We start from the raw sequence: 57,671 nt of genomic DNA, 5'->3' as shown, positions 1-57,671 counted from the left end.
GTTTATGATATGGCAGATGTAACCTTGGATGCTGTCAACATTCACGTTGTCGGTATCGCAACGGAAAAATCTCCAAAACCAGACTTGAAAGACTTGTTTAATGAGGACTTCCTCAATGACTGATGAAATTTTATTAGAATCACGTCGAGATTTGCGTGAGCGCGCCTTCCAAGCCTTGATGGCCTTGGAATACGATGGAGACATTGTTGAAGCTTGTCGCTTTGCTTATCTACATGACAAGGACCTGGCAGAAGACAAAGAAGTCGATCTTCCTGCCTTTCTCATGAATCTCGTGACGGGTGTCTATCAGTCAAAAGATCAACTAGACCAACAAATCGGTCAACATTTGAAAACCGGCTGGACTGTTGAGCGCTTGACCTTGGTAGAGAAAAACATCCTTCGTCTAGGAATTTATGAAATGACAGAGTTTGATACACCACAGATCGTCGCAGTCAATGAAGCGGTGGAATTGGCCAAGGCCTTTTCGGATGAAACCTCTTCACGATTTGTCAACGGTGTCCTCAGTCAATTTGTGACAGAAGAATAAGTAAAAAGAGCCTACTGGCTCTTTTTTTGGTAAAAAATATCCCCACAGTTTCTACTGAGGGGGTATTGCTTTTAGACACTTTTTCCAGAGTGGAGACTAACGGGCAAGAAATAACCGGTAGTTGCTACTTTTTTTCCTTCGATCTTTTGGAGCAAAAGATCCACCATGAGGATAGCAATGTCTTTGAGGGGTTGTTGGATGGTTGTCAGTTCAGGTGTATAGGTCTCGATGAACTGGGTTCCATCATAACCAATTACCTTCAAATCCTGAGGAATCTGAATATCTGATTCTCTAGCGACTTTCATGATCAAGATCGCCGTCAAATCATCGGATGCAAAGATAGCATCTGGTTTATGGTGGGTTAAAATCTGTTTGATTTCCATTTCTTTGCGAATAGGGGAGAAATCACTGGAAACATTAATGATCATGGACTCAGGTAGAACCGATGCAAACCCCGCATGACGCAAGCCTGTTGGGGAGTTGGAGTTGTCATTACCTGTGATCATGATAATATTTCGGGCTCCGGTTTTTACTAAAGTTTCTGCTGCAAGTACTCCACCAGCGTAGTTGTCTGAAGAGACAACCGGAATTTCTGGGGAGAGGTTGCGGTCAAAAGCAATGATAGGAGCAGTTACCCGGTTGTAATCTTCAATGCCCAAATTATGGCTTCCTGAAATGATGCCATCTACCTGGTTGGCTTCCAACATCTCAATATATTCGCGCTCTTTTTCAGAGTCGTGTTCACTATTGCAGATGATGGTTTTATAGCCGTGTTTGAAGAGTTGGTGCTCTAGTTTGTCGATTAATTCAGCATAGAAAACATTACTGATGTTGGGAAAGATCAAGCCGACTAACTTGGCTGATTTTCCTTGGAGGCTACGAGCAACATTGTTAGGTTTATAGCCCAATTCTCGCATGGCTTCTTGGACTTTTTGGATCGTTTTTTCAGACAGGTATCCTTTTTTATTGATGACCCGTGAGACAGTAGTAGGGCTGACACCGGCGAGTTTGGCGACATCAGTTAGCTTTGCGACCATAATCAAGTTCGTAGTAAGTTCCAGTAGGGGTTCCGGACTTGATCAAGATTCCATTTTGATCCGCATGTGGGTAGACCCGACCAGAAAATACTTTTTCTCCTTTATTGATAAAGATTTCAAAAATTGAATTGTCAATGAAAATATTAGCGGTTGTCGCTTGGTTAGCGATTGGGTAGCTACGGCTCGTACCGAATTCTTGGGCATATTGCTCACCAGCCTGGCTTCGATCGACTGTGACCAATCCTATAGCCAGATCAAATGTGAGAACTAAGCCCTTTCCTTCTGCATCGGCAAAGAGGACGATTTCGTTCTGGCTATCCTTTTCAAACTGCAATTCCAATTCATAGCAGTTCTTGGTTTGTGCCTTGTTGGCAAATGCCTCACTCTCAGCGCGCAAGTCCTTGATCGCTTCAACTGGGTATTGGTAGAGCTTGCCATCTTTGATAGTTAATTCTTTGACCAGTGAGAGAGCTCCTTGGTAGTCATAGGAATCTGTTGGATAAGAAACGTCTGGAAGACCTAGCCAGCTAACAGCATAGGCACGTCCATCGGGAGCATTAAATCCTTGAGTCGCATAGGCTTCAAAACCATAGTCGAGATTATGCAATTCAGATACATCAACCATTTTGGCCTTTTCTGGGTCAAAGCTTGCCCCAATCTTGTACATATTTGGATAGATATTGTCATAAACGAGAACGGATTTATCTAAGCCTTGAGGACAGTAGAGGAGAACGGGTTGGTCTCCAACAAAGACTAGGTTGGGACATTCCATCATATAAGCTGTCCGATCGTTTGCAAAATCCAAGTCACCGACTGCAACCCAGTTGGTATAGTCGTTATCTACAGCCTTATAGAGACGGATGAATCCTTTCTTCTCAAGGTCTTGACCACCAACGATAGCGTAGTATTGACCCTTGAAATTAAAAATCTGAGGATCACGGAAGTGATCAGTGGAGTCAGCCGGTTGATCAATCAAGATTTTGTCAATTTTTTCAATCTTTCCGTCTTTGTCCATTAAAGCACCGACTTGGTAGGGATGACGGACCCATTCAGCATCACGAACATTTCCAGTATAGAATAAGAAAAGTTTGTCATCAAACTGCATAGCAGAACCAGAATAAGCTCCGTGGCTATCCAGATCTGTGTCTGGAAGAAGCGTTACCCCAGTTTCTTTGAAATGAACCAAGTCTTCACTTTCTGTTTGTACCCATGATTTTAACCCATGGGCGGCACCAAATGGGAAATTTTGGTAAAACAAGATCCATTTTCCATCAAAGTAGGAAAAACCGTTAGGATCATTTAAGAGACCAGCTTTTGGCTCAACATGATAGTGTGTATGCCAAGGAGATTTCTCCATAAGATCTTGGATGGCTTGCTTTTCCTCCCTTGTCCAGTCTTCGTAACGTCGATAACGACGTTCAGTTGTCCATTCCATTTTATTCCTCCGAATTTTTTCTTACTTCCATAGTACAGATTTCCCATTAAAAATGCAAGTGATAAATGGAAAAAACAGCTAAAAATGTCAAACGCTTGACATCTACAAGAAGGTGTTTTAAAGAGGTTTAAAAATGAAAACGAATGAAAATATGAAAGTTTTTGAAAACAAAAAACTAGGAATCACCCTTTGACAGCGTTATTAAAGCGATTGTGCAAATGAAAATTCTTACATTCTATCAAAAGCTGTCGAAATAGTTTAAAAAGTTTCAAAAAAATCCTGCAAAACGGTTGACATATTTTCAATACGTGGTACAATTGAAAACGTAGAAACGGTTTAACCGTTTACATTACAAAAAAACAAGGAGATTTTTGCAAAATGTCAAATACAGAAATTGCAAAGCAGGTCATCGATGCAATCGGTGGGGTTGAGAACGTTAGCAGTGTTGCTCACTGTGCGACTCGTCTTCGCGTGATGGTAAAAGATGAATCAAAAATCAACAAAGATGTTGTTGAGAATATCGAAAAAGTACAAGGTGCTTTCTTTAACTCAGGTCAATACCAAATCATCTTTGGTACTGGTACTGTAAACAAGATCTACGATGAAGTAGTAGCTCTTGGATTACCAACCTCAACTAAGGCTGAGATGAAAGCTGAAGCAGCTAAACAAGGGAATTGGTTCCAACGCGCGATCCGTACTTTCGGTGATGTCTTTGTACCAATTATTCCAGTTATTGTTGCGACTGGTCTTTTCATGGGTGTTCGTGGTTTAGTGAATGCCCTTGGTGTGACTCTACCAGAAGATATCACAACTTACACTCAAATCTTAACAGATACAGCCTTTATTATCTTGCCAGGTCTTGTTGTTTGGTCAACTTTCCGTGTATTTGGTGGGAATCCGGCAGTGGGTATTGTACTTGGTATGATGCTTGTTTCAGGTTCACTTCCAAATGCTTGGGCTGTTGCTAGTGGTGGTGAAGTGACTGCCATGAAATTCTTTGGCTTCGTTCCGGTTGTAGGTTTGCAAGGGTCTGTTCTTCCAGCCTTTATTATCGGGGTTCTTGGTGCAAAATTTGAAAAATCACTCCGAAAAGTAGTTCCGGATGTATTAGATCTTTTGGTTACTCCATTCGTGACACTCTTCGTGATGTCAATTCTTGGATTATTCGTTATTGGGCCAGTTTTCCACGTAGTTGAAACGTATATCTTAATTGGTACAAAAGCAATTCTTAGCTTGCCATTTGGTCTTGGTGGATTGCTCATTGGTGGAGTTCACCAATTGATTGTCGTATCTGGTGTCCACCATATCTTTAACTTGCTTGAAGTTCAATTGTTAGCAGCCGATCATGCTAATCCGTTTAATGCGATCATTACTGCAGCAATGACAGCCCAAGGTGCTGCGACAGTTGCAGTAGCTGTGAAAACTAAAAATGCAAAATTGAAAGCTTTAGCTTTCCCAGCAGCACTTTCTGCTTTCCTCGGTATCACTGAGCCTGCTATCTTCGGGGTTAACTTGCGTTTCCGTAAACCATTCTTCCTTTCATTGATCGCAGGTGCAATCGGTGGTGGATTGGCATCTCTCCTTGGACTTGCTGGAACAGGTAATGGTATCACTATCATTCCTGGTACAATGCTTTATATTGGTAATGGTCAACTTGCTCAATATTTGCTTATGGTAGCAGTTTCATTTGCGCTTGGATTTGCATTGACTTACATGTTTGGTTATGAAGATGAAGCTCCTGTGGTTGCTTCTGAAAATGCGACAACTGAACGTCTGGTTGAAGAAGAAACAACTGGAAATGTTCCTGCATCTCTTCAAGATGAAACGATCATCTCACCTATCGTTGGTAGTGCTGTAGCGCTTGCTGATGTGAATGATCCTGTCTTCTCAAGTGGAGCGATGGGACAAGGGATTGCCATCAAACCAACTGAAGGCGTTGTCTATGCACCAGCTGATGCTGAAGTAACCATTGCTTTTGCAACTGGTCATGCTTACGGTTTGAAAACAGCTAATGGTGCTGAAATCTTGATCCACGTTGGGATTGATACAGTATCAATGAATGGTGAAGGATTTGATCAAAAAGTAGCTCAAGGTGATAAAGTGAAAGCTGGTGATATCCTTGGTACATTTGATGCAGCGAAAATCGCCGCAGCTGGTCTTGAAGACACAACCATGGTGATCGTCACTAACACAGCTGACTTTGCCTCTGTCACACCTGTTGCAACTGGATCTGTTGCGAAGGGTGATGCCATCATCGAAGTCAAAGCTTAATCGAATCAATAAGTTCTCAAGGACTGGTCAGATCATCTCCAGTCCTTGAATTTTATTTCTCAAAAAAAGTGTGCTTTTTCTTTAGAGAAGATAAAAAGATTGACGATAAAATATGCTATAATAAATACAGGATGTTTTTCATAATAAAAAGGAGCCAACATGACAAAATTATACGGAAGTTTGGAAGCTGGCGGTACAAAATTTGTTTGTGCGGTTGGTGATGAAAACTACAATGTGATTGAAAAAGTACAATTTCCAACAACCAAGCCAATTGAGACTATTGATAAGACTATTGAATTTTTCTCAAAATTTGACAACTTGGCTGGTTTAGCAATTGGATCGTTCGGTCCGATTGATATTGATCCAAATTCGAAAACTTATGGTTTCATCACAACGACTCCAAAACCAAATTGGGCCAATGTAGATATTGTTGGAGCGATTCGTCGTGCTTTAAATGTACCCATCTATTTCACGACAGATGTGAATAGCTCTGCCTATGGAGAAGTGGTGGCACGTAATAATGCGGGTGGCCACATCGAAAATTTGGTTTACTATACTATCGGAACAGGGATCGGTGCTGGTGTTATCCAACGTGGTGAGTTTATCGGGGGTGCTGGACACCCAGAAATGGGTCACTACTATGTTGCCCAACACCCAATGGATGTAGAAAAAGAATTCAAGGGTGTTTGTCCTTTCCACAATGGCTGTTTGGAAGGCTTTGCGGCTGGTCCAAGTCTCGAAGCTCGTACAGGTATTCGTGGGGAAAACATTGAACTCAACAGCAATGTATGGGATATTCAAGCCTACTACATCGCACAAGCAGCAGTGAATGCGACAGTTACCTTCCGCCCAGACATCATTGTCTTTGGAGGAGGAGTAATGGCTCAACAACATATGCTGGATCGTGTGCGGACGAAATTTACAGCTTTATTGAACGGTTACCTCCCTGTACCAGATGTGAGAGATTATATTGTGACACCTGCAGTTGCTGGCAATGGTTCAGCGACCTTGGGGAACTTTGTTCTTGCAAAAGAAGTGAGCGAGAAGTTTAAAAAATAAGTAGCAATTGTCTCTTAGAGGTTAGAAATAAGAGCGAGACCGAGACAGATTTGTCTCGGTTTCTTTCGTCTATCTATAAAGAAGAGAGGGAAGGAATGAAAAAGAATATTGTGAAGGATGTCTTATTCTTGGGTCAAAAGTCAGAAGAAGCGACACTTGAGGATCGCCCTTGGCTTTTGATTTGCAGGATACCTTAAATGCTCATCTCCTTGAGTGTGTGGGTTTGGCGGCCAATATGATCGGAGTGAAAAAGCGGGCGATTATCATTCGAATGGGCAATGAAAATCTGGTCATGTTTAATCCTGTTCTCCTTGAAAAGAAAAAGCCTTATCAAACAGAGGAAGGATGTTTATCTTTAGTGGGGAGTCGGCCAACAACTCGTTATGAGGAGATGACAGTGGCCTATCGAGATGTGAATTGGAAAGCCAAAACAATTCATTTGTCAGGTTTTCCAGCCCAGATCTGTCAGCATGAGATGGATCATCTAGAAGGCATTATTATCTAAAGATGAAGGATGGAGTCGATTCGGCTCCATTTTTTTAGTTCTTATGGAAACTTTTTTCTTGACAGGGATCTTTTTTGTGTTAAAATAGTTCTCATGGTAACTTTAAAGTTCTTAAGAGAACTATTTGGAGGAAATGATGGACAAACCTTTACAAGAATTTAGAAAACTAGGGCATCTGATCCACCTCATGGTAGAAAGAGAGGCCAAGAAGAGAGGGCTTGAATTTAGCGCAGGACCACAAGGTCAGGTATTGAGCTTTTTATCTCATCGTGAGAAAGAAGGAAAAGTGACCTTGATTCGGGATGTTGAGCAGGAACTTCATATCTCAAAATCCGTGACGAGTAACCTGATCAAGCGGATGGAGAAAAATGGCTTCATTTATCTAGAGGCTAGTCCGACAGATAAACGGGCCAAGTATGTCTACCTAACAGACAGTGTGAAAAATAAGTTGAATGACATGAAACAATTCTTTGAGGAAGTGGACCAGAAGATGATGGCTGGTGTATCAGAAGAAGAATTGGCCATCTTTTTCAAGGTCATGCATCAATTTTATGAGAATATGAAAAAAAGGAGCGAGGAATGATCAATATGTTTCGGCGGTTAACCGCCAAAGAATGGGGCATGATTGCCCTTAGTACGGTCTTTATCTGTCTGGCTGTTTGGATGGATTTAAAGACTCCTGAATACTTATCTGATATCACGACCCTCTTAGCTAAGGATGGGACCAAGGTTTCGGAGATTATGGATCCGGGAAGCAAGATGTTGCTTTTCTCCTTTGGAAGCTTTTTGATGGCAGTTTTTGTGGGCTTTTTGGCTTCACGAGTCGCTGCCAGCTTTACGACGCGACTTCGAGGAGAGATTTTTCACCAAGTGATGGATTACTCTGATGCCGAGATCAAGAAATTCTCCGTTCCCTCTCTCTTAACTCGTACAACCAATGATTTGACCCAGTTACAAATCATGATTGTCATGGGGATGCAGGTCGTGACGCGTGGTCCCATTATGGCGATTTGGGCTTTGACCAAGATTTGGGGCAAGAGCAGTGCCTGGACAACTTCTGTTGGGATTGCGGTCTTGATGGTCTTGATTCTGCTTTCTGTTCTGGTTCTTATTGCCTTTCCACGCCAGCAAAAGGTTCAAGGTTTGACCGATGCCTTGAATGCGACGACGCGGGAGAGTTTGACTGGGGTGCGGGTCGTTCGCGCCTACAATGCGGAAGCTTATCAAAATGAGAAATTCCAGGCTGAAAACAAGGGCTTAACCCGTCTAAATCTCTTTGTTTATCGTTTGATGTCTCTGATGAACCCTGTCATGACAGTGGTATCAAGTGGCTTGACCCTTGCTATCTACTGGATTGGGGCGCACTTGATCAATGATATCACCATGCCAACAAATCCTACAAAGCTTGCGGTGAGTTCTGCCTTAGCGGATCGGACCAAGGTCTTCTCAGATATGATCACCTTCTCTTCTTACGCTATGCAGGTTGTCGTTGGCTTTATGATGATGGTGGCCATCTTGATTATTCTTCCTCGTGCCTTGGTATCCGCAAAACGGATTAATCAGGTCTTGGCTCTTGAACCGTCTGTAGCCTTCCCAAGTGAGTCAAAAGAAAAATCAGACCAAGCAGGTACCGTAGAATTTCAAGATGTTTCCTTTAGATATGGACGGACTTCTCGTGCTGTGATTGAGCATGTGACCTTCTCAGCTCAAAAGGGACAAACCGTTGCCTTCATCGGGTCGACTGGTTCTGGTAAATCCACTTTGGTCAACTTAATTCCACGTTTTTACGATGCGACAGAAGGAAAGATCTTAGTGGATGGGGTGAATGTCAAGAATTATAGCCACCAAGAATTGAATAATAAAGTCGGCTATATCCCCCAAAAAGCTGTGCTCTTTAGCGGCACGATTCGCTCTAATATGGAATTTGGAGAAAGTAGTCAAGGAAAATTAGAGGATGAAGCCATCTGGAAAGCCCTTGAATTGGCCCAAGCCAAAGAGTTTGTTGTCACAAAAGAGAAGGGCTTGGATACAGAAGTAGCGCAAGGAGGAAGCAACTTCTCTGGCGGTCAACGTCAACGCTTGGCCATTGCGCGTGCCCTTGCACGCAAGCCCGAGATCCTCATCTTTGATGATTCCTTCTCAGCCCTGGATTACAAAACGGATCGTATCTTGCGCCAAGCCCTGAAAGAAGAGCTGGCAGATACGACCAAATTGATCGTTGCCCAACGGATTTCGACAATTATGGATGCGGATTTGATTTTGGTCTTGGATCAAGGGAAGGTCGTCGGTCAAGGCACCCACAAAGAATTGCTTGCGACCAATGAAGTCTATCAAGAAATTGCCTATTCACAATTGTCTAAGGAGGAGTTGGAACATGCATAAAACAAAACAAGATTCGTCCCTTTGGAGACAACTTTCTCCCTATTTGAAGGGCTTCCACCTATTTTTCCTAGTTGCTATCCTCTTTTCAATCGTATCGAGTATTATCACGGTTATTGGACCGGATAAGTTAAAAGAAATCACGGATACCATCACAAAAGGGATGGGAGGCGCCATTGATATTGACAAAATCACTTCGATTGCCCTGACCTTAGCCATCCTTTATGGAGTTGGAGCACTGGTGTCCTACAGCAGTAGTTTTATTATCTCAACGATGATTCAGCGCTTCGCAGAACGCTTGCGAAATGCCATCGCTGAAAAGATCAATCGTGTACCTCTCCAATATTTTGATAGCCATGAACAAGGAGATACCTTGTCTCGTGTGACCAATGACGTGGATTTGATGACCCAATCCTTTAACCAAAGTTTGGTTCAAATGGTCTCCTCTATCGTCTTATTGATTGGATCTATCTTTATGATGTTTAAGACGGACTGGCACTTAGCTGTCACAGCGATTGTATCCGTCTTTGCCGGCTTTGCTCTTTCCAGCATCATTATGGTCAAGAGTCAGCCTTTGTTTAAACAGCAACAAGATAATCTTGCCAAAGTTTCAGGCTATGTTGAAGAAATCTATAGTGGACATAATGTTGTTATTTCCTACAATGGCCGTCATCAAGCCAAAGATCATTTTGATGCCATCAATCAAGATTTGTATCAAAGCATGTGGAAATCCCAATTCTTCTCTGGGATTATGATGCCCTTGATGCAGTTTGTAGGGAATTTTGGTTATGTCATGGTCTGTATCGTAGGGGCTGCCCTCACCATTAATGGAGATATTACCATTGGGACCATTGTGGCCTTTATGACCTATGTCCGTATCTTTACCCAACCAATTGGTCAAATGGCCCAAGGAATTACCCAATTACAATCAGCTAGTGCTGCTATGAGGCGTGTCTTTGAATTCTTAGACGAAGAAGAAATGGAAGACGAATCCCAAAAAACACGTCAATTGGAAACAACAAAAGGTCATGTAAAATTTGAGCATGTTCGTTTTGGCTATTCACCAGATAAGACTATTATCCATGACTTTACAGCTGAAGCGAAGCCAGGACAAAAGGTCGCTATTGTTGGTCCAACAGGTGCTGGTAAGACCACCATGGTCAATCTCTTGATGCGCTTTTACGACATTCAAGCTGGTAAAATTACCATCGATGGTGTGGATACTAAGGCCATGAGCCGTGAAGAAGTTCATGATGCCTTTTCGATGGTCTTACAAGATACCTGGCTCTTTGAAGGGACTATCCGGGAAAACCTGGTCTTCAATCAAACCGATATTTCAGATGAAGCGGTCGAAGCGGCAACCCGAGCGGTTGGGGTCCATCACTTTATTCGGACCTTACCGAATGGCTACGATACCGTATTAGATGATTCAGTGACCTTGTCCGTTGGTCAAAAGCAACTCTTGACCATTGCGCGTGCCCTCTTGAAGGATGCCCCGCTTCTTATCTTAGATGAAGCAACCTCATCTGTCGATACCCGTACAGAAGAGTTGATTCAAAAAGCCATGGACAAACTCATGGAAGGCCGGACCTCCTTTGTCATTGCCCATCGCTTGTCCACTATCCGTAATGCGGATCTGATTCTCGTGATGAAAGACGGAAATATTATCGAGCAAGGCAACCACCAAGAGCTCATGAGCCAAAATGGCTTCTATGCTGATCTCTATAATAGCCAATTCACAGAAGAAGTGGCGTAAAAATAAGATACAAAGGGCGTAACATACAAAGTGAAAAAATGAGAGTGGGACAGAAATCGGTAATTCGTTAGAATTCGATTTCGTCGTCCCACCTCCGAACAGTTGAGTAGGGCTGTAAAAACTGATGAAATCAGCGTAGTAGAGCCCACTCAACCACTGCGTCTTGCTCGACAATACAAAAACAATTAAGAGGCTAGGACTTTTGTCCCAGCCTCATTTTTTTATCGATAATAGTAATGGGAAAGACGATTCTTAGGTACAGAAAAATGACAAAGCGTCAAAAATAGATCGCTTCTAATGTGAAAAAGAAGAAAGAAAGGATAAAAAGGAGCCTGGCTTGACAGGCTTTCTTAGGATCGCGTATACTAGTAGTATAAAATAAGATGAAAGACAGGAGTGCCAACATGAAGCCCAATCTTCAAGATTATACGAAATTTTATCGTTGGCTAACCCTGCCTTTTACGAGAAAGCCACATCGTGTGCAGGTTCTTCAAAGGATGAATCGAATCTTGACGTTCGCCATGCCAGGCATCTACGGCCTGGCCTTTTGTTGGCTGTTTTTTAAGAAAACTTCAATGGGAGGAATCTGGCCTTTTATCTGGATCCCTGCTTCGGGTTTTGTCTTGTTTAGCCTCTTTCGTCATTGGGTCAATGTTCCAAGACCTTATGAAAAATGGGAGATTCAACCCTTATTAGAAAAAAATTCATCCGGTCATTCCTTTCCTAGCCGACATGTTTTTTCGGCGACCATTATCTCGATGTGTGTCTGTCAGTTGTCGCTTCCGCTTGGAATGTGCTCCATGCTCCTATCTCTTCTATTAGCCCTTGTCCGAGTTCTTGGAGGGGTTCATTATCCCAAGGATGTCCTCGTCGCTTGGGGATTGGGACTCGTCTGGGGAGGACTCTTTTTGCTGGCTTGAATGAACAAATTCCTAAAAATTGACCTTTGTCTAAGAGCGAGGGATAGTGTATACTGGAAAGTGGACTTAGAATAGGAGAGAAGATGAAGTACAGAAAAGCAAAAAAAGCAGATCTGGATCAGGTGGTTCGAGTAGCCAGTACAGCCTTTGAGGACTATCTATTTTTAAAAGTCATCAAGGATTTGGTGCGTGATCCCAAGCAGTATCCTGCCTTTGTTGAGGCAATGATGCGCATCCTGGTAAAGGTTTTTCTTAAGCACCATATTTGCCTTGTGGCAGAAAAAAATGATGAAATTTATGCAGTTGCCTTGTTGCAAAAGGGACCGATTCCTTTTCGGGCCTATCTCTTAAATGGGGGATTTGGTTTGCTCAAGTTTATTTCCTTGAAGAATATGTTGGCCTACTTTAAATTTATGGAGGACACGGATAAGGAATTGGAGCAAAATGTAGACTTTGATTGGTATTTGATGCTTCTCGCAGTCGCCCCTAAACACCAACGGCAGGGCTATGGCAGTCGCTTTATGACAGAAGGAATTGACCCTTTCTTGGAAGAGATCAAAGGGGAAAAACTAGCCTTTTATACCAATACCAAAGGAAATGTCTATTTTTATACAAAAAATGGCTACAAGGAAGTCTATTCAAGTGAGATTTGCTTTAACCAAGTAGAGATGGGTAGTTGGTATTTCTTGAAGGAATTAAAAAAACACTAAGGTTACAAGCTTAGTGTCAGATTGATGACAAAGTCATTTTAGAAACTTTCCTTAGGTGAGTACGGACGTCAGCGAACTTCTTTGAAGTTCCATGACTTAGTTTTGAGCCTAAGGTCTCAAAACTCCCGAGCTCTTGAAACTTAATAGTTTCAAGAGCTTTTCTCACGTCGGAAAGTTTCAGTTGATGATTGAATAATTCTAACGAATAAATTTTTTTATTTTTACAGAAGTTAATAGATTTGTATAAAATAGCAATTTGTATACGCTTTCGCATTAAGGCGACAACCTTAGTGTTTTTTCATTGTAGCTGTGAATCTGCTTGAATGCCGAATTTTTCAAAGAAAGCAGTTCGTTCTTCTATGATAGCATCGGTCGGATGTTTGATATTCCGTAAGAGCTCAACAAGGTCTGGCGTGACTTCACGGAGCAGTTGCCCTAAAGACCAGATAGCCGTTGCAATATGGATCTGATTTTGTGAAGTTTCGATGATGTTCAGGAGCTTAGGGATGGCCGAGCGGTCATTGGCATTGGCTAGTGCGATAATAGCATTGCGTTGGAGGATATTCTTACCTCGCCAGCTTCCAGCAACATGCCCGAATTTTTCTTTAAATTGTCCGTTGGACAGTTCTATAAAGGGAATCAACTCTGGATGAGCCAGATCAGGATCGATTTCTGTTGCCAAGGGATTATCTAGCCCTTTATTATAAGGGCAGCTAATCTGACAGATGTCACATCCATAGATGACCGTTTTAATTTTCTTGCGAAATCCTAGGTCCATCATGCCCTTGTCCTGAGTTTGGAAGGACAAACAGCGTTTGGCATTCATAGAGCCATCTCCGATTAAACAGGAGGTTGGGCATGCATCTAAACAACGTCGACAGTCTCCACAACCATAGTCGACAGGCTGATCTGGTTCAATTTCGAGATTGGTAATCAATTCCCCCAGAAACATGTAAGAACCGTATTCTTTTGAAATGACCAAGCCATTTTTTCCGATAAAGCCAATACCAGCTCGTTGGGCGACAGCCGTATCAACCAGTGCTCCAGTATCGACCATGCCCTTGTATTCAAAATCTTGCGTCATTTCTTCAATCCCAGCAGCTAAGCGGTTGAGCTTGTCTTGAAGGACATAATGGTAGTCTAATCCCCAGCTGTTGGGCGTGAATTTTCCTCTTTTATAGGCTGTTTTTTGAGGTTGCTGCTTGAGTTTGTGGGGGTAGGCGACAGCGATTGAGATGATGGTCTTAGCGGAGGAGAGACTTAATTTGGGTTGGATGCGCTCTTCAATATTCTTATGCTCGAATCCAGAATTCCGTCCTTCCTCAACGGCCAAGCGGAGCGATTTTTCCAAATAAGCGAAGTCATCAGCGGTTGTAAAGCCAATTTTTGAAATCCCAATAGAATGAGCCAGTTGGATAATGTTTTCTTTTAGTGTCATCCCTTTCATTATACACAAAAATGAAGTTTCTGGCGAGAGAGGAAAATGATGGAAAGGGCTTTCAAAAACTTTCTTTTTTTTGTATAATAGAAACATGAAATGCGAGGAGGATATTATGGGACAACCATTATTTTTACATTCAGTCATGCAGGAAAAAATTTGGGGAGGAACTCGTCTGAAAGAAGAATTTGGTTACGAAATTCCGAGCGACCATGTCGGTGAATTTTGGGCGATTTCAGCCCATCCACATGGGGTTTCTAAAGTAGCCAATGGTCCATACGAAGGAATGGGATTGGATCAGCTCTATCAAGAGCATCGGGAATTATTCGGTAATCGTAAAGAGCCTGTCTTTCCTTTATTAACAAAGATTTTGGATGCCAACAATTGGCTCAGTGTACAGGTGCACCCAGATGATACCTATGCAATGGAGCATGAAGGAGAACTTGGAAAAACTGAGTGTTGGTATGTGATTGCGGCTGATGAAGGATCTGAGATTATCTATGGGCACAATGCCAAGTCAAAAGAAGAACTCCGCCAGCAAATTGAGGACAAGAACTGGGATGCCTTGCTGACAAAAGTTCCTGTCAAGGCTGGAGATTTCTTCTATGTGCCAAGTGGGACCATGCATGCCATTGGATCTGGAATATTGATTCTTGAAACCCAACAGTCGAGTGACACCACCTACCGGGTTTATGATTTTGACCGTAAGGATGCTCAAGGAAACTTGCGTGAACTTCACTTGGAAAAATCAATTGATGTGTTAAACATCGGTGAGCCTGCCAATAGCCATCCAGATACAGTTGTAATCGATGATCTTCGTATGACCACCTTGGTTGCAAGTGATTTCTTCACCGTTTATAAGTGGGAACTGACTGGAAAAGCTGATTTTGAAAAGACCGCTGATTACAGCTTATTGAGCGTCTTAGCCGGAGAAGGTAAATTGACGGTAGATGGAAAGGATTATCCTATTCAAAAAGGAAGCCACTTTATCTTACCGAGCGATGTTGAATCCTGGACTTTGGAAGGGCAAGGTTTAGAATTGATCGTAAGTCATCCATAAAAAAGAAGGGGTTTGAGTTAAAAGCTATGAAACAACTCAAGCCTTTTTATCTGAAAACTTTTTTTATGTTAAGCCTTGACTCTGACCTAAGGGGAGGGATTATACTATCCATGTAATACTCTTCGAAAATCAAATTCAAACCACGTCAGCATCGCCTTGCCGTACTCAAGTACAGCCTGCGGCTAGCTTCCTAGTTTGCTCTTTGATCTTCATTGAGTATAAGGAGGAAATCATGTACCATATCAAAGAAGCTGCAGAGCTGTCGGGTGTCTCTGTCAAGACCTTGCACCACTATGACAAGATAGGACTTCTCGTCCCTGTGAAATCTGAAAATGGCTATCGGACATACAGTCAAGAAGATTTAGAACGATTACAGGTGATTCTCTACTACAAGTATCTAGGGTTTTCCTTAGACCAAATAGCAGAACTCTTAGCTGAAGAAAAATCTAACTTATTGCCCCATTTGACCAAACAGTTGGACTATTTGACTCAAGAAAGACAACGTCTGGATACCTTGATTTCTACCTTGCAAAAAACCATTCAAGAACAAAAAGGAGAAAGAAAAATGACCATTGAGGAAAAATTTACTGGATTTAGCTACCAAGATACTCAAAAATACCAGCAAGAGGCGGTAGATAAGTACGGTCAAGAAGTCATGGATCAAGCGCTTGAACGTCAAAAAGGGCGTGAAGATGAGGCTACGGAAGCCTTCAACCAAGTTTTTCAAACTTTGGCGCAAAATCTCAATGATGGTCTATCCGTATCTGCAAATGAAAACCAAGATCAAGCCGCCAAACTTTTAGACGCGATTCGAACGTATGGATTTGACTGCTCTATAGAAGTTTTTGGCCATATCGGCAAAGGCTATGTTTATAATCCAGAATTCAAGGAAAACATCGACAAGTTTGGAGTTGGCACAGCCCAGTACACTTCGGATGTCATTGCCTTTTATGTCGAAAATCAAGCAAAATAAAAAAGTGAGAGTGGGACAGAAATCGGTAATTCGTTAGAATTCGATTTCGTCGTCCCACCTCCGAACAGTTGAGTAGGGCTGTAAAAACTGATGAAATCAGCGTAGTAGAGCCCACTCAACCACTGCGTCTTGCTCGACAATCCAAAAATAATTGAGAGGCTAGGATTTTTGTCCCAGCCTCGTTTTTTGCTTGGATCAATTTGAAAAGAAGCTGGCTGATCTAAGAGAGCTTGAATGAATGAACATAATGAAAGTTTTATGAAAATTTCACAATTTTAGTTGACAGTCTTGAAAAAAAGGAGTAGAATAACCCCTGTTTTATGAAAAAGAGGCAGGGAACTCCCGGCCTCATGATCTTTTTTCAAGGAGTTTTTTATGTTTTCAACATTGAAAAAATGGTTTATTGGCCGTCCATTGAAATCTGGTGCAGAAGGTGAAGGCGGATTGCTTGGGAAAATGCAGGCCTTGGCTATGCTCTCTAGTGACGCGCTTTCTTCTATCGCCTACGGTCCAGAGCAAGTTATCCTGGTCTTGATGACCGTTTCAGCGGGAGCCATTTGGTGGTCCATTCCGATTGGGATTGTGGTCCTGGTTCTCCTAGCCAGTTTAACGATTTCTTATCGCCAGGTCATTCATGCCTACCCTCAAGGGGGAGGGGCCTACATGGTGACTACGGAGAACTTGTCTCCCAAAGCGGGTTTGATCGCTGGTGGTAGTCTCTTAGTCGACTACATGCTGACAGTGGCAGTATCTGTTTCTTCCGGTGCAGATGCCATCACGTCAGCGATTCCATCTCTTCATCCTTATAATCTTCACATTTCCATTTTATTGGTCTTGCTCTTGATGCTGATGAACCTGAGGGGATTGCGCGAATCAGCGACATCCTTGATGATTCCGGTCTATCTGTTCATTGTCAGTACCATTGCCTTGATCGGCTATGGTGTGATCCAAATCTTGACGGGTCACTTGGCCTATAACGCAACTGCTCATGTGGGTCAAACCATTTCAGGGGTTAGTGTCATTCTTTTATTGCGGGCCTTTACGAGTGGATCGGCTTCACTAACAGGGGTTGAAGCCATCTCCAATTCGGTTCCTTTCTTTAAGAAACCAAAAGCAAAGAATGCAGCCTCTACCTTGACCATCATGGCTTTGATTTTGGGGATCATGTTTGCAGGGATTACCTTCCTCAATTACTGGGTGGGTGTCGTTCCGGCAAAAGGGGTAACAACTCTAGCCCAAATGGCCCAAGCCATCTTAGGGAATTCCCCAGTCGGACAAGCCTTCTTTTACGTCTTCCAATTATCAACAGCCTTGATCTTGGCAGTTGCGGCTAATACCGGTTTCTCAGCCTTTCCAATGTTGGCCTTTAACATGGCTAAAAATAAATACATGCCACACATGTATATGGAAAAAGGGGATCGTCTGGGCTATTCTAATGGGATTTTGACCTTGGCGATTGGTGCCATCGTTTTGCTCTTGATCTTTGATGGGCAAACAGAAAGCTTGATTCCGCTTTATACCATCGGGGTCTTCATTCCTTTTGCCCTTTCTCAAACAGGGATGGTGATCCACTGGAAACGCCAATATCAAAAAGGATTTCTTAAGTATTCGCTTGCCAATATCCTGGGGGCAGCCATCTGTTATGGGATTGTCTTGATCCTCTTATTATTCCGTTTGCGTGAGATCTGGCCCTTCTTCCCTATTATTGGTCTCTTGCTTTGGATGTTCTTGAGTATCCGTAATCACTATGATAAAGTTGCGGCTCAATTGCGCTTGGGAGGTAAGATTGAAAAGACAAGTTATGCGGGCAATACCGTGATTGTCCTTGTTGGGAATGTCACTCAGGTAAGTGTGGGAGCTATGAGTTATGCAAATAGCCTAGGAAACGATGTTATAGCTATGCACGTCTCAACGGAAGAAACCAAGGTTAAAGATGCGGAAGTGGCGGAAGAATTTAAGCATTATTTCCCTCATATTCGCTTTGAAAATGTCATGACGAGTTACCGGGATATTATCCAGCCAACAGTTGAATTTGTCTCAAAAGTAGCTGAGGAGGCCAAGGAAAAAGGCAACACCGTTACAGTCTTAGTCCCTCAATTTATTCCTAAAAAACATTGGCAAAATATTCTCCACAACCAAATGAGTTTGAAATTGAAGTATGCACTTCGTTGGCATGAAGAAGTGGTTGTGGCAAGCTATTCTTACCATTTGTCTGAATAAACACCGTATATAGAAAAGATGTCTGCTTGAGCAGGCATCTTTTTGGATTTTCTTACACGAAAAAAACCACTCGAAAGTCTTGTAAGATACAGCCTTGATCTTGAAAAAATGTTTAAAAAATGCTAGAATAAAAAGAACATTTTAGATTTTGAAAAATTCAAAGTAAGGAAAAAAATGGCAAATTTATTAAAAACAATTATTGAAAATGATCGAGGCGAAATCAAACGCCTTGAAAAAATGGCTGACAAGGTCTTTTCTTATGAAGACCAAATGGCAGCTTTGACGGATGACGAATTAAAAGCGAAAACAGTTGAGTTTAAGCAACGCTACCAAGATGGTGAGTCTTTGGATGATCTCTTGTACGAGGCTTTTGCAGTTGTTCGTGAAGCTGCAAAACGGGTTCTTGGTTTGTTCCCATACAAGGTTCAGGTCATGGGGGGAATCGTCCTTCACCATGGTGACGTTCCAGAGATGCGTACAGGGGAAGGAAAAACCCTGACAGCCACCATGCCGGTATACTTGAATGCCTTGTCTGGCAAAGGGGTACACGTTGTTACCGTCAATGAATACTTGACCGAGCGGGATGCAACAGAGATGGGAGAACTTTACTCATGGCTTGGTCTTTCAGTAGGGATCAACCTTGCAGCAAAATCTCCAGCTGAGAAAAAAGAAGCTTACCTCTGTGATATCACTTACTCAACCAACTCAGAGATCGGGTTTGACTACTTGCGTGACAACATGGTTGTGCGCGCAGAAAACATGGTTCAACGTCCATTGAACTATGCCTTGGTCGATGAGGTAGACTCCATCTTGATTGACGAAGCCCGTACTCCATTGATCGTTTCTGGTCAGACAGCTTCTGATACGAGCCAGCTCTACCACATGGCGGATGCTTATGTGAAGACCTTGACAGAGGACGATTACATTATCGATGTCCCATCTAAAACCATCGGTTTGTCTGATTCAGGAATCGATAAAGCAGAAAGCTACTTTAATCTTGAAAACTTGTACGATATTGAAAACGTAGCTTTGACTCACTTTATCGACAATGCCCTTCGTGCCAACTACATCATGATTTTGGATATCGACTATGTGGTCAGCGAAGATCAAGAAATCTTGATCGTTGACCAATTTACTGGTCGGACCATGGAAGGTCGTCGTTATTCTGATGGTCTTCACCAAGCGATCGAAGCCAAAGAAGGTGTTCCAGTTCAAGAAGAAACCAAAACATCTGCATCGATTACTTACCAAAACCTCTTCCGTATGTACAAGAAGTTGTCAGGGATGACAGGGACAGGGAAAACTGAAGAAGAAGAATTCCGTGAAATTTATAACATTCGCGTGATTCCAATTCCAACCAACCGTCCGATTGCTCGTATTGACCATCCAGACCTTCTCTACCCAAGCTTGAAATCAAAATTCAAGGCTGTTGTGGAAGATGTCAAGTCTCGTCATGAAAAAGGTCAACCAGTCCTAGTAGGTACCGTTGCCGTTGAAACCAGTGATTACCTTTCTCAATTGTTGGTTCAAGCAGGTGTCCCTCACGAAGTTTTGAATGCGAAAAACCACTACAAAGAAGCGCAAATCATCATGAACGCTGGTCAACGTGGTGCTGTTACCATCGCGACCAACATGGCCGGACGTGGTACCGATATCAAGCTCGGTGAAGGAGTTCGTGAACTTGGTGGACTTTGTGTGATTGGTACAGAGCGTCACGAAAGCCGTCGTATTGATAACCAGTTGCGTGGACGTTCTGGACGTCAAGGGGACCCAGGTGAATCTCAATTCTACCTTTCTCTTGAAGATGAGTTGATGCGTCGTTTCGGTTCAGAGCGTATCAAAGCAGTGCTTGATCGCTTCAAGTTGAGCGAAGAAGAATCGGTGATCCGTTCAAATATGTTCACACGTCAAGTAGAGGGTGCACAAAAACGGGTTGAAGGAAACAACTACGATACCCGTAAACAAGTCCTTCAATACGATGACGTGATGCGGGAACAACGGGAAATTATCTACGCTGAACGCTATGATGTTATCACAGCTAACCGTGACTTGGCACCTGAAATCAAGGCCATGATCAAACGGACCATCAAACGGATTGTTGAAGGGGCCAGCCACTCAAGCAAGGAAGAACGCGTTGAAGCGATTCTGAACTTTGCCAAATACAATTTGGTTCCGGAAGATACGATTTCTGCAAGCGATATTGAAGGAAAATCTGACAAGGAAGTTATCGATTACTTGTATGCACGTGCAGAAGAAATCTATGCTAGCCAAGTAGCGAAATTGCGTGACGAAGAGTCTGTGCAAGAATTCCAAAAAGTCTTGATCCTTCGTGTGGTGGACAGCAAGTGGACGGACCATATCGATGCTTTGGATCAATTGCGAAATGCGGTTGGACTCCGTGGGTATGCGCAAAATAACCCAGTGGTAGAATACCAATCAGAAAGTTTCCGTATGTTTAACGATATGATCGGATCGATTGAATTTGATGTGACTCGTCTCATGATGAAAGCCCAAATTCACGAACAAGAACGTCCACGTACGGAACACAGTATTTCAACAACTGCGACTCGCAACATTGCAGCGCAACAACAAGATATTCCAGCAGATATTGACTTGTCACAAGTGAAACGCAACGATTTGTGCCCTTGTGGTTCAGGCAAGAAATTTAAAAACTGTCACGGACGTAAATTTTAAGAGCTCCTCTGAACTAGAAAGAGGATGGGTCTAGGTAGCATAAGGAGGCCGTATGGTATTCATTACGAAGAGCAATAAGATTGATGAGCAAGAGATCACTTCGCTTTACCGCTTGGAAGGTCCAGCCTTGGAGCGCAAAGAAGCGCGTGATCGAGAATTGGAAGCTATTATCAAAGGAGAAGACCAACGGATCCTTCTTGTGATCGGACCTTGCTCTTCTGATAATGAAGAAGCTGTGATGGACTATGCCCATCGTTTGGCAGACTTGCAAGAGCAAGTGAAAGATCAAATTTTCATTGTGATGCGGGTCTATACGGCTAAACCTCGGACCAATGGGGATGGCTATAAAGGCTTGATGCACCAACCAGATACACATGCAGCACCAAGCTTTGTGGACGGTTTGAAAGCAGTCCGACATCTCCACTACCGTGTGATTACCGAGACTGGTTTGACAACTGCGGATGAGTTGCTTTATCCAGCAAGTCTTCCTTATGTTGAGGATTTAATTTCTTATCATGCCATTGGAGCTCGTTCAGTTGAAGACCAGGAGCACCGCTTTGTATCTAGTGGGATCTCTGCTCCGACAGGCATGAAGAATCCAACCTCTGGAAATCTTTCTGTCATGTTCAATGCGATTTATGCAGCCCAACATCCCCAAAACTTTTTGTTCAATGCCCAAGCAGTGGGAACATCAGGAAATCCTTTAGCCCATGCGATCCTTCGTGGGGGCTTGGATGCAAGTGGTAAGAATATTCCAAACTACCATTATGAAGATTTGCTAGCGGCAGCAAAACGCTATAGCGAAATGGGCTTGCAACATCCCTTCATCCTGGTGGATACCAACCATGACAATTCTGGCAAACAATTCGAAGAGCAAGTACGCATCGTGAGAGAAACCATGATGAACCGTGCTTGGAACAAGGATTTGGCAACTTTAGTTCGTGGTTTCATGATTGAATCCTATCTAGAAGATGGCCGTCAAAATGAACCAGTGGTTTATGGTCAATCCATCACAGACCCTTGCCTGGGTTGGGAAAAAACACAGGCCTTGGTCAAAGAAATTGCAACGATGAATAAGTAAAAGGCAGGGGCGGAAGGAGTGATTCTTTAGCCTCTTCTCTTTTGTCAGTGAAACGATACTGAAACGATAAATAAGGATAAAACAAGATGATCAAAGGACATGGCATCGATATCGAATCGATCGCTGCGATTGAAAAAGCCTATCAGAAGAATACTCGATTCGCTGAAAAAGTCTTAACCGAGGCTGAGCGAGAGCGCTTTGAGGAATTGTCTGGAAAACGGAAAATGGAATATTTAACGGGCCGATGGTCCGCCAAAGAAGCCTTTTCAAAGGCAATGGGAACAGGGATTGGACCGGTTGGTTTTCAAGATTTAGAAATTTTAAATGATGCCCACGGAGCACCCTATTTTTCCAAGTCTCCTTTTTCTGGGAAGGTATGGATTTCGATCAGTCATAAGGGAGACCTAGTGTCGACCAGTGTCATTTTGGAGGAAGAAAATGAAAGCAAGTAAACATAGACCAACTGTTGCAAGAGTCGATTTGGATGCCATTGCCTTTAATGTGCAACAAGTCAGTGACCATATTCCGAGTCAAGCCTTGAAATATGCAGTCGTCAAGGCCAATGCCTATGGTCATGGGGTCGTTGCGGTGACCAAAAAATTGGCACCTCAGGTAGATGGTTTTTGTGTTTCCAATATGGATGAAGCCCTTGAAATTCGTGAAGAAGGTTTGCAACACCCTCTTTTGATTTTGGGAGTTGTGCCGAGTGAAACAGTGAATCTAGCCAAAGAGCATGACATCCGCTTAACGGTGGCGAGTCTTGCTTGGTTGGTTCAATTGCTTGGACAAGAAGCAGATCTTTCAGGATTGAAGGTCCATATCAAGGTGGATTCTGGAATGGGGCGGATTGGATTCCGAACGATCGAAGAGATCAAAGAAGCTGAACGCCTTCTCATAGCAGCTGGAGCTGAAATTGAAGGAATCTTTACTCATTTTGCGACAGCAGATGAGGCAGATGATCGAAAATTCCAAGCGCAATACCAGTTTTTCAAAGAAGTATTGGCTGCTCTTGAAACCCTTCCTCCCATTGTCCATGCGAGTAATTCAGCCACCTCTTTGTGGCATGCGGATACGATTTTCACAGCTGTGCGCTTGGGAGATGTCATGTATGGCTTGAATCCCAGCGGTTCTGTGCTAGCCTTGCCTTATGAAATTAAGCCAGCCTTGAGTTTGGTGAGTGAGTTAGTTCATGCGAAACAGTTAGAAGCTGGTCAAGATATTGGCTACGGAGCAACCTATACGACAGAAGAACCCCAATGGATCGGGACGATTCCTATCGGCTATGCGGATGGCTGGATCCGAGAGATGCAAAATTTCCATGTACTGATCAAGGGTGAGTTTTGTCCCATTGTTGGTCGCGTTTCGATGGACCAGATTACTGTTCGCCTTCCAGAAGAATTGCCTCTGGGGACCAAGGTTACCCTGATTGGACGAGAGGGCGAGAAAGAAATCACGGCAACAGAGGTTGCAGATTACCGTGGGACCATTAATTATGAAGTGGTCTGTCTTTTGAGTGATCGGATTCCTCGTGACTATACAGGTGAAGAATAAGAAGAAGCAGGTGGGATTTTCCCGGATGAACCTGCTTTTTTATAAAAGAAAGGAGGAGAAATGAATCTACATCAACCCTTATCCGTACTGCCTGGAGTCGGTCCAAAATCGGCGGAAAAATTTAAAAAGTTAGGGATTGAAACCTTAGAAGATCTGCTCTTGTATTTCCCCTTTCGCTATGAAGACTTCAAAACGCGCAATGTTTTAGAGTTGGAAGATGGGGAAAAAGCTGTCATCTCAGGGGTGGTAGCAACACCAGCCAATGTCCAATATTATGGCTACAAACGAAATCGCTTGCGTTTTTCGATCAAACAGGGAGACCAAGTGATTGCGGTTAATTTTTTCAACCAACCCTATCTAGCAGACAAAATCGAGGTTCAGCAGACAGTGGCGATTTTTGGGAAATGGGACAAGGCCAAGGGGAGTTTGACAGGTATGAAACTCCTGGCTCAAGTGGAAGATGATTTGCAACCGGTCTATCGAGTGACGCAAGGAGTGAGCCAAAACAGCCTGGTGAAATTGATCAAAATAGCGTTCGACCAGGGCTTGGACCAGCTTTTAGAAGAGAATGTGCCCCAAATCTTACGAGAGCGTTATCAACTCATGTCTCGTTCCCAAGCAGTGCAGGCTATGCATTTTCCTAAGGATCTGGCAGAGTACAAGCAAGCCCTTCGCCGGGTAAAATTTGAAGAGCTCCTCTTTTTCCAGCTGCAACTCCAAGTGCTAAAAGAAGAAAATCACGATGCCAGCCAAGGGATTTCCTTGGCCTGGAATCCAGAAAAATTAGCAGAACGAAAAAAACAGCTTCCTTTTGAGCTAACGCAAGCTCAAGAAAACAGCCTGAATGAAATCTTGACAGATATGGCCTCTCCTTATCATATGAACCGCCTCTTACAAGGGGATGTGGGAAGCGGGAAGACAGTCGTGGCCGGTCTTGCTATGTATGCAGCCTTAAGCGCTGGGAAGCAAGCTGCCTTGATGGTTCCAACGGAGATTTTGGCAGAGCAACACAAGGAAAGCTTGCAAAATCTTTTTCCAGATTTGCCAATTGCCCTTCTAACAGGAGGATTAAAGGCGGCTGAGAAACGAGAAGTCTTAGAAGAGATCGCCTCAGGAAAAGCCCAATTGATTGTGGGGACACATGCCTTGATTCAAGAGGGAGTTCACTACCAAGATCTAGGCTTGGTCATTATTGATGAACAGCATCGCTTTGGGGTTTCCCAACGTCGTATTCTTCGAGAAAAAGGACAAAATCCAGACGTCCTGATGATGACGGCTACCCCTATTCCCCGGACCTTGGCTATTACAGCCTTTGGAGATATGGATGTGTCCATCATTGATCAGATGCCTGCGGGACGCAAGGAAATCATCACACGTTGGGTCAAGCATGAGCAGTTAGAAGTGGTCCTCGACTGGTTAGTCAAAGAACTTGGCAAAGGTTCTCAAGCCTACTTTATTTCTCCATTGATTGAGGAGTCAGAGGCGCTAGATTTGAAAAACGCCCTTGCCCTCAAAGAAGAGCTAGAGACCTTCTTTGGACAGCGAGCACGCGTTTCTCTTCTTCACGGGAAGATGAAAAGTGAAGAAAAAGATGCCATCATGCAGTCCTTTAAAGAGCACCAAGTCGATGTTTTGGTGTCTACGACCGTTATTGAAGTAGGAGTCAACGTGCCCAATGCGACCGTTATGGTCATTATGGATGCAGATCGGTTTGGTCTTAGCCAACTTCACCAGCTTCGAGGCCGGGTTGGTCGGGGAAGCAAGCAATCCTATGCTATTCTAGTAGCCAATCCTAAGACAGATAGTGGCAAACAGCGCATGAAAATCATGACAGAGACGACCAATGGCTTTGTGCTAGCGGAAGAAGATTTGAAAATGCGGGGTTCAGGTGAAATCTTTGGAACCCGTCAATCTGGGATTCCAGAATTTCAAGTGGCGGATTTGGTAGAAGATTATCCCATTCTGGAAGAAGCAAGGAAAGTTGCCAGCCAGATCGTAGCCACGCCAGATTGGCGCGAACACCCCGATTGGCATCTGCTCTCGCTTTACTTAGAAAAGAAAGAACATTTAGACTAAAATATAAAAAGGGAGTAGAGAGGAAATTCTTTGGATTCCACTCCACTCCCTTTAAGATGGCATTTTACGGGCTTTGTATCTTGATGAAATGCGACAGGACGAAGGTGGATCGATACCATCCACCTGAGGAGTTAGTGAGTCGTGTAGGCAAGGCACCATAGTGCTTGCCGTTACACGAATTGAACACGCCCTAAATGCTGTGTGAAAAAGATAAATTCTCTTGTGAGCTTCGCTCCCGGCGACAATTTCCTATTTTCACTTTGCATTTTACGGGCTTTGTATCTTAGTTTACCCTTCGATATAGTCTTTGAGTTCTTGTCCTTTTAGGCCGGCATTGAGGGCGATGAGGAGTTTGATGCGCGCTTTGGGTGCATTTAATTCTTTGATGAAAAAGACACCTGCTTGATGGAGTTGGACGCCTCCTCCTTCATATGCGTAGACGGGTTCAGCGATTCCATTGAAGCAACGGGATACTAAAGCGATTGGAAGGCCTGCATCTATAAACTCTTGGAGTTTATGTGCCGTTTCTTTAGGGATGTTTCCAGCTCCAAAGGCTTCGATAATGAGACCATCCAGCTTTGAAAGATCCAGCATGTCCAGCAGATCGGATTTCATCCCTGCGTAGGTAGCAATGATCGGAACAAAACCATCGATGGTATCGAGATCAAAGCGCACCCTTGGCTCGGCTGTTTTAAAGAAGAGGATTTCCTTTTTCATGACCAAACCTAGTGGGCCGTGGGTTGGTGTCTGAAAGGTGCTGACATTGGTGGTATGGGTTTTGGTGACGTACTTAGCCGCATGAATTTCATCGTTCATGACGACTAAGACCCCTTTATCGCGTGCTTTTGGATCGGCAGCCACTCGAAGGGCTGTCAGAAAATTATAGACGCCATCGCTTCCGAGCTCGTTGGAGCTTCGCATAGCTCCTGTAATGACCACAGCGATCTCTGGTAACTCCATGGTATCCAAGAAATAAGCCGTTTCTTCTAGCGTATCTGTCCCGTGGGTAATAACGATGCCGTCGTAGTTGTGAGCTTCCTCTTTGATTTTTTGATATAGAGCTAACATGTGACGGGGGGTCATTTGAGGGCTGGGAAGGTTGAAGAAGTCCTCTGAGGTGACTGCAATCCCTTCAATTGGTGAAGTAACTTGGGTCATGGGATTGACTTCATTGGTAATCACTGCCCCAGAGTCATCTGCCGCCATCGAAATGGTCCCTCCGGTATGTAGTGCTAAAATTTTCTTAAACATGTGAAGCTCCTTGGAATATGTGATATAATTTATTTTATCATAAAAAGAAAGAAACAGTAGACATGGAAATAAAAGCAGTCTTTTTTGATATCGATGGAACCTTGGTGAATGATAGTCGAGCGGTCCTCAAATCAACAGAAAAAGCTATTCAGTCTTTAAAGGAAGAAGGGATCTATGTAGGCCTTGCGACAGGGCGGGGACCGGCCTTTGTCAAACCGTTTATGGAACGCTATGGTTTTGATTTTGCAGTGACCTATAATGGTCAGTATATTTTGACCAAGGACCGCGTGCTGTTTACTAGCCCAATCGATAAAAAGAGTCTGCACCAACTAATTGACTATGCTCGAGAACACCGTAAGGAAATTGCTCTCGGTACCAAGGATGGGGTATTTGGTTCTCGGATCATGAGTTTTGGGATGAGTCCTATTTCAACTTGGTCCAGTCGCTTTGTACCCCGCAAGATGGCCCGTACAGTCAGTCAAGGATTTAACAAAGTGGTCAGCAAGGTCGTCCCGCAAGACCAGGACACCCTCTATGCACTAGCGCAAGAACCAATCTACCAAGTGTTGATCTTATCGAGTCCAGAAGAGACTGCAAAAATTGAAAAAGAGTTTCCGGATCTGAAATTCACACGTTCTAGTCCTTTTGCAGCAGATGTCCTCAACCCAGGGATTTCCAAGTTAGAAGGGATCCGCATCGTTGGTCAGGAATTTGGCTTTGACATCGATGAAGTGATGGCTTTTGGAGATTCTGATAATGACTTAGAGATGCTATCAGGTGTTGGCTTATCCATTGCGATGGGAAATGGAACGACCAGTGTCAAGGCAATTGCCAAGCATACTACGACTAGTAATGGCAAGGATGGCATTCAAAAGGCCTTGCAACACTTTGGTATTCTTTCAGAGAAAGAACTCTTTCTTTCTAAGGATGATCACTTCAATAAGGTCAAAACCTTCCATGGTGTGATGGATGGAGAAACCCAGGAGAAACCTGTTGTCTGGCAGCCTCAAGACGCCCTTTATCGAACCATGTTCAAGCAAGAGGAGTTGGTAGAATTTGTCCGAGCCGCTAGCACAAGTGAGGAAGAATTTGATCGCTCGGTAGCAGCTCTTCACGAAGCCTTGGATAAGGCTGCAGATAAGGTTCGTGGCAAGCATCCAGCAGAGATCTCCATGGTAGGGCAGGTTGATGCCTTAATTGATACCCTCTATCTGACTTATGGTAGCTTTGTTCTAATGGGGGTCGATCCTGAAGAGGTCTTTGAGATTGTTCACCGGGCCAATATGGGCAAGATTTTCCCAGATGGAAAAGCGCACTTTGATCCAGTAACCCACAAGATTCTGAAGCCAGATGATTGGGAAGAAAAATACTCCCCGGAACCAGCCATCAAAAAAGAACTCGATCGCCAGCTAAAGGCCTACGAAAAACATGCAAAACAAAAAGAAGCAAAAAAAGACAACTAAAAAAGTTTGGAACAAAGGTTCCAAACCTTTTTTAGAATGTAGACAAACTATTTTTTACTAAGATAAGTAAAGTGTTCCACAAAGAAGTCGAAATATGTTCTTATTTTTAAAATTTATAAAAAATATTGAAAAACTTTCCGCCGTGAGAAAAGTGCTAGAAACACTATTGTTTCTAGCACTCGGGAGTTTTGAGAGTAAAACAGTTTGGGAAACTGTTTTAGCCTGAGCCCAGAAATTAAAGAGCGAAGGGGCTCAAAACTTAGTCATGGAACTTCGAAGAAGGTCGCTGACGTCCGTACTCACCTAAGGAAAGTTTTCAATATGACTTTTTCTTTCTTACATGGTTTTATCCTTATCACGTACCACTAGTAAGTCTACTTTGGCGTGGCGAAGGATATATTCTGAGGAGGATCCGACCATTAACCGTTCGAAGGCATTGAGTCCGGTAGCTCCGACCATAATAAGGTCAACCCCTTCTTTACTTGGGATATCATTGGCTAAGAGGACTTTTGGATTTCCCATTTCTACAACAGTCACAACATTTTGAACGCCGACTTTTTCAGCACGTTCCTTGTAGCCCTTGAGCAATTCGTTGGCTTCTTCTTGCAATTCTTCGTAGACCTCAGCATCAAAAGTTGAGACGCTTTGAAGGGCACGGGTATCGATAACGTGGGCAATAGTCAATTTAGAGCCGTTGCGAAGAGAAACGTTAACCCCTTTTTCAAAGGCTAATTCTGCTTCATGAGAACCGTCGACAGCGACCATGATGTTTTCATATTTTTGAGACATAATCCTACCTCCTTATAGCTTGAAAACATGGATAGAATAGAAAAGGAATCCTATTCTTTATACACTTATATTTTATCTCTTTTGAGTTAGAATGTAAAGGTAAAGTCTCTCTTTTCTCCTATATTTTTGCAGAATTTTTAAAGTCCTCGGTTTGTACTCTATTTGAACTAGTGGTATAATAGAGATAATTTCGTGAATCGAGGCAGAATATGAAGGAATATAATAAATCAAGCAAACTCGAACATGTCGCTTACGATATTCGTGGTCCAGTCTTGGAAGAAGCCATGCGCATGCGAGCAAATGGAGAAAAAATTCTACGTTTGAATACGGGGAATCCTGCTGAATTTGGCTTTACAGCTCCAGATGAAGTCATCCATGATTTGATTATGAATGCGCGTGATAGTGAAGGTTATTCAGATTCAAAAGGGATTTTTTCAGCCCGCAAGGCCATCATGCAGTACTGCCAATTGAAAAAAATTCCAAATGTGGATATTGATGATATTTACCTTGGAAATGGAGTGAGTGAGCTGATCGTCATGTCCATGCAAGGACTGCTCGACAACGGGGATGAGGTCTTGGTTCCCATGCCGGACTATCCTCTTTGGACAGCAGCCGTCAGCCTAGCTGGTGGGAATGCGGTTCACTATCTTTGTGATGAAGAAGCAAACTGGTATCCAGATATTGAAGATATCAAGTCGAAAATCACCTCAAACACTAAGGCTATCGTTGTCATCAACCCGAATAACCCAACAGGTGCCCTCTATCCAGATGAGATCCTGCTTGAGATTGTAGAGATCGCTCGTCAAAATAACTTGATCATCTTTGCGGATGAAATTTACGATCGCTTGGTCATGGATGGTGAAAAACACACGGCTATCGCAAGTTTAGCGCCTGATCTCTTCTGTGTGAGTATGAATGGCTTGTCAAAATCTCACCGGATTGCCGGTTTCCGTGTTGGTTGGATGGTTCTATCCGGACCCAAGCATCATGTGAAGGGCTATATCGAAGGTTTGAACATGTTGTCCAATATGCGTCTTTGTTCAAATGTCTTGGCTCAACAAGTTGTACAAACCTCTCTTGGAGGTTACCAATCCGTGGATGAACTCTTGCTTCCAGGTGGTCGAATCTACGAACAACGCAACTTTATCTACAAAGCCATCAATGATATTCCAGGCCTCTCAGCTGTTAAGCCAAAGGCTGGTCTCTATATCTTCCCTAAGATTGATCGGGATATGTACCGCGTGGATGATGACGAGCAATTTGTTTTAGAGTTCTTGAAGCAAGAAAAAATTCTCTTGGTTCATGGCCGCGGCTTTAACTGGAAAGATCCAGATCACTTCCGGATCGTTTACCTTCCACGTGTCGATGAGTTAGCTCAAATTCAAGAAAAAATGACTCGTTTCTTGAAGCAATACAAACGTTAATTAGATAAAGGATTGAAGAGGAAAGTCTTCAATCTTTTTTTGATTCATTTTATAAAATCCATGTCATCGAAACGACATTTTTCTGAATTGCGCATAATTGTAGAAAAAATAAATAATTTTCAGATAATTTGATTGAAATTCCCACACTTATATGATATACTTGAGCTGACTATATGCGAGGTTTATTATGGCAAACTTATTAGAAAAGACACGTAAAATTACATCCATCTTGAAACGGACTGATGAACAGTTGCAGTTCGAGATGCCTTATAATGATATTGCCCAGCAATTAGCGGATATTATCCACTGTAATGCCTGTATCATTAATAGCAAGGGAACCCTTCTTGGTTATTTCATGCGTTACAAGACCAACAATGACCGGGTAGAAGCTTTCTTTCAAAATAAAAAATTACCAGAAGATTATGCCAAGGCAGCTAGTTTGGTCTACGATACAGAAGCTAATTTAGATGTGGACCATGATTTGAGTATCTTTCCGGTCGAAACCAAGTCTGAATTTCCTGATGGCTTGACGACCATTGCGCCTATTCATGTTTCTGGGATTCGGTTGGGTTCCTTGATCATTTGGCGCAATGATAAACAGTTTGCGGATGATGATTTGATCTTGGTTGAGATTGCGAGTACCGTGGTAGGGATTCAAATGTTGAACTACCAACGTGAGGAAGACGAGAAGAATATTCGTCGTCGGACAGCGGTGAATATGGCTGTCAATACCTTGTCTTACTCTGAATTGCGGGCTGTTTCTGCCATCCTTAGTGAATTGAAAGGAAATGAGGGGCAGTTGACTGCTTCTATCATCGCGGATCGGATTGGCATTACCCGCTCTGTGATTGTCAATGCACTCCGGAAATTGGAGTCAGCTGGTATTATTGAAAGCCGTTCTCTTGGAATGAAGGGAACCTATCTCAAAGTGTTGATTCCAGATATCTTTGAGGAAATTAAGAAAAGAGATTACTAATGACTAAAGCCTTGATTTCAATTGACTACACTGTCGATTTCGTAGCAGATGATGGTAAACTTACGGCAGGTGCTCCTGCACAAGCCATTTCTGAGACCATTGCTCAGGTGACCCAATTGGCCTTTGACCAAGGAGCCTATGTCTTTTTTGCCATTGATGCGCATGATGTAGAGGATCCATTTCATCCTGAAAGCAAGCTCTTCCCACCTCATAATATCATTGGGACTAGCGGACGTGATTTGTACGGACCTTTGGCAGATTTTTATCGGGAGCACAAAGCGGATCCACGCGTCTTTTGGATGGACAAACGTCATTATTCTGCTTTTTCAGGAACGGACCTAGATATCCGCCTGCGGGAACGTCATGTAGATACCGTCATTTTGACTGGGGTCTTGACTGATATTTGTGTCCTTCATACAGCGGTTGATGCCTACAATCTCGGCTATCAGATTGAAGTCGTGGAACCTGCAGTGGCGTCGCTCACTCATGAAAATCACCAGTTTGCCTTGAATCATTTTAAGCATGTCTTAGGGGCAAGCTTGGTAGACGGCGCACTAGCTGTATTAGATACTAAATAAGAAAAGATTGTAAAAGAGGTCATAGACATTTGTCTAGGCCTCTTTTTCGGGCCTAGAAATTGTTTTCCTCTCTTGAAAATGGTATTCTAATGGAAGAAAATAAGGGGGAGTTATGAGTAAAAAAGCTGTCGTGTTTTCAGCGGATCTATCTTATATGGAAAAGTTGGAAACCGCTATGAAGTCACTGTGCGCCCATCAGGATCAGTTGAAAATTTATGTCTTAAATGAAGATCTACCAACGGAGTGGTTTGCTATCATGAATCAGCGCTTGCGCCAGTTGGATTCAGAAGTGATCAATTGTCGCATGTCTCCCGAGCAATTCCAGTCCTTTTCGCTTCCAAGTGACCATATTCACTATGCGACCTATTTTCGCTACGCTATTCCAGAGATGGTGGAGGAAAAGCGAATCCTCTATCTGGATTGTGATATGATCTTTACACAAGATCTATCACCCTTGTATGAGGTCGATCTGAAGGGTTATGGGCTGGGGGCAGTGGTCGATAAGCCAACAACGATAGATGGCTTTAATGCTGGACTTTTGGTAATTGATAAGACTTGGTGGCAAAAGCACCAAGTAACAGAGGCTCTTTTTGACCTTACTCGTGAGCATCATCAGCAGGTATACGGAGACCAAGGAATTTTGAATTTGTATTTTAAAGATGCGTGGTACCCTTTGCCTTGGACCTATAATCTACAAGTGGGTTCTGATAAGGATCAATATCTCTATGGAGATCTAGACTGGTACGATGCCTTTCAAGGAATTCCAGCAGTTGTACACTATACCTCTCATAATAAACCATGGACCTCCAAACGCTTCAATCGTTTTCGTGAACTATGGTGGTTTTACTATGCCCTCTCTTGGGAGGAAATTTTGCTTCGAAAACCAATTTTGAAGCAAACCTATCAAGACCTTGTGGGAGAATTTCCTTATCATGCTGCCATTTACACCAATACGGCAGATATCCACGAGTTGGAGACCTTGTTAAAAGAGCTACCAGACGTAGCGATTCATGTTCTTGCCCATAGCCATTTTGGTTTTAATTTGGTGCAATTGGAACGCTACCCCAACCTCTTTCTCTATCCCTCTTTTGATCCCTTGACCAGTCGAAAGGTCCTAGAAAAATTGGATTTCTATTTGGATATCAATCCCTATGATGAGGTGGATCAAATCACGCAGACTATTCAGCAATTGGACTTACCTATTTTCTCTTTTGAAGGAACCAATCATGTAGAAAATGGTGTGAACCAAGTGTTTGCGGATGATCAGGTGCAGGAGATGGTGGCAGCGATTCGCGATTATTTAAAGAGAAATGAGAAGAAGCATGGAAACAAATGAAGTAGTGAGTATCATCATTCCCATCTATAATGTAGAAGCTTATTTGAGACAATGTTTGGAAACGGTTATCCATCAGACCTACCCTCATTTGGAAATTATCCTGGTCAATGATGGTTCGCCTGACCAGTCAGAAGAGATCTGTAAAGAATTTTTTAGGAAGGATGCGCGCATCCGCTACGTTCGCCAAGAAAATGGGGGCTTATCTGCTGCTCGGAATACAGGGATTGAGCTAGCGACTGGTGATTACCTCACCTTTATTGATCCAGATGACTGGGTGACGGAGGATTATGTAGAAGTGCTCTATCGTCAACTGAAGAAGTATGATGCGGATGTTTCCGTAGCCAACTATAACCTCTATGATGACAGTAGTAGCAAATACTTGATCAAGGTAACAGACGACGATTATTCAGAGACTCTTTATGAGGGACGCGAGATCATGGACCACGATGCCATCCAGGAGACCAGAGATATGGCCTGGGCTTGTGCCATGATGAAGCTCTATAAGCGTAACTTATTTGAAGGGCTTCGTTTTCCAGTCGGAAAAAATGTCGAAGACAACTTTCTCATGTATAAGCTCTTCTTAAAAGCCCATCGGGTAGTTCATACGGAGAAATGTATTTATTGGTATCGTGTGGGCCGTGCAGATACTCTGTCCCAGGTTTGGACAGAAAAGCGAGTCGTCGATGAGATGGAAGCTAAGCAGGAGAAGTTGGCTCTACTGGGGATGTTGGGCTATGATTTGACCTGGCATCGTTATATCTATAAAACGCGCTTGAAACGGGCCCTTGAAAAATTAGAGGAAGCAGGCTTGCAAGGGTCAGAAATCTATGAGCGCGTGGTGACCAACCTCCATTTTATTGAAACGATGGACTAACCCTTATTAACGAGAAAGGATCAGCATGTTCATTATTGCATCAGAGCAGACCAGAGAGCTAGATCGTTTGCAAAAATACTTGGACAAACTTGGCCAGCCCTATCGTGTGTTTGTGACCAATTTGGAAACAGATTTGGATCAACAGACAGAGAGTCTTGCGACCTTTTTTACCCAAAAAGACCCAGCATCAAAAATTGGAAAACCTTTATTTTTCAATGATCTAGCGGTTCCAGAATTATGGGAATGTTGGACACTAGGGATAACGACCTATCTTTTTGATGGTGAGGAACGTCGTGCCAACGTGGTTTTGCGAGGGGATATCTTGTCACGAACGGTTGACAGAGTGGAATGGTTTGCTCAGGCAGAAGAGATCGTATCCATTGATTTCTACAACCGCTATGGCTGGAGAAGCAAACAGAGTCTCCTTACGGAAGCTGGTCAACCCTATTTAGACATCTATTTGAACCGTCAGCAAGAAGAAGTCTTGCTTCACTTTGTCTCACAAGGAACCTTTTTGCATCAAACTCCTGAAGGACGGGATCGCCTGTATGTCAATATGGAAGAGATACAAAGAGCTGTCCTAGAACAACTCTTATCGGATGATGAAGCTATCCTTTTGCTGGACAAGTCATTACTATATGTTGTGAAAAAGATACCAAAGGAAAGACTAGCCTACTGTGCCAATGACTCTCATGATCTAGACGAGATCAAAGAACAAGTCAGTCAGATTTTGTTGGTAGAAGATGGTCTGTTGAGGGAGAAAAAAGACGGAATCACAGTCTTGTCAGGGCTGGTAGATGTGGAGCAGGAAAGTTTTCGACCAGAAGCCCTGGTCATGACGGCTTCTCAAGAGGTCGAAGGCTTATCTAGTCTGGTCCATCACTTCCCACAAGTGACCTTTCACATTGCTGCCTTGACGGCTATGGGTCCGAAATTAACAGACTTAGCGACTCGCTCCAATGTGCGCCTCTATCCAGGGATTTCGCTGGACAAATATGAGGACTTGCTATCTAGTTGCTCAATCTATCTGGATTGCAACCGAGGAGAAGAAGTATGGAGCAGTAGCCTTCATGCTCTTGAAAATGGGCAGGTCTTGTTTGGTTTGAAGACTACCGTGCACCATGAAGCCTATAAAAACTTGAGCACGATCACTGAGACAGTCGAAGAAATGAAACAGCAACTAGATATCTTGCTCCAGCATCCAGAGACCTATAAAGAATTGGTGAGAGAGCAAGCGCGAATCTTGAAATTACCTGAAAAAGAAGTTTTGGAAGAGCTGTTTAAGCGATTAGAGGGAGGGACCGCATGACCATTTATACCTTTAATCTATTAGTGGGATTTGAACCCAATGGGGTCGATGTTGCACAAGCCTCTCGGGCAAAGATGCTCCGGGGACTAGGAGTGGCAGCGAAGTTTGTCTTTACCACTTGGCCCACTCCAGAAAAATTGGCCTATTACCTCTCATTGGGGCACCGGGATGAGGAACTGCTTTTTGCTCATTTAGCTTTTACGGATCAACAGACTACGGTCCCTCAAAAGACGGTTGGGGCCTTGCAAATGGAGTTTCAACTGACGCGCCTGGATGTTGTTGAAAAAACGGAAAGAGCCATTCGCTACCAATTTGCGGATGGAAACGCCCTGACCTTTCATCTGGATCCCTATCATCCAAACTGTGTCCGCTATGTAGACTATCTTTTGGCTGGAAATAGAATCAAGCGAGAGTATTATGGAGCTTGTAAACTTGTCACAGAGTATTTTCAGTATGGTAGTGTACTCAGACGGACCTATCACCATCAAGATGGGACTATCGCTTTTGAAGAATCGAGGTTCGGTGGTAGCTGGCTCTATAAACTGGGGTCTGAGATTTTGACCAACCATACAGAAGTGATGAGACGTTTTTTGTCGCAGCTGTCGCTAAAAGAAGAAGATTTGATTCTGCTTGACCGGGCTTCGCGCATGGATTTTGCCCGTCCTTTGTTGGAGAAACCTGCCCCTTCAAAGCTCGCCATGGTGTTTCATTCGGAGCATGAATTTGAAAATGGCCATCTCAATTATGAATATTATTATGTGTTCAAGTATGCTAAACGCTTCGATTATTTCATCACAGCAACGGATCTTCAAAAAGAAGTCTTGGAGCAAACACTTGCTGAGCAAGGATGCCAAGGAATTCCAATCTATAGCATTCCAGTAGGGCATCTAGAAGAATTGACGGAATCACTAGGAGACAGACCTCCCTTTAGTGTGCTCACAGCTTCCCGTTTGGATCCAAGAAAACGCATCGATTTGGCCATTCGAGTAGTGGCCCAAGCTCATGAACGACTCCCAGCCCTTCAGTTTGATATTTATGGGAAGGGTGGGGAAGCGGACAATTTGCGCCACCTGATTCAGGAGCTTGCAGCGCAAGATTATATTCACCTACGCGGTCATGCGGATCTTCAGCAGATCTATCCTTGCTACCAAGCCTACCTCACCACTTCTCAGTGGGAGACCTTTGGTTTGACTTTGATGGAGGCGGCTGGAGCAGGCTTGGCCTTGCTGGGCTTTGATGCCCGTTATGGCAATCCGACTTTTATAAAAGAAGGTGAGAATGGCTTTTTGGTAGCTTATAGCGAGACAGTACCAGAAGAACAATTGGTGAAAGAGTTGGCGGACAAGCTGGTCCAGCTCTTTGAAAGCGACCTCGCTCCATTTCACCAGGCTTCTTATGATTTGGCCTCTTCTTACCTCGCTTCTAAGGTCCAGGAAGTTTGGAAAGAGACTCTAATGGAGATGGGGCAATTCGGCGGAAAAGAAATATAAAAAGAAAAATCTGTAGCGACAAAAAAGTCCTACAGATTTTTTCTAAGGCAAGCAAATTGGGCTAAATTATGGTAAAATAGAGGGTATTGAAAAATCATCATTTCACGAAAGGAAGCAAGATGAAAATTACGCAAGAAGAGGTAACCCACGTTGCCAATCTTTCAAAATTGAAATTCTCTCCAGAAGAGACAGCTGAGTTTGCGACAACCTTATCGAAAATTGTCGACATGGTGGAATTGTTGGAAGAAGTGGACACAACAGGTGTTGCCCCAACAACAACCATGGCGGATCGCAAGACCGTATTGCGTCCGGATGTTGCCGAAAAAGGGACGGACCGTGACCGTTTGTTTAAAAATGTACCTGAAAAAGATAACTATTACATCAAGGTACCAGCTATCCTAGAAGAGGGAGGAGATGCCTAATGTCATTCAACCATAAAACCATTGAAGAGTTGCACGACCTCCTTGTCTCTAAGGAAATCTCAGCAACGGAATTGACCCAAGCGACGCTTGACGATATCAAGGCGCGTGAAGAAGCAATCAATGCCTTTGTAACGGTGGCCGAAGAAGCTGCCCTTGCGCAAGCCAAGGCTATTGATGAAAAAGGAATCGATGCAAATAATCTCCTGTCAGGGATTCCACTCGCAGTCAAAGACAATATCTCAACAGATGGCATCTTGACGACTGCGGCATCAAAAATGCTCTATAACTACGAGCCAATCTTTGATGCGACAGCTGTTGCTAACGCAAAAGCCAAAGGTATGATTGTCATCGGGAAGACAAACATGGATGAATTTGCCATGGGTGGATCTGGTGAGACTTCTTACTATGGACCAACCAAGAATGCTTGGGACCAGAGCAAGGTGCCTGGTGGATCTTCTAGTGGTTCAGCAGCTTCTGTCGCTTCAGGTCAAGTCCGTTTGTCCCTTGGTTCAGATACAGGTGGTTCTATCCGTCAACCGGCTGCTTTTAATGGGATTGTTGGTCTCAAACCAACTTATGGAACGGTTTCCCGTTTTGGTCTCATTGCTTTTGGTAGCTCACTCGACCAAATTGGACCTTTCGCTCCAACGGTTAAGGAAAATGCCCTCTTGCTTAATGTCATTGCCAGTGAAGATGCCAAGGATTCAACATCTGCGCCTGTTCGTGTAGCAGACTTTACTTCTAAGATTGGTCAAGATATTAAAGGCATGAAGATTGCCCTTCCTAAGGAATACCTCGGTGAAGGGATTGATCCAGAAGTCAAAGAAACCATCCTCAATGCGGCTAAACACTTTGAAAAATTGGGAGCAACTGTCGAAGAAGTCAGCTTGCCTCACTCTAAATACGGGGTTGCCGTTTACTACATCATCGCTTCATCTGAAGCTTCTTCAAACTTGCAACGTTTCGACGGTATTCGCTATGGTTTCCGTGCAGAGGATGCTAAAAACTTGGATGATATCTACGTGAACACTCGTAGTCAAGGCTTTGGAGATGAGGTCAAGCGCCGTATCATGCTTGGTACCTTTAGTTTGTCATCTGGTTACTACGATGCTTACTACAAGAAAGCTGGTCAAGTCCGTACCCTTATTATCCAAGACTTCGAAAAAGTCTTTGCGGATTACGACCTCATCCTTGGTCCAACAGCTCCAAGTGTAGCCTTTGATTTGGATTCCCTCAACCATGATCCGGTTGCCATGTACTTGGCTGACCTCTTGACCATTCCAGTCAACTTGGCAGGTCTTCCAGGAATTTCGATTCCTGCAGGTTTTGCGCAAGGTCTTCCAGTTGGTTTGCAGTTGATTGGTCCTAAATATTCAGAAGAAACTATCTACCAAGCTGCAGCGGCCTTTGAAGCAACGACGGATTACCACAAGCAACAACCCCTTATTTTCGGAGGTGACAATTAATGAACTTTGAAACAGTCATCGGACTTGAAGTCCACGTTGAATTGAATACAAACTCAAAAATTTTCTCACCAACCTCTGCTCACTTTGGGAACGAGCAAAATGCTAACACTAATGTGATCGACTGGTCTTTCCCAGGGGTGCTTCCTGTCTTGAACAAGGGTGTTGTGGATGCTGGTATCAAGGCTGCTTTGGCCTTGAATATGGATATCCACCAGCACATGCACTTTGACCGTAAGAACTATTTCTACCCTGATAATCCAAAGGCCTACCAGATTTCGCAATTTGACGAGCCAATCGGTTACAACGGTTGGATTGAAGTGCAATTGGAAGACGGAACAACTAAGAAAATCGGGATTGAACGGGCCCATTTAGAAGAAGATGCCGGTAAGAACACGCACGGAACAGACGGTTTCTCTTATGTAGACCTCAACCGTCAAGGGGTGCCATTGATTGAAATCGTTTCTGAAGCAGATATGCGTTCTCCTGAAGAAGCCTACGCTTATTTGACAGCTTTGAAAGAAGTTATCCAATATACTGGTATTTCAGACGTCAAGATGGAAGAAGGATCGATGCGTGTGGATGCCAACATTTCCCTTCGCCCATACGGTCAAGAGGAATTTGGTACCAAGACGGAGTTGAAAAACTTGAACTCTTTCTCAAACGTCCGTAAAGGTCTTGAATACGAAGTACAACGCCAAGCGAAAATCTTGCGTTCAGGTGGGGTCATTCGTCAAGAAACACGTCGTTACGATGAAGCCAACAAGAGCACCATTCTTATGCGGGTCAAAGAAGGAGCAGCGGATTATCGTTACTTTCCAGAACCAGACCTTCCCTTGTTTGAAATCTCAGATGAGTGGATCGAGGAAATGCGCACAGAGTTGCCAGAGTTTCCAAAAGACCGTCGGGCTCGCTACGTGGCAGAGCTTGGCTTGTCTGACTATGATGCCAACCAATTGACAGCTACGAAAGTTACTTCTGACTTCTTTGAAGCAGCTGTTGCCCTTGGTGGCGATGCTAAGCAAGTGTCTAACTGGCTCCAAGGTGAAGTCGCACAATTCTTGAACGCAGAAGGCAAAACGCTGGAAGAAATCCAATTGACACCAGAAAACTTGGTTGAAATGATTGCCATTATCGAAGATGGAACCATTTCATCTAAGATTGCCAAGAAAGTCTTCGTTCACTTGGCGAAAAACGGTGGCGGCGCGCGTGAATACGTCGAAAAAGCTGGTCTGGTACAGATTTCAGATCCTGAAGTCTTGATACCAATCATCCACCAAGTCTTTGCAGACAATGAAGCAGCCGTAGCTGACTTCAAGTCAGGGAAACGGAATGCGGACAAGGCCTTCACAGGTTTCCTCATGAAAGCAACCAAAGGCCAAGCCAACCCACAAGTAGCCCTCAAGTTACTTGCCCAAGAATTGGCGAAGTTGAAAGAAGACTAATAGAGAAAAAAACCAGCCGAGAGGTTGGTTTTTACTATCCATAAAATTGTGTTAGAATAGGAAAGATCATTACATATCAACTGACATTAGGAGGAGTTACATGAACAAATTTTTAAGAGTCTTATTTGTCCTAGTTATCATTGCCATGACTGGAGCGATTATCTTCCAGCTATTCTTTCCATCCTATATGGGAAGTCATTCGGGATATGGTATTTCTGTCGGTTGGCAACGGGAGATTGGGATTTGGAATGTGGCGGTCCTTGTGATCCTGATTGCTGTCAATCTCAAATACGATTGGTTTTATCTTCGAACGGTTCTATTGGCTTTGATCCTAGGTGGGCTTGGGATCGGTACTAATCATCTCTTCAGTTATTTTCACTATCATCTGCCGGTCAATGGGATCGGTGCGCTTGAAAATTATCTCCTAGTCCTTGGTTGGATTGTTGGGTGGAGATTGGAATCTTCTCGGATCAAGAAGAAATAAGAAGGAGCAGTCAAAGGGCTGCTCTTTTTCATCTTCAGTTTTTCCTTGACAAACAAAAGGAAAACGTTTACAATTTTAAATATAAAGTTTCCTGAAAAGAAAACAAAAAAGGTGAAAACAAGGAGATCATCATATGGCTACTATGAAAGCAGCTCGCTGGCATGCAGCAAAAGACGTTCGTATCGAAGAAGTGGAAGTACCTGAAGTACAACCACATCAAGTAAAAGTGGCAGTTAAGTTCACAGGGATCTGTGGTACGGACTTGCATGAATATTTGGATGGACCGATCTTCATTCCAACTGAAGAACATGTGTATTCTGGTCAAAAAGCACCGGTTACTTTGGGACATGAATTCTCTGGTGAAATTGTAGAAGTCGGAAGTGATGTGACTCGTGTCAAAGTTGGCGATCGTGTCACTATCGAACCAATTCTTGCAGAGCACAACTTAATTGGTGATTATAACCTAGATCCAAACTTGAACTTTGTCGGACTCGCTGCAGATGGTGGTTTTGCTAAATATTGTGTTCTTGATGGTGATCTTGTCCATGTGATTCCAGATAGCTTGAGCTATGAACAAGCCGCTCTTACAGAACCTGCTGCGGTTGCTGTGTATGCCGTTCGTCAATCTGCTTTGAAAACTGGAGATACAGCTGTTATCTTTGGTTTGGGCCCAATTGGTCTTTTGATTGTTGAAGCCCTTCGTGCAGCAGGAGCATCAAAAATCTATGCGGTTGAATTGTCTCCTGAACGCCAAGCCAAAGCAGAAGAATTGGGAGCGATCGTTGTTCGTCCAGAAGAAGGAGAAACAATTGTAGAAGCCATCCATCGTTTAACAGGTGGTGGAGCAGATGTTTCTTATGAAGTTACTGGAGTTCCAGTTGTTTTAGGCCAAGCCCTTGCAGCAGTTCATAAAGCTGGGGAATGTATGGTTGTATCTATCTGGGAACGTGAAGCTAGCATCAATCCAAATGAATTCGCTATTCAAGAAAAATCCCTCAAAGGAATTATTGCCTACCGCCACATCTTCCCTAAAGTCTTGGAATTGATGGAACAAGGTTACTTCTCTGCTGAGAAATTGGTTACCAAGAAAATTAAATTGGAAAATATCGTTGAAGAAGGATTTGTTGAATTAACACAAGATAAATCCCAAATCAAGATCTTGGTTCAACCTGAATAAGCTAATAAACTTATATAAAATAAAGCAAGGCTGAAACGTGTAGTTTCGGCCTTTTGTGATACAATAAAAGTAAGAAACAGATTTGGGAGGGAACTATGTCAAAGACGATGAAGGGGACGCTCATGACCTTGATTGCTGGGATCGCTTGGGGCTTGTCAGGAGCCTGTGGCCAGTACCTGATGGCTCATGGATTTACAGCAATCGGTTTGACAACGATTCGTTTAGTGTTTTCAGGAGCTGTACTACTGCTTCTTGCATATCTAGCGGACCAGGAAAAAGTAAAGGCCTTTCTAACAGACCGCTCGTCCTACCTTTCCTTGTTCTTATTTGCTTTTTTAGGGTTGTTAATGACCCAATTGACTTATCTAGAAGCGATTGATGCGACTAATGCAGGTACTGCAACTGTTTTGCAATATCTCTGTCCCATTGGAGTTTTGGCCTATTCTTGTGTTAAGGACCGGGTAGCTCCTACGGTATCTGAAATCTTTTCGATGATCTTAGCCATCGCAGGGACCTTTCTCATTGCAACCCATGGTCAACTCAATCAATTGGCAATCACTCCTAAAGGGCTAGCTTGGGGACTTGTTTCTGCCTTTGCCTATGCCCTCTACATCATTCTGCCTATTCAGTTAATTCAAAAATGGGGAAGTATGTTGGTGATTGGTATCGGTATGCTCATTCCAGGACTTGTGATGATTCCCTTCACAGGAAGAAGACTTTTTCATGGCCAATATAGCATGGATAATCTAATGGGCTTAGTTGGCTTAGTGGTGATTGGGACCATATTTGCCTATACGGTCTTTTTGAAAGGGACAACTCTGATTGGACCGGTCAAAGGTAGCCTTCTTGCAGCTATTGAGCCTATTTCAGCTGTATTCTTTGCTTTTGCCATTATGAATGAACATTTCTTTGCCATTGATTTTATAGGGATGGCTATGATCCTCCTTGCGGTCCTCTTGATTTCCCTCAAGGATCTCATGATTCAAAAAGAAAAAGGAATCTTGTAAAACCAAGATCAATTATTTTTCAGTTAAAAGGTTGAGACGAAAGTCTTGGCCTTTTTATGATAGGGGAGAGTTATCACTATATAGCGTATACATAGCTAGAAAAAGATGTTAGAATAGAAAAAAACTTTTTTTAAGGAGATGAGGATGAAAAAGATTTTTAAATGGGCCCTATTTGCTGTGGCGACTTTGAGTTTAGCGGCTTGTGGGACTGGTGCTCAAAAGACCAATTCGCAGCAAGCAAAGACAGAAAAAGCAGCGAAAAGCTCTGCATCTGACGGTCAAGTCGAGGTGAGTTTAAAAGGAGGGCAATACATCAAACCACCTGTCCTCAATGACTCAGAAGACGGCACTTATTTGGCCCTTCAATTAGAATTTAAAAATGTTGCCAAAGAATCTATCAACGTGTCAGATTCAGATATCACCATTTACGATGCGGATAATAACAAGGTCAAATTGCAGTCAGGAATTTATGACCACAGTGAAGCCTTCCAACTGCTCAAGAGTGATCAGTTGGCCCAGGATAAAAAATTAACCGGCTATATCGTTTTTCCAGTCGAAAAAGGCAAGAAGTACGAAGTGCAGTATGAACGAAAAACTTATAGCTCTGATAAAAAATCCAAGCCTTTAAAATTTGCGGTGGATTCTTCTCAGTATGAGGATAAGGTGGAAGCTTCCACAATTCTAGCAGATGAATACATCAATCAAGTTTACTTCAGTGGCCAACGAAAGGTCAAAAAGGATGACGCTTTTGTTTTGGGAACTGATTTGAAAAAGGAACGCAGTGATTTCCGTGCGAAATTTGCGGCTGATTTTACTCGTCAATTGCATGATTACCAATTCCCTGAAGAAGAAGTGACCCAGTTTATCGATGCTTATGAAAAAGAAAATGCTAAGCGTGCGAAATTAACCTATAAGGTCAAACAATACTTCCCAGACAAGGTAGTTATTAGCTTGAATCCTGAGACGGTCAGCATGGAAAAGACGATCTTAAACCACATGCAGACCTTCTATCAGGAACATCGAAAAGACTATCCAGGTATCATCGAAGCGAACCAGGCTCAAAACAAAGCCTATAGAGAGGAAATGATGGCTTCTCTTGCAGATCGTCCCTTGACGACGCCGGATCGATACGACTACCAGTTGACCTTTGTTAAGAAAGATGGCAAATGGGAAGTAGAAAAAGCCTATAATAGTGATAGCTTTATGGAAAAATTCGAGGGAAATCTTTCTTAATGCTGAAGTTGGCACTCCTAGGACATGAATCTAGGAGTGTTTTTATCTATAGTTTGAAACTATATCAAATCCCAAGAAACAGGAATTAGACGGAAACACCTATTAGTGATAAAATAATTTTAAGTTTGAAAGGAGATGAAGGCTTGTGTCTTTTTCTTATGAAGAGTTAGCAGAGATTCGCCACTATATCCACCAACACCCGGAATTGTCTGGTCAAGAATACCAGACAACCGCCTTTCTAAAGGAGCGTTTAGAAGAGTTGGGGATTCGTATTTTAGAGAGTGGATTGAAAACTGGTCTGATTGCAGAAATTGGGTCCGGCCAACCGGTGGTGGCACTTCGAGCAGATATCGATGCCCTTCCAATTTTGGAACAAACAAATCTTCCCTACCAAAGTCAGAATCCAGGAGTCATGCATGCATGTGGCCATGATTTTCATCAAACCAGTCTTCTAGGAGCAGCAGCTCTTCTCAAGGAAAAAGAAGACCAGCTTGAAGGAACCGTACGCTTGATCTTTCAGCCAGCAGAAGAAATCTCAGAAGGTGCTTCTGACGTTTTGGCAACAGGACTGTTGGAGGATGTTCAAGGAATTATTGGTTTTCACAACATTCCTCAGCTAAAAGCAGGGCAACTTGCCTTGAATGCTGGAGCTATGATGGCAGGGGTTGAGAAATTCAAGGTTACTGTGACAGGGGTTAGTAGCCATGCTGCAAGACCAGATTTGGGAGTTGACACTGTAACGGCCGTCACAACCATGGTTCAGAATGTACAATTATTAATTTCACGGACCGTTTCTCCCTTTGAAACAGCTGTTTTGTCCATTACGCACCTGGATGTGGGCTCAACTTGGAATGTGCTCCCAAAATCAGGCTATTTTGAAGGGACCATTCGTTCCTTTAATCCAAGTGTGCAAAGAGACTTGAAGGCACATTTTATTTCCATCATTCGACACATTGCAGAAAGTCTGGAAGTAGATGTGGCTTTTGAGTGGGGTGTGACACCGCCCGTTACCTTTAATGATGAGGAATTGACGAAAGTGGTTTGGGAAGCTTCACAAGGCTTGGCTGAAGTGATTCCAGCAAATCCTTCTACAGCTGGAGAAGACTTTGCCTTTTACCAAGAACGAATTCCTGGAGTCTTTGCCTTTATCGGTTCAAATGGAGAGCCGGATGCGCCAGACCTCCATCATGATCACATGACCATCGATGATGCAGCCTTTGAGGTATCGGTTCCCTATTATGTTGAAAATGCGCAAGCTTTATTGCGGTATTTTAAAGCCAAAGAAGTGTGATAAAGAAAAACTATCACCTCCATAAAAAATATATATTAGGCAAGTAAATGCTTTTTTGATAAAATAAAAAAATACTTTTAGAATGGTGTTTTATGTGCCTGAAACGAATAAGGAGATCCTATGAATCTAAAAAAAATCATTAAATACTCTGCTTTAGGATTAGTTGCAGTCCTTGCAACCAGTGCTTTAGTAGCATGTTCATCTGGTAAATCAGCCAGTGGGAAGAAAACCATTGAAGTTGGGACTGTTGGAACAACAAAACCATTCTCTTACGAAGAAAAAGACGGCAAGCTAACCGGTTATGAAATCGAAGTTTTGCGTGAAATCTTCAAAGGTTCAGACAAATATGAAGTAAACTTTAACAAAACAGAGTGGTCTTCAGTCTTTGCTGGCTTAGATAGTGACCGTTTCCAAATCGGTGCCAACAACATTAGTTACTCAAAAGAGCGGGAAGAAAAATACCTCTATCCAAATCCATATGCTCGCAATCCATTAGTATTGGTCGTACCAAAAGATTCTTCTATTAAATCTTTGGATGACATTGGTGGTAAGAAAACAGAAGTTGTTCAAGGAACATCAACTGCTAAACAATTAGAAGATTACAATAAAAAACATTCAGATAATCCAACTGACTTGCAATACACAGATGGAACCATTCAAACCATCATGGCTAATCTAGCGGATGGTCGTACAGATTACAAGATCTTCGAACGGATCTCAGTAGATACTATCATTCGTGATCAAGGCTATGACAACTTGAAGGTTATCGAGCTTCCAAGCGACCAACAACCTTATGTGTATCCAATTATTGCAAAAGAAGATAAAGATCTTCAAAAATTTGTCAACAAACGTATCAAGGAACTCTATGACAATGGAACCCTTGAAAAACTGTCTAAAAAATACTTTGGTGGAGTTTATCTACCAGAAGCAAAAGATATTAAAGAATAATATTTAATTAAAGGAGACTTCAAAATGAAATTGAAAAAAATTCTTGGTTTAACAGCTCTTGCAGCTATCGCAACATTTGCTCTTGCAGCATGTGGTTCTTCAAAATCATCTAGCAAAGATGGTGAAACAACTGTAAAAGTGGGTGTTATGACTTTGAGCGACACTGAAAAAGCTCGTTGGGATCAAGTTCAAAAGAACTTGGATGACGCTAAAACAGGAATCAAATTGGAATTCACTCAATTTACAGACTACTCACAACCAAACGTGGCTGTAAAAGATGGTAGCGTGGATATCAATGCTTTCCAACACTACAACTTCCTTGATAACTGGAACTCTAAAAATGACAATGCCCTTGTTGCAGTAGCAGATACGTACATCGCTCCAATCCGTCTTTACTCTGGTACAGAAAACGGTAAAAACAAATACACTTCAATTAAAGAAATTCCTAAAGGTGGAACAATCGCTGTACCAAATGACCCAACAAATGAAAGCCGTGCCTTGTATGTCTTGCAATCAGCTGGTTTGATTAAATTGGATACCAAAGATGGTCAATTGGCAAACGTGTCAAACATTAAAGAAAATCCAAAAGATTTGAAGATTTCTGAATTGGATGCTTCACAAACACCATCTGCTCTTCCATCAGTAGATGCTGCAGTCATCAACAATACCTTCGTTCGTGAAGCAGGCGTTGATTTCAAAAAAGCTATCTATGTTGAAAAGAAAGACAACAACTCAAAACAATGGTACAACGTGATCGCTGCTAAGAAAGATTGGGAAAAATCTGATAAAGCAAAAGCAATCAAAGAAATCATCAAAGCCTATCACAAAGACAATGTGAAGAAAGTGATCGAAGAATCTTCAGAAGGAATGGACCAACCAGTCTTCTAAGATTTGATCTCAAGTGTATGAAGGAGGTGGAGAAGCAATTCTCTACCTCTTATCGTGTATTAGGAGGAATGCATGCCTTTTGCAACAGAAGCGGAACAAATCCGTAAATTTGAAAATGATGAGGTCGCACAACATTATTTTGAAGTGTTGCGAACATTGATTTCAAAAAAATCCATCTTTGCCCAACAAGTTGGTCTCAAGGAAGTGGCCAACTATTTGGGGGAAATTTTTACAGCTGCAGGAGCCAAAGTCGAAGTTGATGATAGCTACACAGCCCCTTTTGTGATTGCCAAATTTTTCTCGCCAAATCCTGAAGCCAAAACCATCATTTTTTATAACCACTATGATACGGTACCAGCTGATGGAGACCAACCTTGGACGGGAGACCCCTTCACCTTATCGGTCCATTATGGAACCATGTACGGTCGAGGGGTTGATGATGACAAGGGGCATATCACGGCTCGTCTCACAGCTCTTCGAAAATACATTCGTGAAAGTGGCGATTTGCCAGTCAATATCACCTTTATCATCGAAGGGGCAGAGGAGTCTGCATCGACTGACTTGGATAAATACTTGGCCAAACACAAGAAACACTTGCGTGGGGCAGACCTCCTAGTCTGGGAACAAGGCACACGAAATAATCAGGGTCAGTTGGAAATTTCCGGTGGTAGCAAGGGGATCGTCACCTTTGATATGGTGGTGAAGAGTGCAGAAGTGGATATTCATTCCAGCTATGGCGGTGTGGTAGACTCTGCTTCTTGGTATTTGTTAAATGCTATCGCCAGTCTTCGTGACAAAGAAGGCCGAATCTTGGTGGATGGGATTTATGATCAGATCCAAGAACCCAATGAACGCGAGCTAGCTTTGATCGAGCAATATGCCAACAAAGGACCAGAAGATGTAGCGGAAACCTATGGTCTAACCCTTCCAATCTTGAAGGAAGACCGAAAAGAATTCCTGCGCCGTTTCTATTTTGAACCAGCCCTGAATATTGAAGGTTTTGGCTCTGGTTACCAAGGACAAGGTGTTAAAACGATTCTTCCGGCAGAGGCGCGTGCCAAGATGGAGGTGCGCTTGGTTCCTGGACTGGATCCCAAGGATGTCTTAGAAAAGATCAAGCAGCAATTGAAGAAAAATGGCTATAATCAGGTCGAATTGGTCTATACTCTCGGTGAAATGAGTTACCGAAGTGATATGAGTGCCCCATCGATTTTAAATGTCATACGGCTGGCCAAAGATTTCTATAGAGAAGGAGTTTCTGTTCTTCCAACAACAGCGGGAACAGGGCCAATGCACACGGTCTTTGAGGCTTTGCAGGTGCCGATGGCAGCCTTTGGAATTGGCAATGCCAATAGCCGTGATCATGGGGGCGACGAAAATGTGAAAATCGCCGATTATTACACCCATATTGAATTGATAAAGGAGTTAATAGCAAGTTATGAGTAAAGCAATGATTCAGCTGGACCACATTGATGTGACCTTCCAGCAAAAGAAACGTCAGATCCAAGCCGTCAAAGATGTGACCATTCATATTAATGAAGGCGATATCTATGGGATTGTAGGGTATTCCGGAGCCGGGAAATCGACCTTGGTTCGGGTGATCAATCTCTTGCAAGTGCCTAGCGCCGGAACCATCACTGTGGATGGAGATGTGATTTATCAAGATCAGGTGACCCTAAAACCGGCTGCCCTTCGGGAGAAACGTCGGGATATCGGGATGATCTTCCAACACTTCAACTTGATGGCTCAAATGACTGTCGCAGAAAATGTAGCCTTTGCTCTTAAACATTCTAAATTGAACAAAGAACAAAAGAATGAGAAAGTGGCGAAATTGTTGGAATTGGTTGGTCTAGCTGACCGTGCAGAGAATTACCCAGCACAATTGTCTGGTGGGCAAAAGCAGCGGGTAGCGATTGCGCGTGCCCTTGCCAACGATCCAAAAATTTTGATCTCAGATGAGTCAACTTCAGCCTTGGATCCAAAGACGACCAAACAAATTCTAGCTTTGTTGCAAGAGTTAAACAAAAAACTTGGCTTAACCATTGTCTTGATCACCCATGAGATGCAAATTGTCAAAGATATTGCCAACCGGGTAGCTGTCATGCAAAATGGCGAACTGATTGAAGAAGGGTCTGTGTTAGATATCTTCTCGAATCCGAAAAATGCTTTGACGCAAGACTTTATCACGGTTGCAACAGGAATCGATGAAGCCATGGTGAAAATCAATCAACAAGCGATTGTGAAGAACTTGCCTGATGATTCGATTTTAGCGCATCTTAAGTATGCAGGTTCTGTGACAGATACAGCCATCATCAATGATATTTACAAGCAGTACCAAGTATCTGCCAACATTTTATTTGGGAACATCGAGATCCTTGATCACACTCCTGTCGGAGAATTGGTGGTCATCTTATCAGGTGAGACTCAAAATCTGGAAACGGCCAAAGCTGAGTTAGAAAATGCAGGAGTTTCCGTGACTATTGTGAAAGATGGGAGAAAAGCATGATCCAGTTAATTCAAACATATTTACCAAATGTCTATAAATTAGGGTGGTCTGGCCAGTATGGATGGGGAACCGCTATTTACTTGACTCTTTACATGACCGTTATTTCCTTCATTATTGGTGGATTTTTAGGTTTGGTGACAGGACTTTTGTTAGTCTTGACCCGTCCAGGTGGTGTCATCGAAAATAGAATCGTTTTCCAAATTTTGGATAAGATTACTTCCTTGTTCCGCGCCATTCCTTTCATTATCTTGTTGGCCTTTATTAATCCCTTGACCTACTTGCTCTTGAAAAATACCATTGGTCCTACAGCAGCCCTTGTTCCGCTGTCTTTGGCTGTCTTTCCATTCTTTGCCCGCCAAGTCCAAGTAGTCTTGTCCGAGTTGGATGGAGGCGTGATTGAAGCAGCACAAGCCAGTGGGGCAACCTTCTGGGATATTGTCGGTGTCTACCTTCGTGAAGGGCTTCCTGATTTGATCCGTGTGACAACAGTGACCATCATTTCCTTGATTGGAGAAACCGCCATGGCGGGTGCCGTTGGTGCTGGAGGATTAGGAACCTTGGCCATCAACTACGGGAAAAATATGTTTAACAATGATGTCATCTTTGTGGCGACCTTATTGATCCTGATTCTGATCGTTCTGGTCCAATTTATCGGGGACTTCCTTTCGAAGAAAATTAGCCACCGTTAGGATCAGTATCCAATGAATAGAATAAATGTGAATCAAATAAAACAAGTTGGAGCCTTCACTTTCCTCTATTTTCTTGCGATTGGACTGGGGGTCTTAGTTGGAAATCTGGTCGATCATCAAGGAAATATGTTTTATGCTCCTGCCTTTTCAGCCTTGTTTGGCGGGATGATCTACCGCTATTATCTAGAAAAAATAAAAGGAGTTGGATCTATCTTTATAGTTGGCTGCGTGATTGGATCCTTCTTCCTCTTTTCGCGTCACGGGGCAGGAGCCTTTTTTCCAGCCTTGATCGCCGGAAGTTTTGCGGAAATGGTCGCCTCAAGTGGTCGTTTTCGCTCGAATTTACGAAATGCTTTGTCTTTTGTCATTTTTGCCTTTGCGACGACAGGGCCCATTCTTATGATGTGGTTCTATCCAGCCAGTTACCGCATGTCTTTACTGGATCGTGGCAAATCGATAGACTATGTCAATCGGGTGATGGTATCACCAGATCTAGCGACCATCACTTGGTTTATCTTCACGGTCTTACTAGGTGCTGGTATAGGATGGGGATTATCTAACATCCTACAGCCATTACTAATAAAAAGAAGAGGAAACTAAGAAAACCTGGGAAACCAGGCTTTTTTTGTTTTGTAAAAAATATTTTTTACAAAATGCAAGATATATATTGCAAAATAGAAAATATAGTGTATAATAGAGCTATAAAAACAAGAAAGGAAAATCATGTGGCGAAAAATCTCAAATTAAAAATGGCCCGGGTCGAGCATGATATGACCCAGGGGGATCTTGCAGATGCCATTGGAGTGACGCGCCAGACCATCGGTCTGATTGAGGCGGGAAAGTATAACCCAACCCTCAGTCTCTGCCTTGCCATCTGTAAGACCTTGGATAAGACGCTGGATCAACTGTTCTGGGAGTAACAGTTTTAATAATAGAAAGAGGAAGAATATGAAACAAAAGAAAGAACAAATTGTAAAAGATGAACGGACTATGCTACTTGATGGAAAAATCGCAGGAGAACTTGTCCTTGGCATGACCTGCTTTATTGCCCTATCCGCCTTTGTGAAATCCAGTATCCTGGACTTAGACCTCGTCGCTTATCTACCTGAGATGTTCCTTCTGATTGCCATGGGAGCCTATGTCTTTGTGAGAAGGATCAGTTCAGGGATTGATGTTCGAGATATGTTAGAAAAAGATAGCTGGTTAAGTCGCCTTGGGTCAGGTCTATTCTTTGCTGTGCTTGTGACAGCTATGGATGTGATTGGAAAGAGAGAAGCAACGAGCTTTATCTTGAGTCCCAAGTATCTGGTCAAAATTCTATTAGAAATTCTCGTCTTTGCCATCCTGACAGATCTGCTTGAAAAACCACTTGCTCTTATCAATCGGAAAAAACAAGAGAAGCTAGAGGCAGAATTAGAGGATGAAGAATAAGGAGAAAGCAATGAGATTACAATTGCTGAACAAACAAATCATAGATGAACGAGAAGAAGGCTTAGCTATTAAGCTGGTGCTGAGACGGCTGGTTTTCTTTTCCTTGCCTTAACTGTTTTTAGTGTGGGATCCATTTTTACATCTAAGGTGGGGATCAGTCCAATCATGGTGGTAGTCTTACTCATCGTCTCAGGATTGTATTATTCTGTTCGTTGTCAACGATTGGGTGTGAAATTTATCAGTTATAGTTATCTAAATGTGACGGGAATTGTAGCAGTAACCTCTATTCTCTCCTTGTTCATCTGGGCTCAAAATTTTCAATTAAACCAAGCTGTCTATCAGGCAAATCCCTTCCATTCAAAATTCTTACTGGTACTACCTATTACCTTTTTACTGAATCTTCCAATTGTATGGGGAGTCAATACCCTTGTAATGCTTCTTGCAAAAGTTGAGAAAAAACGCTATGAAGCCTATCTGGATCAGTTGGAAAAGGAAGAGTAGGAAGTTGGAACCCTGGTGTCGTCGTATAAAAGTCTGGGAAACCAGGCTTTTATTTTTCAGTCAAATAAATTGCATTCGTTTTCTTGGGAGAGTATACTTGTATAGTTGAATGAAAAATTCTGATAATTTAATCTTAGAAAAGAGAATGACATGGCAAAACCTATTCGTGTATTACTTTACTATAAATATGTTCCCATCGAAAACGCAGAACAATTTGCGGCTGATCACTTGGCTTTTTGTAAATCAATCGGCCTTAAAGGTCGTATCCTAGTCGCTGACGAAGGGATCAACGGAACTGTTTCTGGTGACTACGAAATAACGCAAAAATACATGGACTACGTTCACGGCCTTCCAGGTATGGAAGACCTCTGGTTCAAGATCGATGAGGAAGAAGAGCAAGCTTTCAAGAAGATGTTTGTACGTTATAAGAAAGAGATTGTCCACCTTGGTTTAGAAGATGATAATTTCGATAATGACATCAATCCTCTTGAAACAACAGGTGCTTACTTGTCACCAAAAGAGTTTAAAGAAGCTCTTCTAGACGAAGATACAGTCGTCCTTGATACTCGTAACGACTACGAGTACGATCTTGGTCACTTCCGTGGCGCTATTCGTCCAGATATCCGCAACTTCCGTGAGTTGCCACAATGGATCCGTGATAACAAGGAAAAATTCATGGACAAGCGTGTTGTCGTCTACTGTACTGGTGGAGTCCGTTGTGAGAAATTCTCAGGTTGGATGGTACGTGAAGGTTACAAAGATGTCGGTCAATTGCACGGCGGAATCGCCACCTACGGAAAAGACCCAGAAGTTCAAGGAGAACTATGGGATGGGAAAATGTATGTCTTTGACGAGCGTATTGCAGTCGACGTCAACCATGTCGATCCAAGCGTTGTCGGAAAAGACTGGTTTGATGGAACACCATGTGAACGCTATGTCAACTGTGGAAATCCTTTCTGTAACCGTCGGATCTTGACTTCAGAAGAAAACGAAGACAAGTATCTTCGCGGATGTTCGCATGAGTGCCGGGTTCACCCTCGCAATCGTTATGTTGAAGAACACAACTTGTCACAAGCAGAAGTTCGTGAGCGTTTAGCCCTTATCGGTGAGACGCTTGATGGAGCACCTGCATAATAGAAATAAACAGTCTGAAAGCTCAGGCTGTTTTTATATGGAAATTGATTGAAAATTGTGCTATACTTTAGGTAAGCGATTTCACAAAGGAGAAAACAAATGAGTATCGTGTTTTCAATCAAAAATAAAAAGAGCTTATTTGGCTATCAGAAAGTACTCGCAGCACAGGAAGTTCTTAAATTGGTAGAAGGGTTAACAACCTACAACTATGATCCTGCCACCCTTCATCGTCCCTTAAATGATTTTGAAGGCTTGAACTGTATTGTATTTGGTAAAAGCGGTCTTCCTCTGCAGTTACGCTATTTTGATGAGGAAGAGTCTTATCAGATTCAGGTGCCCTCTTTTGCGATAGAAGAAGATTGGCAGTTGGCCCTTCGATGGCTTAGTCGCCTCGCAGAAGTACTAGGAACGGAGATTGTGGCCAGCGACGGCGTGAGCTATACTCCAGATTCTATTTTCCATTTTGATTATGAAGTCGTCATCCTAGAAACGCTGGGTAATGTGACGAAAGAAAAAGATCTAAAAGAGTTTGAAGTACAAGGCTTCGCTCATCCAGTCTATTTGGATCGGGATACAGTGCAGGAAGTCTTGAACCATGTCCATCCACTAGAAGCCTACTCTGCCTTTATCAAGAAGATTCAATATAGTGCAGCTTATTTCAGTCAAGTCCGTTTTTATCAACAGGAGGAGACAGGAGCCTTCTTAGCCAGCTATAGCTTGACAGAAGATACGGATACGGTCTTGCCCAGCGTGCCACATGTTCCTGCAGAATATGTAGAAATTGTGGGCTTAGCGGGTATCATTGATTGGCGAGTTCTATTGGTTGCGATCGATGGAGATCCGGATAAGCCAGAAAATTACCATCCAATTGGTTCTCTTGCACTGAAGAATCTATTGGCAGCGCTAGATCCAGATGAATTCCAGCTGCTAGATGCTAGTCAAATTGAAATTAAAAAATTGTCCAAAGAACGGTTGCTAGAATTAGCGCAATTGGAAAACAAGTAACAATATCGAAGTGAACTGTCCCTCCGACGTTTGATCCGAAAAATCTAACGTCTGGAAGCAGTTCTTTTTTATGCTCCTTCCTTTGATCAAAAACCAATGACTAGGCTAATTGTGGTATAATAGGGGCCTAGAAGTAGAATGAAAGAGGTGCACGAAATGCTGTTAGAAGAATTTGATGCCAATCGACAGGCGATAATCAATCCACAAGATTTACACGAACCAATTGAAGGATTTCCCAAAGTAGTCATCTCTTGCTTTTCAAGAGTAACTTTTGCGCGCCTCCTTGAGAATTATGACCACGAGGTCATTGCAAGAACCTCTATGGCTAATTTTGAAGTCGTGGTCTATGGGATCACTATTGGAGACCAACAGATTGGTGCCTTTAATGCACCAGTTGGGGCTGCTTCCTGTGTGGGGATTATAGAGGACCTGATTCAATTTGGGATGGAAAAACTGGTGCTCTTTGGGACCTGTGGGGTTTTAGACCGTGATATCGAAGCAACCTCCATTATCATTCCAACAGCTGCTCTTCGCGACGAGGGGACCAGTTACCACTATCTTCCGTCTAGTGATGAAGTGGAAGTAAATAAGAAAACCCTTCCTCTCTTCCAAGCCTTTCTGGACAGCCACAAGGTTTCCTATCAGTCAGGAAAAGTGTGGACGACAGATGCACCCTACCGAGAAACCATCGACAAGATGAAGCGACGAAAGAAAGCAGGAGCCATCTGTGTGGATATGGAATGTTCGGCAGTGGCAGCTTTAGCAGCGTATAGGGGCTTTGAGCTCTGCCATTTCTTCTATGCAGCAGACCACCTCTCGGAAGAAAAATGGGATATCCGAACCTTATCTAGTCATGAGGATTTAGATAGCAAGGATCGAATCGCGGAGTTAGCCATCCAATTTGCGCTCTTATGGGAAAAGGTAAACTAATGAAAGAAGCAATGATTGAACTGAAGGATTTTTCCTTCCAATACAAGAAGTAATTTTGCAAGAGAGGGATGGTTCATCTAGATTCTAATTCGAGACAGAACCTGATGGATCTGCTCAATCTGAATTTTTTTACAATCCATGGAGGTAATGACATGTCAGAAACGATTTTAGTAACAGGAGCTTCAGCTGGCTTTGGTCAAGCGATTTGCCGTCGCTTAGTAGCAGATGGATACCGTGTGATCGGGTCAGCTAGACGCATCGATAAATTACAGGCCCTTCAAGAAGAGTTGGGAGAAGCCTTTTATCCCCTGCAAATGGATGTGACGGATCTTTCTCAGGTAGATCATGCACTTGCCAGTTTGCCAAAAGCTTGGGAGAGAGTGGATGTTTTGGTCAATAATGCTGGCTTGGCCCTAGGCCTCGCCCCAGCTTATGAAGCAGAGGTTGCAGACTGGCTGACCATGATTCAGACTAATATTGTCGGCTTGACCTATCTGACAAGGAAAATATTGCCCCAGATGGTGGAACGAAATGATGGCTATATTATCAATTTGGGCTCTACAGCAGGGACTGTGCCTTATCCAGGGGCCAATGTTTACGGGGCATCCAAGGCTTTTGTCAAGCAATTCTCCCTCAATCTTCGGGCGGATCTAGCCGGCAAGAAGATTCGTGTCAGCAATATTGAACCCGGTCTTTGCGAAGGAACGGAGTTCTCTTCTGTTCGCTTTAAAGGAGACGAAAAACGGGTAGAAGCCCTCTATCGAGATGCCCATGCCATTCAGCCGGAAGACATTGCCAACACCGTAGCTTGGTTGATCCAACAGCCCAAGCATGTCAATGTCAATCGGATTGAAATCATGCCAGTTTCCCAAACCTTTGGCCCTCAACCCGTTTATCGTGATTAAAAAGAGAAGCAACCAAACCACAAGGAGTTGGTTGTTTTTTATGTTTCCTCTGGTATAATAGAAGGCAAAGTAAGGAGAAAAAGATGACAGCTGCGTTAGTTATTGGTTCTACAGTTTGTGATGTGATGATTTACTTGGATCGTTTGCCAAGTCGTGAAGGAGATGCCCATATTGATCACCAGCAATGGTCTGTGGGAGGTTGTGCCTTTAATGTCGTTAATATCCTTCATTTTTTGTCGCAACCCTACCAGTTTGTCTCGCCAGTCGGTTCTGGAATATATGGTGATTTTATTCGGAGAGAGCTGAAACAATTAGGGATTTCCTCTAGCATCTCATTAGAAGGGGCCAATGGTTGCTGTTACTGCTTTGTAGAGTCTGATGGTGAAAGGACCTTCTTATCGGACCACGGAGTGGAGTATAGCTTCCAAGCAGAGTGGCTAAAAGACATCGAGACAGATCGATTTGATTATATCTACTTGTGTGGCCTTGAAGTTGAGGAGCCAACCGGTCTTGCATTGGTGCAGTCTGTTTCGCAACTAGAAGGCCAGGTGATTTTCGCACCTGGGCCACGCGGACTCTTGATTCCAAAGGATCGACTGGAAGCAATTTATGATCTGCATCCAATTCTCCATGTTAATGAGGCTGAAGCACTGGCTTTTTCAGGGTGTAGAGAGATCCAGCCAGCCATCGAACACTTGTATCAGAGAACGGGGCAATTGGTCATTGTCACCTTGGGTGAAAACGGAGCGGTTGCCTATGATGGCAACTGGTATGAGGCAGACGGTTTTCCAACAGAAGTCGTCGATACAGTAGGCGCTGGAGATAGCCATGTGGGAGCCTTCATATCCGCTCGTTTAGAAGGCTTAGATATCACGCAAGCCTTAAGATTTGCCAACAAAGTCTCTAGCCAGATTGTTGCAAGTAAGGGCGTTCATCTGACAAAAGAGCAGCAAGAAGCCCTACGAACAGAATTGAAACAAAAATAAAAAAGAGAGTGGGACAGAAATCGG

The 57,671-nt window shown here is 43.1% G+C and carries 52 protein-coding genes and 1 pseudogene (1 of these 53 running past the window's edge); 48 read left to right on the top strand and 5 right to left on the bottom strand.

From position 1 onward, the window contains the following. Both HMPREF2904_RS10670 and nusB read left to right on the top strand, forming a co-directional pair. Positions 1 to 123: the 3' end of an Asp23/Gls24 family envelope stress response protein gene (locus tag HMPREF2904_RS10670; RefSeq protein ID WP_003005404.1), read on the top strand. Its footprint begins 267 nt before the window's first position; the window shows 123 of its 390 coding nt (coding positions 268-390); the start codon falls outside the window, past its left edge; it ends in the stop codon at positions 121 to 123. Continuing rightward, positions 116 to 547: a transcription antitermination factor NusB gene (gene nusB / locus HMPREF2904_RS10665; RefSeq protein WP_003008602.1), complete on the top strand. Its 432-nt coding sequence runs from the start codon at positions 116 to 118 to the stop codon at positions 545 to 547. Before HMPREF2904_RS10670 ends, nusB begins: the two co-directional genes overlap by 8 nt. Before the next feature lie 71 nt (positions 548 to 618). Here nusB and HMPREF2904_RS10660 read toward each other — a convergent pair whose 3' ends face one another. Beyond that, positions 619 to 1,584 (bottom strand): LacI family DNA-binding transcriptional regulator, encoded by a 966-nt coding sequence (locus HMPREF2904_RS10660; protein ID WP_070662704.1) that lies wholly within the window; start codon positions 1,582 to 1,584, stop codon positions 619 to 621. Then, positions 1,565 to 3,019, bottom strand: a complete 1,455-nt coding sequence (locus HMPREF2904_RS10655; RefSeq protein WP_070662701.1) for a sucrose-6-phosphate hydrolase — start codon at positions 3,017 to 3,019, stop codon at positions 1,565 to 1,567. Before HMPREF2904_RS10655 ends, HMPREF2904_RS10660 begins: the two co-directional genes overlap by 20 nt. Before the next feature lie 378 nt (positions 3,020 to 3,397). Here HMPREF2904_RS10655 and HMPREF2904_RS10650 point away from each other — a divergent pair, with 378 nt between their 5' ends. From HMPREF2904_RS10650 to HMPREF2904_RS10615, 8 genes and pseudogenes are all read left to right on the top strand, one after another. Next, entirely contained in the window at positions 3,398 to 5,290 is a 1,893-nt protein-coding gene (locus HMPREF2904_RS10650; protein WP_070662698.1) for a sucrose-specific PTS transporter subunit IIBC, read from the top strand. 159 nt (positions 5,291 to 5,449) lie between these two features. Further along, positions 5,450 to 6,349, top strand: a complete 900-nt coding sequence (scrK, locus tag HMPREF2904_RS10645; protein WP_070662694.1) for a fructokinase ScrK — start codon at positions 5,450 to 5,452, stop codon at positions 6,347 to 6,349. A gap of 95 nt (positions 6,350 to 6,444) precedes the next feature. Beyond that, a pseudogene (locus tag HMPREF2904_RS10640) lies at positions 6,445 to 6,854 on the top strand (peptide deformylase). A 136-nt stretch (positions 6,855 to 6,990) separates the two neighbouring features. Continuing rightward, the gene (locus tag HMPREF2904_RS10635) at positions 6,991 to 7,437 is read left to right on the top strand and encodes a MarR family winged helix-turn-helix transcriptional regulator (protein ID WP_070662691.1); all 447 of its coding nucleotides are present in this window, start codon (positions 6,991 to 6,993) and stop codon (positions 7,435 to 7,437) included. Further along, positions 7,434 to 9,236: an ABC transporter ATP-binding protein gene (locus HMPREF2904_RS10630; RefSeq protein WP_070662689.1), complete on the top strand. Its 1,803-nt coding sequence runs from the start codon at positions 7,434 to 7,436 to the stop codon at positions 9,234 to 9,236. The genes HMPREF2904_RS10635 and HMPREF2904_RS10630 overlap by 4 nt, the downstream gene beginning before the upstream one ends. Continuing rightward, positions 9,229 to 10,989, top strand: coding sequence for an ABC transporter ATP-binding protein (locus tag HMPREF2904_RS10625; protein ID WP_070662686.1), 1,761 nt, complete (start codon positions 9,229 to 9,231; stop codon positions 10,987 to 10,989). Before HMPREF2904_RS10630 ends, HMPREF2904_RS10625 begins: the two co-directional genes overlap by 8 nt. A gap of 404 nt (positions 10,990 to 11,393) precedes the next feature. Then, entirely contained in the window at positions 11,394 to 11,909 is a 516-nt protein-coding gene (locus HMPREF2904_RS10620) for a phosphatase PAP2 family protein (RefSeq protein ID WP_070662683.1), read from the top strand. An 83-nt stretch (positions 11,910 to 11,992) separates the two neighbouring features. Next, positions 11,993 to 12,619 (top strand): GNAT family N-acetyltransferase, encoded by a 627-nt coding sequence (locus HMPREF2904_RS10615; protein ID WP_070662680.1) that lies wholly within the window; start codon positions 11,993 to 11,995, stop codon positions 12,617 to 12,619. A 298-nt stretch (positions 12,620 to 12,917) separates the two neighbouring features. Here HMPREF2904_RS10615 and queG read toward each other — a convergent pair whose 3' ends face one another. Next, the gene (gene queG, locus HMPREF2904_RS10605; protein WP_070662674.1) at positions 12,918 to 14,057 is read right to left on the bottom strand and encodes a tRNA epoxyqueuosine(34) reductase QueG; all 1,140 of its coding nucleotides are present in this window, start codon (positions 14,055 to 14,057) and stop codon (positions 12,918 to 12,920) included. Positions 14,058 to 14,172: 115 nt separating this feature from the next. On the opposite strand from queG, the gene manA reads away from it, so the two are divergent. The 8 genes from manA (at position 14,173) to recG (ending at position 25,712) form a co-directional block, all read left to right on the top strand. Further along, positions 14,173 to 15,117: a mannose-6-phosphate isomerase, class I gene (manA, locus tag HMPREF2904_RS10600; RefSeq protein WP_070662671.1), complete on the top strand. Its 945-nt coding sequence runs from the start codon at positions 14,173 to 14,175 to the stop codon at positions 15,115 to 15,117. Between the two features lie 232 nt (positions 15,118 to 15,349). Continuing rightward, the gene (locus HMPREF2904_RS10595) at positions 15,350 to 16,090 is read left to right on the top strand and encodes a MerR family transcriptional regulator (RefSeq protein ID WP_070662669.1); all 741 of its coding nucleotides are present in this window, start codon (positions 15,350 to 15,352) and stop codon (positions 16,088 to 16,090) included. 375 nt (positions 16,091 to 16,465) lie between these two features. Continuing rightward, positions 16,466 to 18,310, top strand: a complete 1,845-nt coding sequence (locus HMPREF2904_RS10590; RefSeq protein WP_049484013.1) for an APC family permease — start codon at positions 16,466 to 16,468, stop codon at positions 18,308 to 18,310. A 174-nt stretch (positions 18,311 to 18,484) separates the two neighbouring features. Further along, a complete protein-coding gene (gene secA / locus HMPREF2904_RS10585; RefSeq protein ID WP_021153773.1) occupies positions 18,485 to 21,004 on the top strand; it encodes a preprotein translocase subunit SecA in 2,520 nt (839 codons plus the stop codon). Positions 21,005 to 21,056: 52 nt separating this feature from the next. Continuing rightward, a complete protein-coding gene (locus HMPREF2904_RS10580; RefSeq protein WP_070662667.1) occupies positions 21,057 to 22,085 on the top strand; it encodes a 3-deoxy-7-phosphoheptulonate synthase in 1,029 nt (342 codons plus the stop codon). Between the two features lie 86 nt (positions 22,086 to 22,171). Continuing rightward, the gene (gene acpS / locus HMPREF2904_RS10575; protein WP_003005615.1) at positions 22,172 to 22,537 is read left to right on the top strand and encodes a holo-ACP synthase; all 366 of its coding nucleotides are present in this window, start codon (positions 22,172 to 22,174) and stop codon (positions 22,535 to 22,537) included. Then, positions 22,524 to 23,636 carry an alanine racemase gene (gene alr / locus HMPREF2904_RS10570; RefSeq protein ID WP_070662664.1) on the top strand — a complete coding sequence of 371 codons (1,113 nt, stop codon included), beginning with the start codon at positions 22,524 to 22,526 and terminating at the stop codon, positions 23,634 to 23,636. Before acpS ends, alr begins: the two co-directional genes overlap by 14 nt. A 60-nt stretch (positions 23,637 to 23,696) precedes the next feature. After that, entirely contained in the window at positions 23,697 to 25,712 is a 2,016-nt protein-coding gene (gene recG / locus HMPREF2904_RS10565) for an ATP-dependent DNA helicase RecG (RefSeq protein ID WP_070662661.1), read from the top strand. Positions 25,713 to 26,000: 288 nt separating this feature from the next. Here recG and HMPREF2904_RS10560 read toward each other — a convergent pair whose 3' ends face one another. Continuing rightward, positions 26,001 to 26,963 carry an asparaginase gene (locus HMPREF2904_RS10560; RefSeq protein WP_003005093.1) on the bottom strand — a complete coding sequence of 321 codons (963 nt, stop codon included), beginning with the start codon at positions 26,961 to 26,963 and terminating at the stop codon, positions 26,001 to 26,003. Between the two features lie 62 nt (positions 26,964 to 27,025). Here HMPREF2904_RS10560 and HMPREF2904_RS10555 point away from each other — a divergent pair, with 62 nt between their 5' ends. Next, positions 27,026 to 28,426 carry a Cof-type HAD-IIB family hydrolase gene (locus HMPREF2904_RS10555; RefSeq protein ID WP_070662659.1) on the top strand — a complete coding sequence of 467 codons (1,401 nt, stop codon included), beginning with the start codon at positions 27,026 to 27,028 and terminating at the stop codon, positions 28,424 to 28,426. Between the two features lie 336 nt (positions 28,427 to 28,762). On the opposite strand, the gene HMPREF2904_RS10550 is transcribed toward HMPREF2904_RS10555, so the two are convergent. Beyond that, entirely contained in the window at positions 28,763 to 29,215 is a 453-nt protein-coding gene (locus HMPREF2904_RS10550) for a universal stress protein (protein ID WP_003008541.1), read from the bottom strand. A 209-nt stretch (positions 29,216 to 29,424) separates the two neighbouring features. On the opposite strand from HMPREF2904_RS10550, the gene HMPREF2904_RS10545 reads away from it, so the two are divergent. From HMPREF2904_RS10545 to HMPREF2904_RS10405, 29 genes are all read left to right on the top strand, one after another. Continuing rightward, positions 29,425 to 30,639 (top strand): pyridoxal phosphate-dependent aminotransferase, encoded by a 1,215-nt coding sequence (locus HMPREF2904_RS10545; RefSeq protein ID WP_049473129.1) that lies wholly within the window; start codon positions 29,425 to 29,427, stop codon positions 30,637 to 30,639. A gap of 187 nt (positions 30,640 to 30,826) precedes the next feature. Beyond that, complete coding sequence (codY, locus tag HMPREF2904_RS10540; protein ID WP_024054997.1) at positions 30,827 to 31,615, top strand: GTP-sensing pleiotropic transcriptional regulator CodY; 789 nt, start codon at positions 30,827 to 30,829, stop codon at positions 31,613 to 31,615. Beyond that, positions 31,615 to 32,193, top strand: coding sequence for a cysteine hydrolase family protein (locus tag HMPREF2904_RS10535; RefSeq protein WP_049474052.1), 579 nt, complete (start codon positions 31,615 to 31,617; stop codon positions 32,191 to 32,193). Before codY ends, HMPREF2904_RS10535 begins: the two co-directional genes overlap by 1 nt. Positions 32,194 to 32,305: 112 nt before the next feature. Further along, the gene (locus HMPREF2904_RS10530; protein ID WP_070662656.1) at positions 32,306 to 33,529 is read left to right on the top strand and encodes a glycosyltransferase; all 1,224 of its coding nucleotides are present in this window, start codon (positions 32,306 to 32,308) and stop codon (positions 33,527 to 33,529) included. Then, positions 33,516 to 34,403 (top strand): glycosyltransferase family 2 protein, encoded by an 888-nt coding sequence (locus HMPREF2904_RS10525; RefSeq protein ID WP_070662649.1) that lies wholly within the window; start codon positions 33,516 to 33,518, stop codon positions 34,401 to 34,403. Before HMPREF2904_RS10530 ends, HMPREF2904_RS10525 begins: the two co-directional genes overlap by 14 nt. Before the next feature lie 25 nt (positions 34,404 to 34,428). Beyond that, positions 34,429 to 35,712 carry a glycosyltransferase family protein gene (locus HMPREF2904_RS10520; protein ID WP_070662646.1) on the top strand — a complete coding sequence of 428 codons (1,284 nt, stop codon included), beginning with the start codon at positions 34,429 to 34,431 and terminating at the stop codon, positions 35,710 to 35,712. Further along, the gene (locus HMPREF2904_RS10515) at positions 35,709 to 37,202 is read left to right on the top strand and encodes a glycosyltransferase (RefSeq protein ID WP_070662643.1); all 1,494 of its coding nucleotides are present in this window, start codon (positions 35,709 to 35,711) and stop codon (positions 37,200 to 37,202) included. Before HMPREF2904_RS10520 ends, HMPREF2904_RS10515 begins: the two co-directional genes overlap by 4 nt. Before the next feature lie 119 nt (positions 37,203 to 37,321). Then, positions 37,322 to 37,624, top strand: a complete 303-nt coding sequence (gene gatC, locus HMPREF2904_RS10510; protein WP_024054991.1) for an Asp-tRNA(Asn)/Glu-tRNA(Gln) amidotransferase subunit GatC — start codon at positions 37,322 to 37,324, stop codon at positions 37,622 to 37,624. After that, complete coding sequence (gene gatA, locus HMPREF2904_RS10505; RefSeq protein ID WP_024054990.1) at positions 37,624 to 39,090, top strand: Asp-tRNA(Asn)/Glu-tRNA(Gln) amidotransferase subunit GatA; 1,467 nt, start codon at positions 37,624 to 37,626, stop codon at positions 39,088 to 39,090. Before gatC ends, gatA begins: the two co-directional genes overlap by 1 nt. Further along, a complete protein-coding gene (gatB, locus tag HMPREF2904_RS10500; RefSeq protein WP_070662640.1) occupies positions 39,090 to 40,532 on the top strand; it encodes an Asp-tRNA(Asn)/Glu-tRNA(Gln) amidotransferase subunit GatB in 1,443 nt (480 codons plus the stop codon). The genes gatA and gatB overlap by 1 nt, the downstream gene beginning before the upstream one ends. Positions 40,533 to 40,632: 100 nt before the next feature. Further along, positions 40,633 to 41,016 carry a hypothetical protein gene (locus HMPREF2904_RS10495; protein ID WP_003005450.1) on the top strand — a complete coding sequence of 128 codons (384 nt, stop codon included), beginning with the start codon at positions 40,633 to 40,635 and terminating at the stop codon, positions 41,014 to 41,016. A 133-nt stretch (positions 41,017 to 41,149) separates the two neighbouring features. Further along, a complete protein-coding gene (locus HMPREF2904_RS10490) occupies positions 41,150 to 42,193 on the top strand; it encodes a 2,3-butanediol dehydrogenase (RefSeq protein ID WP_021153756.1) in 1,044 nt (347 codons plus the stop codon). A gap of 95 nt (positions 42,194 to 42,288) precedes the next feature. Beyond that, a complete protein-coding gene (locus tag HMPREF2904_RS10485) occupies positions 42,289 to 43,200 on the top strand; it encodes a DMT family transporter (protein ID WP_070662637.1) in 912 nt (303 codons plus the stop codon). Between the two features lie 144 nt (positions 43,201 to 43,344). Beyond that, positions 43,345 to 44,433, top strand: a complete 1,089-nt coding sequence (locus tag HMPREF2904_RS10480; RefSeq protein WP_070662634.1) for a DUF4352 domain-containing protein — start codon at positions 43,345 to 43,347, stop codon at positions 44,431 to 44,433. Between the two features lie 145 nt (positions 44,434 to 44,578). Then, positions 44,579 to 45,724: an amidohydrolase gene (locus HMPREF2904_RS10475; protein ID WP_049492385.1), complete on the top strand. Its 1,146-nt coding sequence runs from the start codon at positions 44,579 to 44,581 to the stop codon at positions 45,722 to 45,724. A 120-nt stretch (positions 45,725 to 45,844) separates the two neighbouring features. Next, complete coding sequence (locus HMPREF2904_RS10470) at positions 45,845 to 46,672, top strand: amino acid ABC transporter substrate-binding protein (RefSeq protein WP_049506015.1); 828 nt, start codon at positions 45,845 to 45,847, stop codon at positions 46,670 to 46,672. 24 nt (positions 46,673 to 46,696) lie between these two features. Next, positions 46,697 to 47,560, top strand: a complete 864-nt coding sequence (locus tag HMPREF2904_RS10465; RefSeq protein WP_023918949.1) for a MetQ/NlpA family ABC transporter substrate-binding protein — start codon at positions 46,697 to 46,699, stop codon at positions 47,558 to 47,560. 72 nt (positions 47,561 to 47,632) lie between these two features. Next, positions 47,633 to 49,006, top strand: a complete 1,374-nt coding sequence (locus HMPREF2904_RS10460) for a M20/M25/M40 family metallo-hydrolase (protein ID WP_070662631.1) — start codon at positions 47,633 to 47,635, stop codon at positions 49,004 to 49,006. After that, positions 48,999 to 50,066 (top strand): methionine ABC transporter ATP-binding protein, encoded by a 1,068-nt coding sequence (locus tag HMPREF2904_RS10455; protein ID WP_070662629.1) that lies wholly within the window; start codon positions 48,999 to 49,001, stop codon positions 50,064 to 50,066. The genes HMPREF2904_RS10460 and HMPREF2904_RS10455 overlap by 8 nt, the downstream gene beginning before the upstream one ends. Further along, positions 50,063 to 50,755, top strand: a complete 693-nt coding sequence (locus HMPREF2904_RS10450; RefSeq protein ID WP_003008487.1) for a methionine ABC transporter permease — start codon at positions 50,063 to 50,065, stop codon at positions 50,753 to 50,755. The genes HMPREF2904_RS10455 and HMPREF2904_RS10450 overlap by 4 nt, the downstream gene beginning before the upstream one ends. A gap of 12 nt (positions 50,756 to 50,767) precedes the next feature. After that, positions 50,768 to 51,355 carry an MptD family putative ECF transporter S component gene (locus HMPREF2904_RS10445; RefSeq protein WP_070662627.1) on the top strand — a complete coding sequence of 196 codons (588 nt, stop codon included), beginning with the start codon at positions 50,768 to 50,770 and terminating at the stop codon, positions 51,353 to 51,355. 125 nt (positions 51,356 to 51,480) lie between these two features. Further along, positions 51,481 to 51,675 carry a helix-turn-helix transcriptional regulator gene (locus HMPREF2904_RS10440; protein ID WP_003005328.1) on the top strand — a complete coding sequence of 65 codons (195 nt, stop codon included), beginning with the start codon at positions 51,481 to 51,483 and terminating at the stop codon, positions 51,673 to 51,675. A 28-nt stretch (positions 51,676 to 51,703) separates the two neighbouring features. Next, positions 51,704 to 52,186 carry a DUF6773 family protein gene (locus HMPREF2904_RS10435; protein ID WP_070662625.1) on the top strand — a complete coding sequence of 161 codons (483 nt, stop codon included), beginning with the start codon at positions 51,704 to 51,706 and terminating at the stop codon, positions 52,184 to 52,186. 123 nt (positions 52,187 to 52,309) lie between these two features. Beyond that, positions 52,310 to 52,687: a DUF6773 family protein gene (locus HMPREF2904_RS10430; protein WP_371106553.1), complete on the top strand. Its 378-nt coding sequence runs from the start codon at positions 52,310 to 52,312 to the stop codon at positions 52,685 to 52,687. A 150-nt stretch (positions 52,688 to 52,837) separates the two neighbouring features. After that, positions 52,838 to 53,821 (top strand): oxygen-dependent tRNA uridine(34) hydroxylase TrhO, encoded by a 984-nt coding sequence (locus tag HMPREF2904_RS10425; protein ID WP_070662623.1) that lies wholly within the window; start codon positions 52,838 to 52,840, stop codon positions 53,819 to 53,821. Positions 53,822 to 53,920: 99 nt separating this feature from the next. Beyond that, positions 53,921 to 54,826, top strand: a complete 906-nt coding sequence (locus HMPREF2904_RS10420) for a DUF4299 family protein (protein ID WP_070662620.1) — start codon at positions 53,921 to 53,923, stop codon at positions 54,824 to 54,826. Positions 54,827 to 54,982: 156 nt separating this feature from the next. Beyond that, positions 54,983 to 55,756, top strand: coding sequence for a nucleoside phosphorylase (locus tag HMPREF2904_RS10415; protein WP_070662616.1), 774 nt, complete (start codon positions 54,983 to 54,985; stop codon positions 55,754 to 55,756). 152 nt (positions 55,757 to 55,908) lie between these two features. Then, the gene (locus tag HMPREF2904_RS10410) at positions 55,909 to 56,661 is read left to right on the top strand and encodes an SDR family oxidoreductase (RefSeq protein WP_070662613.1); all 753 of its coding nucleotides are present in this window, start codon (positions 55,909 to 55,911) and stop codon (positions 56,659 to 56,661) included. A gap of 83 nt (positions 56,662 to 56,744) precedes the next feature. Continuing rightward, on the top strand, positions 56,745 to 57,647 hold the full coding sequence (locus tag HMPREF2904_RS10405) for a carbohydrate kinase family protein (protein WP_070662610.1): 903 nt from the start codon (positions 56,745 to 56,747) through the stop codon (positions 57,645 to 57,647). Positions 57,648 to 57,671 lie beyond the last annotated feature (24 nt).

It is taken from the genome of Streptococcus sp. HMSC072G04, assembly GCF_001813295.1.
Classification (GTDB): Bacteria; Bacillota; Bacilli; order Lactobacillales; family Streptococcaceae; genus Streptococcus.
The sequence above is the reverse complement of the archived record's forward strand: the minus strand, read 5'-3'. Positions and strand labels throughout refer to the sequence as shown.

Coding starts and splice junctions, on each gene's coding strand:
- alr (WP_070662664.1), top strand. CDS start 22,524: ATGAAAGCAAGTAAACATAGACCAACTGTTGCAAGAGTCGATTTGGAT.
- HMPREF2904_RS10590 (WP_049484013.1), top strand. CDS start 16,466: ATGTTTTCAACATTGAAAAAATGGTTTATTGGCCGTCCATTGAAATCT.
- acpS (WP_003005615.1), top strand. CDS start 22,172: ATGATCAAAGGACATGGCATCGATATCGAATCGATCGCTGCGATTGAA.
- HMPREF2904_RS10635 (WP_070662691.1), top strand. CDS start 6,991: ATGGACAAACCTTTACAAGAATTTAGAAAACTAGGGCATCTGATCCAC.
- codY (WP_024054997.1), top strand. CDS start 30,827: ATGGCAAACTTATTAGAAAAGACACGTAAAATTACATCCATCTTGAAA.
- HMPREF2904_RS10560 (WP_003005093.1), bottom strand. CDS start 26,963: ATGTTTAAGAAAATTTTAGCACTACATACCGGAGGGACCATTTCGATG.
- HMPREF2904_RS10465 (WP_023918949.1), top strand. CDS start 46,697: ATGAAATTGAAAAAAATTCTTGGTTTAACAGCTCTTGCAGCTATCGCA.
- HMPREF2904_RS10555 (WP_070662659.1), top strand. CDS start 27,026: ATGGAAATAAAAGCAGTCTTTTTTGATATCGATGGAACCTTGGTGAAT.
- HMPREF2904_RS10530 (WP_070662656.1), top strand. CDS start 32,306: ATGAGTAAAAAAGCTGTCGTGTTTTCAGCGGATCTATCTTATATGGAA.
- HMPREF2904_RS10650 (WP_070662698.1), top strand. CDS start 3,398: ATGTCAAATACAGAAATTGCAAAGCAGGTCATCGATGCAATCGGTGGG.
- HMPREF2904_RS10410 (WP_070662613.1), top strand. CDS start 55,909: ATGTCAGAAACGATTTTAGTAACAGGAGCTTCAGCTGGCTTTGGTCAA.
- HMPREF2904_RS10625 (WP_070662686.1), top strand. CDS start 9,229: ATGCATAAAACAAAACAAGATTCGTCCCTTTGGAGACAACTTTCTCCC.
- HMPREF2904_RS10405 (WP_070662610.1), top strand. CDS start 56,745: ATGACAGCTGCGTTAGTTATTGGTTCTACAGTTTGTGATGTGATGATT.
- HMPREF2904_RS10660 (WP_070662704.1), bottom strand. CDS start 1,584: ATGGTCGCAAAGCTAACTGATGTCGCCAAACTCGCCGGTGTCAGCCCT.
- HMPREF2904_RS10630 (WP_070662689.1), top strand. CDS start 7,434: ATGATCAATATGTTTCGGCGGTTAACCGCCAAAGAATGGGGCATGATT.
- HMPREF2904_RS10485 (WP_070662637.1), top strand. CDS start 42,289: ATGTCAAAGACGATGAAGGGGACGCTCATGACCTTGATTGCTGGGATC.
- gatA (WP_024054990.1), top strand. CDS start 37,624: ATGTCATTCAACCATAAAACCATTGAAGAGTTGCACGACCTCCTTGTC.
- HMPREF2904_RS10525 (WP_070662649.1), top strand. CDS start 33,516: ATGGAAACAAATGAAGTAGTGAGTATCATCATTCCCATCTATAATGTA.
- HMPREF2904_RS10545 (WP_049473129.1), top strand. CDS start 29,425: ATGAAGGAATATAATAAATCAAGCAAACTCGAACATGTCGCTTACGAT.
- HMPREF2904_RS10455 (WP_070662629.1), top strand. CDS start 48,999: ATGAGTAAAGCAATGATTCAGCTGGACCACATTGATGTGACCTTCCAG.
- HMPREF2904_RS10535 (WP_049474052.1), top strand. CDS start 31,615: ATGACTAAAGCCTTGATTTCAATTGACTACACTGTCGATTTCGTAGCA.
- HMPREF2904_RS10620 (WP_070662683.1), top strand. CDS start 11,394: ATGAAGCCCAATCTTCAAGATTATACGAAATTTTATCGTTGGCTAACC.
- HMPREF2904_RS10415 (WP_070662616.1), top strand. CDS start 54,983: ATGCTGTTAGAAGAATTTGATGCCAATCGACAGGCGATAATCAATCCA.
- HMPREF2904_RS10435 (WP_070662625.1), top strand. CDS start 51,704: ATGAAACAAAAGAAAGAACAAATTGTAAAAGATGAACGGACTATGCTA.
- HMPREF2904_RS10490 (WP_021153756.1), top strand. CDS start 41,150: ATGGCTACTATGAAAGCAGCTCGCTGGCATGCAGCAAAAGACGTTCGT.
- HMPREF2904_RS10655 (WP_070662701.1), bottom strand. CDS start 3,019: ATGGAATGGACAACTGAACGTCGTTATCGACGTTACGAAGACTGGACA.
- HMPREF2904_RS10580 (WP_070662667.1), top strand. CDS start 21,057: ATGGTATTCATTACGAAGAGCAATAAGATTGATGAGCAAGAGATCACT.
- HMPREF2904_RS10520 (WP_070662646.1), top strand. CDS start 34,429: ATGTTCATTATTGCATCAGAGCAGACCAGAGAGCTAGATCGTTTGCAA.
- scrK (WP_070662694.1), top strand. CDS start 5,450: ATGACAAAATTATACGGAAGTTTGGAAGCTGGCGGTACAAAATTTGTT.
- manA (WP_070662671.1), top strand. CDS start 14,173: ATGGGACAACCATTATTTTTACATTCAGTCATGCAGGAAAAAATTTGG.
- HMPREF2904_RS10420 (WP_070662620.1), top strand. CDS start 53,921: ATGAGTATCGTGTTTTCAATCAAAAATAAAAAGAGCTTATTTGGCTAT.
- gatC (WP_024054991.1), top strand. CDS start 37,322: ATGAAAATTACGCAAGAAGAGGTAACCCACGTTGCCAATCTTTCAAAA.
- HMPREF2904_RS10550 (WP_003008541.1), bottom strand. CDS start 29,215: ATGTCTCAAAAATATGAAAACATCATGGTCGCTGTCGACGGTTCTCAT.
- HMPREF2904_RS10480 (WP_070662634.1), top strand. CDS start 43,345: ATGAAAAAGATTTTTAAATGGGCCCTATTTGCTGTGGCGACTTTGAGT.
- HMPREF2904_RS10495 (WP_003005450.1), top strand. CDS start 40,633: ATGAACAAATTTTTAAGAGTCTTATTTGTCCTAGTTATCATTGCCATG.
- gatB (WP_070662640.1), top strand. CDS start 39,090: ATGAACTTTGAAACAGTCATCGGACTTGAAGTCCACGTTGAATTGAAT.
- HMPREF2904_RS10445 (WP_070662627.1), top strand. CDS start 50,768: ATGAATAGAATAAATGTGAATCAAATAAAACAAGTTGGAGCCTTCACT.
- recG (WP_070662661.1), top strand. CDS start 23,697: ATGAATCTACATCAACCCTTATCCGTACTGCCTGGAGTCGGTCCAAAA.
- HMPREF2904_RS10425 (WP_070662623.1), top strand. CDS start 52,838: ATGGCAAAACCTATTCGTGTATTACTTTACTATAAATATGTTCCCATC.
- HMPREF2904_RS10470 (WP_049506015.1), top strand. CDS start 45,845: ATGAATCTAAAAAAAATCATTAAATACTCTGCTTTAGGATTAGTTGCA.
- HMPREF2904_RS10515 (WP_070662643.1), top strand. CDS start 35,709: ATGACCATTTATACCTTTAATCTATTAGTGGGATTTGAACCCAATGGG.
- secA (WP_021153773.1), top strand. CDS start 18,485: ATGGCAAATTTATTAAAAACAATTATTGAAAATGATCGAGGCGAAATC.
- nusB (WP_003008602.1), top strand. CDS start 116: ATGACTGATGAAATTTTATTAGAATCACGTCGAGATTTGCGTGAGCGC.
- HMPREF2904_RS10615 (WP_070662680.1), top strand. CDS start 11,993: ATGAAGTACAGAAAAGCAAAAAAAGCAGATCTGGATCAGGTGGTTCGA.
- HMPREF2904_RS10595 (WP_070662669.1), top strand. CDS start 15,350: ATGTACCATATCAAAGAAGCTGCAGAGCTGTCGGGTGTCTCTGTCAAG.
- queG (WP_070662674.1), bottom strand. CDS start 14,057: ATGACACTAAAAGAAAACATTATCCAACTGGCTCATTCTATTGGGATT.
- HMPREF2904_RS10460 (WP_070662631.1), top strand. CDS start 47,633: ATGCCTTTTGCAACAGAAGCGGAACAAATCCGTAAATTTGAAAATGAT.
- HMPREF2904_RS10450 (WP_003008487.1), top strand. CDS start 50,063: ATGATCCAGTTAATTCAAACATATTTACCAAATGTCTATAAATTAGGG.